Source organism: Agarivorans litoreus, assembly GCF_019649015.1.
Lineage (GTDB): Bacteria > Pseudomonadota > Gammaproteobacteria > Enterobacterales > Celerinatantimonadaceae > Agarivorans > Agarivorans litoreus.
The window spans coordinates 3,246,374-3,304,044 of the sequence record NZ_BLPI01000001.1 but is presented as its reverse complement, the minus strand read 5'-3'; the positions used below and the strand labels follow the sequence as shown (position 1 = coordinate 3,304,044).

The following is a 57,671-nucleotide window of genomic DNA, read 5'->3' as shown; positions in this document are numbered from 1 at the left end:
GCGGTTAATCCACATACCGATACCTTTCGCGAATTTCCAGACTATGTCGCAGAAGAGCTAGACCCAGCAAAACACAAAAAAGTAGCAATGTTTTGCACTGGCGGCATTCGCTGTGAAAAATCCACCGCTTACTTAAAAGAGCAAGGTTTTGAAGAGGTATATCACTTAGAAGGTGGCATTCTAAAATACTTAGAAGAAGTGCCTGAAGAGAACTCCTTGTGGCAAGGAGACTGCTTTGTATTTGATGAGCGGGTAACCGTAGATCACCAGTTACAGCCCGGTGACTACGAACTATGCAGTGGTTGTAGAATGCCCATTTCACCCAGTGATAAGCAAAGCGCCAAATTTGAACAAGGCGTTAGCTGCCCACACTGTCATGACAAGCTAAGCGATGAGCAAAAAATGCGTTTTAGAGAGCGTGAAAAACAAGTTCGCTTAGCTAAGCAGCGTGGTGAGCAACATGTGGGAATGGAAGCGGCAGAACATAGCCAACAGCGCCGAGAGCAAAAGCTGCAACTTCGCCAAGCGCAACGAGCCAATAAAAAATAGTGAGTAGCTGGGGCTTGTTAGCGCTCGACTAACAAGCCTGACGTAATCACTTAGCCTTTAAGCGGTTATTTACATCGCGACTACTGCGAATAAGTGCTTCGCCACCACTGGCTTTATCTGATTTAGCTAGGCGATCGTAGAGCACCACATTCACTGTGGCGGCCAAGTTCAAACACCCCTTGGTGGGAACATAAACCACTTCATCAGCCTTATCGACTAAAGCTTGGCTAATTGAGCCATCTTCGGGACCAAACACATATAAAGCCTGCTCTGGGTGAACAAACTCCGGCAAAGGTGTTGCGCCTTCGGCCAGCTCGATACACACCAGTTTTAGCTCATCGCCAACTTGTTCTGCGAGTTCATCAACCCCAGTTAGTGGAATATTCAAACTTTGGTTTTTAGTATCGGTATTAAAGCGAGCTGCACGTGCATAACGCTGGCCGGTGTAATAAACCGCAGTAGCGCCAAAACACCCAGCGGCACGCATTACCGAGCCCACATTGCTAGGGCTTTTAGGGTTAACTAATCCAATTTGAACAGACTTTTGAGACATATTTATCGATAAAACCTATTAAAGAGCGCAGTATTAATCACAGCAAAATCAACGAGCCGAAATTGTACCTGAATTTACTGCCTCGCCCCACTCACTAGAGCAAACTATTTAGCCTGAGATCAGCTTATTTAGGCGAATTAGCCCATGGGTCTGCACTATCAATCTGATTAGATTTCTCAGCTTTAGGTTTTGCGCTACGAGCTTTAGCAGGTCGGCTAGGTCTAGCTTTTGGCTTCGGCTTGTTTTGCACTTGAGGCTTGGCAGTAATATCTATCACTACTGGTGCGCGCGGCTTTTGATCCAAGGGCACTAAACGGTCGCGAGGCGGCAGTGCATATTGAACATCATCTGGACGCGGTAAATGCTTAAAACGATAGAGATAAAAACTCTCTACCTTTTCGCGAGCCCAGTCGGTTTTGCGCAAAAACTTAAGGCAAGACTTAGTATTTGGGTTATTGCGAAAGCAATTCATATTCAAGGCAAACGCTAAGGTTTCCCAGCCGTAATGCTCAACAATTTCATCAAGCAACACTTCCAGCTTTAAGCCGTGCAAGGGGTTATTTTGTTGCAAATCGTTCATCAAGTTTTCCAATATTTAGCGCTTGAATTAAACGGTCATTGTAGCAAAGCCATGCGCTAGCTTTTAGACCTTGCGCATGCCTTTAGTCATTCTTCGCTTTGCCCAACGCTCATTAATCGCCAGTGCAGCTAATATAATAGCGGCACCAATGCTTAAGCGCATAATGTCGGCATCGTGATTCCAAATCAATAGGTTCACCGCAATGCCCGCCGGGATAAGCAAATTATTAGCCACGGCCAACGCACCAATATTGACTAAGGTAGCGCCCTTATTCCAGGCAAAATACCCCAAACCAGAGGCTATTGTGCCCAAATATACCAATACTCCCCATTGGGTTGCAGTAGTTGGCAAACGCTCTGAATTACCCATCGTCAAATAGGCAATCACAGCCACTACCAAAGCACCAACAAAGAACCAAGCAAATACGGTTTGCTGGGCTAAGTGCTTAGGCTCATTAGCCATGATCCGTTTGTAAGCAACTTGCCCGGTAGCAAAACATAAGTTGGCACCTTGCACTAATAAAAAGCCAGTCACAAAACCTTGGTCTATCCCCTCATAACGGATCGCCACCGCACCTAAAGTAGCGATAAAAGCACTTAATAAAAACTGCCAATTAAAACGTCGCTCAAAAGCATCGTTAACCAAGGTGACGTAAATGGGAGTCATCACTGTAAACAGCAATACTTCGGGAACTGATAAGAACAAGAATGACTGATAATAAAAGCCATACATACAGCCTAATTGAATAGCTCCCACTAGCATTAGTTTTAAGGCTAAGCTCCGGCTAACTTGTTTAGGCTTCAAAAACGGTAGAAAGACCAGAGTTGCCAGTGCAACTCTCATTAACACCGAGAACCATGCGTCTACTTGGCCCGCCAAATACACGCCAATTAAACTAAAAGAAAAAGCCCACAATAAAGTGATAGATAGTAAGTACTGCATACAAATCTTTGACAATAAACAAAGGCTAAAGTGTAATGGCTATTGGCTGTAAACCAAGTAAAAAATCAATCAATTCAGCGTTGGTATAAACCTAGTTCTTTCTGTAGTTTTTTAGTTAGGCCTAAAGAAACAATGCGATGAGACTCACCAAGGTAGTATATAAGTTGCTCATCAAAAGCCGGTTCACTTTGATATAACTGGACCCACTTCATACCACGTGAAGCCATATAGGGAGCAGGCCGATAGCCCGGTTCTTCACGGAGAAACTCAAAATTGAGTTCTGATGTTTTAAATGTAAATGCCGGCTGATTAAGTTTTTCCCATCCGCCAATCGCAAACACCTTTCCACCCACTTTCCAAACATGGGCGTTGCCCCATTGCACAATGTAAGTACTGGCAGCTAAATCACCACAAAACTGGTTAAATTGTTGGTAATCCAAAGCTTTACTCCTTGCGTCGAATCGGCTTTACAAGCCATGCTAGTTGTTCAGCATACAGCAGCTAAGTTTAGTATTTAATTCTTTGCTCAAACCTGCCAAAGTAGCGCTCTGTTTTTTGCTGAGGTTTTACCATGTTTTACAGCCCATCTGAGGCATTTAACGCCTATTTAAGCATTCCAGAGCGGATGCCTAAAAATGTTCCGGTAGAGAAGTGTCAAACCATTAACAACATTACGGATATCGTAGACGATGTTGATGTTTTTTTATTTGATGCCTACGGCGTACTAAACGTTGGTGGAACAGCGATAGATGGGGCTAAACAGCAAATCGATAAGTTACGACAAGCTGGTAAAGTAGTAATGGTGGTCACCAATGCCGCCACCCAAAACAAGCAGCAACTGTTTAACAAGTTTGTTCGGCTTGGTTTTGATTTTAGTGACCAAGAGATCGTAAACAGCCGAGAAGTATTGCTGCAATACATGGATTTGCACAGCAACTCACGCTTAGGGGTAATCACCCTCCCTGAGTTTCGCTTAGATATTCAACGCCCTTGTTTATATCCAGAGGACCAAGATTTTTGGCAAGCCGAAGAGTTTTTGTTTTTAAGTGGGCAGGCTTGGAACGACAGCTTGCAACAGCGTTTTATTACCGAGCTTAATCACAACCCTCGCAGAGTGTGGGTGGGCAACTCTGACCTAATTGCGCCCCTAGAAGATGGTGTATCACAAGAGCCAGGTAGTTTTACCCTTACTCTGCCTAAAGAGCTGTACCCTAACGTTCGCTGTTTTGGTAAACCTTATGCGCCAATATTTGAAGAAGCACTCAGCCGAATAAAACAAAGCTATGGTGAAGTAAATCCGCAGCGCATAGCGATGATTGGCGATACGCTGCATACCGATATATTGGGTGGCAATGCGATGGGTTTTAAAACCGTACTGGTCACACAGCACGGCTTTTTGCGTGGTTTAGATGTTGCCGAGCATATCGCTAAAAGCCAAATCACCCCGCACTATCAGTTAGCCTCTATCTAAGTCTTACTGCCCGTGAGAGCGAATTGGCTAAGCGGGCCCTACTCTCAACTTAGTGAACTGTAGCCTCTGCTTGAGTAAGAAAAGCCTGTAAAGTTTGGCATTTTTGCTGACGCTGTTGGCTATCAAGCTGGCCCCACTCCTGCTCCGCAACGTGAACTAGGTTAGACACCACCGAATCCATTGGTTTATCCTGCTGTTTAGCCATAGCGGCAACTTCTTCACGCCCTAATTTAATTGCTTCTTGATTACCCAATCGCCAGGCTTGAAAATCACCAGTTAAGCTTTTATTTCCAGGTTTTGCTGCGCAAAGACCACTTAGTGAATGATAAATAATCGACTGAGCAAATAATTGCTGATTTGAAGACACCGAAGCTTGTGGAAATGCTGCCGCTGGCAAACTCACTAGCACACTAAGCATTGCAACAACACTGAGGCAAAATGGCTTAATCATTGGTTTATCCTTTTCCAAATGCGATTTACTAGGGGCTGTTTATCTTTCGAGCTGATTTTTGCAGCTGTTTGTGGACTATTTATACAAGGCAGAAGCTTTGATGTGTAGTGAGCCTACATGAGAAGCTGATAACGCAGTAGAAATAAGCCACAAACGCTGCCCGAAGGGTTCGGCTAAAATCGTTTTATGCTTTATTAAGGCCTGTTTACTTAGAATGCTAGGCTACACACTCCTTGCCGCGCCTAAAACGATTTTTTCACGAACAAAATTTAATCGCGAAAGATAAACAGCCCCTAGCCTAAGTGAATAATCGAGCGCTTGCAGCAGAAACGCAGGTTCTCATGATATGCATCAACTGAGAAGTGATTTTAAGCTCTGCAACTGCTCACTCGCAGCTTCAAAGTCATACTCAGCTGCGGCCTTGTTAATGCCCAACAATTGCTTTTTCACCTCGGGCGGAAAAGCAAGCTCTGCTAGTTCGTCAATTCGCTCTACTGCATCAACGTCGCACTCTTCCAACTGTGCTTCTAGGGTGCTCAGTTCAGCCTTAAGTTGCTGCAGGTTGTGTTGTTGTTGGCTGTCGTCTTCGGCTATTTCATGAGTAGTGCCTTTAGGCAATAACAAGTCTATTTCTTGAAAGACCAGCTCTAGCAAAGTGCTTACATCTGACAATAAAGATTGGATCCGCTCGTGACTGTTTTTATAACTATTGCTGCCCTCTGCCGACAAGATACTGGCAGCAACCGCTTCAAGTTCGGCAGCTGCGGCCTGCAATGAAAGCGCTCCAATATTCCCAGCGTTGCCTTTTACAGTATGTATTAAACGAGTAGCTAATACCCAGTCTGACTCGCCGCAAGCTTGCTCAAACTGTTCCGCAAAACTGCGCTGGTTAATACTAAATTTATTCAGCAGTTTGAAGTACAGGTTGGCGTTGCCATTACAGGTTGCTAAACCGGCAGCCTGATCAATAATCTCGGGATTTAAGCCTTCAGTAATCCCCGAAGGCATGGGCTCTTCTCGCGCACTAATAGGTGCTGTTTGCTGCAAACCAGAAGCGCTAATCCACTCGGCCATAGTGTTTATCATAGCCTCAACATCAATAGGTTTGCTGATGTAGTCATTCATGCCAGCACTTATCACCCGCTCTCTATCGCCACTCATGGCGTTAGCGGTCATAGCGATAATAGCCACATCTAGATCAAACTCTCTGATCTTCTGAGTTGCTGTGTAGCCATCCATCACTGGCATTTGAATATCCATAAGTACACCATCAAAACGGCTTTGGCGAAGCTTATCCACGGCCAACTTGCCGTTTTCTGCCAACTCGCAACTTACCCCTATGCTGTTCAGTAGCTCTATGGCTAAATCTTGATTTAACTCGTTATCTTCCACCAGCAACACATGTGCACCTTGTAACTTTTGTTTGGCTAAAGTGAGCTTGTCGCTAAGTTTGGCCAGCGGGGTATACAAGGCAACATCACGCCCACTTGCTTCCGCTATGGCGTTAAAGACTTCCGAAGCCGTAATCGGTTTAGCTAAATATGCACTAACGCCTGCATCTTCACTTTGCGCTTTAAAACGGGCATGGTCATAAGCCGACACCATAATAAATTTCACCGGATGACTGCCAGCTTCTTGGCGAATCGCTTCACAAGTGGCAACGCCGTCCATATCTGGCATATTCCAATCAACAATGGCTACGTCAAATTTGTTAGGGTGCTTAGCCACTAAAGCCTGCGCTTCAGAGCCAGCATGCACCACGCTAACTTCTGGGCCAAAAGACGACACAATAGAGGCCATAATTTCAGCAGCACTTTCATTATCATCCACCACCAAAATGCACATATTATCTAAGCTGGTTGGGCTAATCGCACTGCGCATGGCAGGCCGCTCATGATTTAGCTTAAACCACGCCGTAAACAAGAACTCGGTACCTTTACCCAAGGCGCTCTCTAGCCAAATATCCCCCTCCATTAGCTCAACTAATCGCTTACAAATAGTTAAACCTAAGCCAGTTCCGCCGTATTGACGGGTGGTAGAGGCATCCGCTTGAGTGAACGATTGAAACAGTTTTTGTTGTTGCTCGGGCGAAATACCAATACCCGTGTCGCGCACCGAAAACTGCAATTTGGCGCAGTTGGTTTGCTGTTCCAATAACTTAACCGAGAAAGCAATTTCGCCCTGCTCAGTAAACTTAATCGCATTGCTGGCCAAGTTGGTGAATATTTGCCCTAAGCGAAGCGGATCGCCCATTAGGTTATGCGGCACCGAAGGCTCGACCACTGTGAGCACCTCAACCCCTTTATCCTGAGCTTTTAACTCAATTAAATTGAGCTGGTTTTGTAAGATATCTTGTATGCTAATATCTAAGCATTCCATGTCTAGTTTGCCAGCTTCAATTTTCGAGAAATCGAGAATATCGTTAATGATCCCAAGCAAAGAAGCCGCTGCATGGGAGACTTTATTTAGGTAACCGCGAGTTTTTCGGTCCAGCTGCGCATTTAGCGCCAAGTGAGTCATGCCAATAATGGCATTCATTGGGGTACGAATTTCATGGCTCATATTAGCCAAGAAATCTGATTTAGCTTGGTTGGCATTGTCAGCTTCATCAATGGCCAAGCTCAGCTGATTATTCAGATCTTTAAGTTCACTAATGTCATAACACCAAAACAATACCGCTGGCTGGTCTTTAAACTGGGTATTTAAGTAGTTAGCCGAGCCGATAAACTGGCTACCATCGGTGCGTTTAAAATCCATTTCAACATTGGCCACAGCTTCTCCTTGCGCCAATCTTCGATAGCATTCATCGCGCTGGCTAATATCACAATAAATATTGGTAACTTGAAAATCATCCAGCTCGTTTGCAGCCACACCAAACATGTCACGGCAGGTCTTATTAGAAAAAACAGTTTTATTGTTTTGTACTATAGCCACCCCAATCGGTGCAGCGTTGAGCATATCGAACAGCAGCTGCTCACGTTGTTGAATTTTTTGCTCTGCTAACTCTCTGGCTTTGATATGTGAGGCCAGTTTTCGGTTCCAAAACAGCGTTAAAAGTATTAATACCAAGGCACCCATAGAGATCTGAGTAACCAAACCGTAGTCTACTTTTTCAACCAGTTTGTTAGGTACCCAGCTTAATGTAATGTCATTACTTTGCTGTTGGCTTATGGCATCAATCGCTTTGTTTATGATGCTATGTAGCAGAGGCTCTGACTTTATCACAAACAAGGTAGATACGACTTCTCGGTCAAAATCAGCTGTAATAGCCATTTGACTGTAACCACGAGTTTGAATCATGTAATTGAGCACCAACAAGCTATCGACCATGCCGTGATATTCGCCATCGGCTACAGCAACAATGCCTTGCTCGGTGTTTTCTGGGTATTGCCAGTCAATATCGGGATAACGATTAACAATACTGCGTGTTTGAGAGGCGCCTTTTATAATGCCTATTTTCTTACCCGCCAACTGTTCAGCTGAACCAAAATAGCCATCTCGCTCTAAACCCAAATAAGCTAGCTCGCTTTCCACTAAAGGCAGCGCAGGGTGATAATCTAGCTCCAGCCACTTATTGTTTAGTGCAGCAGATACTAGCTTTACCTCGCGATTTTGAATCAACTTAAGAGAATCTTGCCAACTAGCCACAGGCACTGGCTTAAGTATTAAACCAGTGTTTACACTTAATAACTGTAAATAGTCCGCCACTATTCCGATAAAATTGCCGTCTTCATCGAAAGCTTCATAGGGCAAAGCAGCAGGGTCAACCGCAACCGCAACTTCTGGGTTATCTGCCATCCAGGCTAATTCTTCTTTGGTGAAATTAATTTGCTGACCAGATAACTGGTGGCGCTCATAACTATCTCGCAAGTCGGCGGTTTGCTTTTCATTTAACAAATCAAATCGGCTGATATTAGGAATACTGGGGCTGCCAATTTGTGAGGTACTTGTGGCTTCGAAATATAGCGTTACCTCCCCTACTTTATCGGGGCTATTGTTATGCACAAAATAACTCTCTTTGGATAACTTACTTAGGTGGCTAATTTGTAATACGTCCACTTCTTTTAATTGCCCATCTATTTCCTGAGCTTTAAATATCACCTTAGGCGGAGAGTCCGAACTCACTACAATGGCTTTTATGTTTGAGTTTTTCTGAAAAATACCAGCAATGTGTTTAATGGTTTTGAGATCATCATTAAAAATGTATGGCGCAAGCACATCACTTAATAAACTGGCGCGCTTTATTTGGTTGCTAAAGTCTGAATTTGCGTATAAATCACTAAGTTCGGCGTAAGCTGCACTTTGCTTAAACGCCTGCAAAGCTTGATTAAAAATGTCGCGATAATAGTCATTTCTAAAAGCAACGGCATAACCCACATCGGCTTGTTCAAAAATATCGTGAACAATAAAATCACTCAACTGTAAGGCAGTTAGGCCCGAATGCTTTATCGTCCACTCCAGTAAGGTTTGATCTGCGATAATCACTTGAGCATTGCCGGAGAAAAACTGTTCTAATGACTGCTCTTGAACACTATATTCTCGGTAGCGGGACGAGACTTTAGCCACTCCAGCTAAAGTCTCCCCTAGCTGTTCAGCTGCGCCCTCAAAAGCCGTAACGCTAAACTCACTAAGCTGAGATGCCTTAGTAATATTGAGCTGTTCGGTTTTACGGGTTAATGCTACATTGTGAAACTGCACAATGTTGTCGGAATAAAATAACTCATCATCTTCTTTTGCCACTAAGCCGGCCGAAAAATCTAAGCTTTGATCTTCACTTAATATTTGATGAGCCCGTACTGTAGGAATTTGTTCTATGGCTCCCAATTGGTAACCAATTGAGGCGAGTACCCTGCGAACAATTTCCAGCTCAAGGCCCACTTCAGAGCTTTGGTCATACATGTAGGGAGGTCGGCCATAACCAAATGCCCCGGGGAGTAACTGCTGAGATGAGCTGTCGGTTAACCATCGCCCACGAATTGTGTTTCGCGTAGCAATGTCGATTTGTGCTATTGATTTATTGATGATGGATAGCAATATTGAAGAGTGTTTTGCCAAGCCCATGTGAATAGGAATATCTTTTCTACCCGATACCACCGAGTTATTTTTAATATTGCTTAAACGCAATTTGTTTTTGATATATAGTGCAGAACTCAACTCGGCAATGGCGGCATAAGCCTCGCCATCAGACACTGCTTGCAGTGTATGCGACAGCTCAGGATAGGTTTTAAACTCTAACTGTGGAAAATTTGTCTTTAACCAGTTGGCCTGCTCAAACCCTTCTACAATGGCAACCACTTTTCCGGCTAAATCATCGACGCCACTAATGATGGGAGCATCGTTTTGGGTAAACACATATTCAGTATGTAGTAAAAAGGGTTGCGAGTAATTTACATAGTCTTGTTTTGCTGAGTCTAAGTACATCATTGGAATCAACGAGAACTCGCCGCTTTTTAAGCCCTGCAACATGTCCTTCCATTGCATTCCCAGTTTGTAATCGAAACGCAGCCCAGAAATTTCTTCAATAACATCAAGGTACGAGCGAGTCACTCCATCAAAATCACCTTGAAGGTTAATAAATGCATAGGGGTAAAAGTTTGCATCGGGGGCTACTGATACCACCGTATTCTCAGCAATCCATTGTTTTTCTTGTTGAGTAAACTCTTCAACTTGAGATTGAGACCAAGCGTTAACCGCTAGCAGTAAACTTAATATCGCTCCAATTACAGCGGTGATTCGGCTCAGCATATTCCTTTATCCAAGTCTGATGTGTCATATCAACGGGCACTTAAGCTGATGATTTATTGAAAGAAGTAGAGAGTTACCTAGCTTAAACACTCACTAAAAGAGTAGTCTATTACTTGCAAGCTGCCGAATAGAAAGGGAGATTTGCGGCGATACAATTCACATTAATGATAAGTATAGGAATATGGCAGCTGGCGCTGCCATATCAGTCAATATCGTTTAGTTTGCCGGAGAGATTTTAATCCAATTTAGATTAAAGTTACCCTTGGGCTTAGGCACTGGGCAAATCAAACCAAAGCGCTTCTAGGGCGTAGCTTTCCGTTTTTACGCTTAAGGCTTCATCACCTGATATACCTACCCCATCGCCGGGTCGAACCGTATAAGCACTACCAGAAGCTTGCTGCAAGTTTGCTGCACCGCTTACCACATGCAAATAGCCACACGCTTTCATCACTTCTAATTCAAATTGGCTATTCGGCTTAAGTGCAAGGCGATAGAGAGCAGCGTCTTGATTCATAATTAGCGAACCATCGCGGCCATCAGGAGTGACAAGTGGGGTTAGAAACTCCCCTTGGCTAATCCGCGCTTGCTGGTAGGCAGGAGGCAAACCGGTTTGCTGCGGTTTAATCCAAATTTGCAAAAACTCTAAGTCATCTACATCAGAGCAATTAAACTCGGAATGACTAATCCCAGTGCCTGCACTCATGACTTGAATATCGCCGGCAGGAACTTGATAACGATTACCCATGCTATCTTTATGCTCAACGGCGCCATGGGTTACGTAGGAAATGATTTCCATATCTTTATGCTGATGGGTGTCAAAACCCTTGCTGGGGGCAACACTATCTTGATTAATAACTCGCAATACTGAATACCCCATGTGCTTAGGGTCGTAATAATTGGCAAAGGAAAAACTATGCTGACTTTTAAGCCAACCTAAATCAACAAATCCGCGTTCACCTGCGGGTCGAAAATAATGCATACCCTACTCCACTTCTCTTGCTCGTGTTAGTAATTAAGCTTGTATAAGCTATACGCAGTTATTCATAAGATCGTTTTAAACAGTGTGGCTGTTAAGCCTTAAAGATCCAAGACCTGATTTGTCTCAATAGTGATTCAAGTAATTGTGGGGTTAGCTCACATCATTTGCTATTATTTAGCCGATTTTTAGTCAATAGCGAGGATACAAAATGATTGTAATCACACCTTCTCGGGCTCAGGAACAAGCGTAACTCTGTTACTCCTGCTCAGCCCGGTTATTACCGGGGCGTAACAACGACCCCTATATTCTTTTTATAGCACAACTGTGCTTGGGGTAATCTCAAATGGGTATTTCTTTTTCTCTGTCTCAACTTGGATGGAAACCCTTTTTTCAACAACAACTTAATTTAGACGAACTAAGTTCGTACACTGCTGCGCGCGTATTTGAACAGCACCGCAGTGAATATTTGGTCGCCAGTGAACTTGGCTTACAACGCATCACCATTCACCCCAATATGCCTAAAATGGCCGTAGGTGACTGGTTATTGTTAGAGCAAGCCAATACACCCGAGGCTAAATTTGTAAAGCAACTCGAACCCGCTACCCTATTTAGCCGTAAGGCAGTAGGTACCCGTGCAGAACTACAGCTAATTGCCGCCAATGTAGACACGGTATTTATCGTATGTTCATTGAACAATAACTTTAATCTAAGCCGTATTGAACGTTATTTGGCCTTAGCTAATGAAGCAAAAGTAGACCCAGTGGTGGTGCTAACTAAAGCCGATACTTGTGACGACGTACCCAGCTTTATCCAGCAAGTACAAAAGCTTGATCCCATGTTAATGGTTGAAGCAGTCAACTCGCTGGATGCCAACGAGGTGGCTAAACTTAACCCTTGGTGTAAGCAGGGCCAAACGGTTGCTTTTATGGGCTCTTCAGGGGTGGGCAAATCTACCCTAATTAATACGCTATTAGGTGAACAAACTAGCCAAACAGGGGAAATTAGAGAAGCCGATAGTAAAGGTAGGCACACAACCACGGCGCGCTCAATGCATCTAATGGAGAACGGCGGCTTACTGCTAGACACTCCCGGTATGCGTGAGCTACAACTCAGCGATTGTGAAGAAGGGGTAAATGCCACCTTCAACGATATCACTGAGCTCGCCGAGCAATGTAAGTTCGCCGATTGCCAACACAACAGTGAGCCCGGCTGCCAAGTGCAACAAGCCATAAGCCGGGGCTTACTAGATGAAAGGCGCTTAGTGAACTACCACAAGCTAATGCGTGAGCAACAGTTTAACGCCGCCAGCGTAGCTGAGCGACGAGCCACCGATAGAGACTTAGGCAAGTTTTATCGACGTGTTCAAAACAGTGTTAAGCATTTGAAACAACGCGGGTAAACCTTATAGGCGATAGCACATTACTATCGCCTATCTTCCAACCATCTTATCTATCAATAAGTCACCTAAAACTGTGTACTAACACTGATTTTTTCTATTCATGCTCAGATAAACTCTTAAGCGATGGCGTTTTAGCTTGAGGAAATAGACTGTGAAACGAGTATTACTCAGTGTGTGTTTAATTGCTAACGGCAATGCCCAAGCAGGCGATTTGCAAATCCCTTCTGCCCAACGCTGGCTTGATAGCGTAGAAAACGAGCTGGCTCCTTTTTGGCTACACCAAGATGCCCATGGCTCGCCGATGGGTAACTTTCCCACTTTTCGTTGTAACGACGGCTCCGCTTTTACTCAAGCTAGCCCCTGTTCTGAGCTCAACGCGGCTCCCAGCTGGATGAAACCCCATTTAGGAGAAAGCTACACCCGCATGCAGGCTAGGCACACCTTTGTTTATGGTGTGATCTTTCACCTCACCGGTGATAAGCAGGCCTTGCAACTCGCCAAGGCTGGCGTTGACTACTTGCGCACGCATTTATTAGAAGAGCAAGGCTCGGTAGTGAGTGTGACCGAAAACGGACAATCAAAATTTTCAGCTAAACAACGTACCACTCAAGACCTTGCCTACGCTCAATTAGGCATGGCCTTTTACTACTACTTAACTGGCGATAAAGCAGTACTCAACGACTTACTAAAAGTTAAAGATTACATATTTGATAAATATTGGGACGAGCAACAACAGCGCTTGCGCTGGGTAAATGCGGCTTCCACCAACGGCACTGGAGAAGAAGTTGAGCTTGTAGCGCAACTCGACCAAATAAACGCCTATATGTTGCTAATATCGCCATTGCTACCAGAACCTCACAAAAGCCAGTGGGATAATGATCTTTCTAAACTGCTAAACACCATCACGCAGCAGTTTTTGCGCCCCGATGATTTTCGTTTTTGGGGCACCAAGCACGGCGATAATTACCAACCAGACTCTGCCCGCCATAATGATTTTGGTCACACGGCTAAATCTTGGTGGATGAGTTGGTTAGCCGCCGAGTATTTAGGCCAACAGCAACTTGTTAGCCAAAGTAAGCAAGGCCTTCAGGCCACCTTGCAAGCCGCCTTTATTGAACAAGGCGAAGGCGGGTGGCGTCGCCTGCCCAATGGCGCTCCAGCTATTTGGTGGGAGTATGCAGAACTAGACCAAGCGGCGGCGAGCTTAGCTTTGGTTGAACCTGAGGCTAAACGTTACCTAGCTAATACCTATCCACAATGGTTTGAGCGCTTTATCGCCGAAGATGGCGGCACCTATCCGGTTGCCAATCAGGGGCTCAAAATTCATCTTTGGAAAAGTGATTACCACGCGCTCGAGCATGCACTCGTCGCCTATCTCACTAGCGCTCAACTAAATGGCGAAAGTGCCCGTTTATACTTTGCCATGCCTGCAGAGCAATCCGCTTTGCGCCAACCTTATTTTTATCAAGCAAAAACAAGCCAAGCCAAATCCTTTGGTAACTGGCAGGGTTTAGCCATTAGCCAAGTTAACTACCAAGATATTGGCATTAAGCGAGCGAAATAAGCTGTTAAAGCACTTGGCCGGCTACAGCTGTTCGGCCAAGTGTTTAAAGCGCTCTTAATAATAACGCCCTCTCCTACAAACACCTCTTAACTCCACCTGTTCTTAACTCACAAAGATGCTGAAACCCGATGAAACAAAACATCCCCAAGCTACGAAGTGTTACCATCGATAAGGGTTTAATGAGATGAGATAATCCCATTCAGTGGGCATGTGTAGCAAAGGAACAAGAATGTCGAAGCAATATACTGTGGAATGTATTTGGCCAGCCGAAGCGCGTTTAGGCGAAGGCGTTGTATGGATAGAACAAGAGCAAGCGCTCTATTGGGTAGACATTCTTAAAGAAACTTTACACCGCTATCAGCCAAGCTCAGGAGAGCAACAAAGCTGGTCGCAAAAGCCAATGATTAGCGCAGTTTTACCGACCCAAATACCCGGAGAAAGCACCACCTTTGTCGCCACCTATGCCGACGGCGTTAAACTGTTACGCGACGGAGCGGTTTATCCTTTACTAGACCCAGAACCTCAGTTACCAGACAACCGTCTTAATGATGCCTGGGTTGCTCCTAATGGTGACCTTTGGTTAGGTTCAATGGATTGCCAAATTAAACAAGACTCAGGAAAATTTTACCGCTTAACGCCAGCGCTTAGCCTTAGCTCATTAAGTGAGCAATACTGGGTCACCAATGGCCCAACCTTCTGTGATAAACAAGGCTACGGATATTTTGTAGATACCGAAAACTTTACCATTCTTCGTAGCAAGTTAACCGATGATGGTGATGCATCAACATTAGAGCCTTGGCTGGAGATTGACCGTAGTTTTGGTAACCCCGACGGAATCACTATCGACGCAGAGCAACACGTTTGGGTAGCCCACTATAACGGTGCTCAAGTAAGCCGCTATACGCCAGAGGGAAAACTAGAACGGCAAATTGCCATTCCAGCACTTAATGTCACCAAGTGTGCCTTTGGCGGACCAAACTTAAGCACCTTATATGTAGTGAGTGCTCGTGAAGGCATGAGTGAACAACAGCTGCGCGATTATCCGCTAAGTGGCGGCGTTTTTGCCGTAGAGCTTGAAGATATTAAGGGCGTAGCAACACCGGCATTTGCTATAACAAGTTGGCCGAATATTTAACAAAGGCTCCAGATATGAACTCCGTTGCCAAGTTAATTGATTAAGCTCAATACAAATTAATCTAATAATCAATGCTCACTAATGTTTAATCACTTATTAATTGAAGTGCATTTTTATCAATGATTTAATAGCTCTTTGCGCCTGTAAAGTTGAAGCTAAAAGCATTTCATCTAAAGGTAGTTAATCAAATATACACGGAGTGTTAGATGAAGAATGTTCTTATCGCAGGCGGTTTGTTAGCCATTGGGGCCGGAGCGGGTGGCTATTGGTATTCTCAGCAGGCTACAAGCCTTAATAGCGAAGCGGGTGCACTCGCCTATATTCCTGCCGATACTGCGGTATTTTCTGCTCAACTAAAACCGTTCCCAATCAAAGCCTATGTTGATTCAATGGCAGGTTCGTACAACAATTTACCAAGTGATGCCTTTGCCGAAACAGAAGTGAGTGACCCTCGCAGTAAGTTTTTCATTGCCTTGCTTGAAAGCTACAGCGAAGCATTAAAAGACGGGCAAACCTTTGTAGATACCTTTGGTTTAGCCAACGATATTCACAGCTACTTTTATACCTTAGGCATCATCCTAGTACTTAAAGTAGAAGTAAGCAAAGCCGATGCTATTTGGGCTTGGTTAGATAAAGCCGAACAGCAAAGTGGTTTTAGCCATACTAAACAAACGCTTGGCGGCGTTGAGTATCGCGCTTATCGTTTGAGCGATGACAGCGACTCAGAAACCGCAGATTTAATCGTAGCCGTAAATAATGACCTACTTACCATTACTTTAAATAGCTCGCTTAATGAAAATAGTTTGTTAGAAACGGCGTTAGGCCTTAAACCAGTAGAGCAGCCGATCAGCGCTACCACATTAATCCAAGACAGCCTAAACAAACACGGCTTCATGGAAGAAGGCATTGGCTTTATTAACCACCAAGAGATTGCTAAAGCAATAACCACCAAAGATGGCAACCTACTGGCAAAACACCTTACTAAGTTAGCCCAAATGGATAATAGCAACGAGCTTACAAGCTTACGGACTCCAGTGTGTGAACAAGAGTTTGCCAGCATTACCGCTAACTGGCCAAAAACGGTAATGGGTTTTGATAGCTTAAGCATTAACGATAAAGAAAGCAGCTTTGGCGTGCGCATGGTGGTAGAGAGCAACAACAGCGTATTACTTAGCGCCTACCAAGCGATGAGCGGCTTTATTCCTTCTTATGCTTCTAACACCGAAAATGCGGTATTTAGCATGGCTTATGGCATTGATGTAAACCAACTGGTGCCTTCATTACTATCCGTTTGGGAAGAAATGCTTACCCCTGACTACCAGTGTGAGCCGCTACAAAACGTGCAAATGGCTATGCAGCAACAAAACCCAGGCATGGTTGGCATGATGACCGGCATGGCTAACGGCCTTAAGGGCATTGGCATGGCCGTGTTTGATTACAAACTGGCTGACATTAGCCGCCCAGAAGAGCTTGAAAGCCTAGATGCCATTATTAGTGTGTCTGCCGACAACCCAGGTGCCTTGTTCGACATTGCCAAACAGTTCTCACCAGAGCTAGCTAGCGTACGCTTGCCAGCCGATGGCACACCGATTGATGTTAGCCATTTACTGCCGCTACCACCTACCACCAACATACAGCCCAAGCTAGCACTTAAAGGTAACCACCTTGTATTGTTTAACGGCCAGCGTGCTGCAGAAGTGAGTCAGCAACTAGCTTCAGAGCCAGTGGCGAACAACGGGCTTTTAAGCATGTTCATCGACTACCAGCAAATGTTTGAACCAATTATTAGTGGTATTGAATTAAGTGGAGAAGAAGTGCCACAGGAATTGATGGACTTAAAAGACTATCGAATTAAAGCGCAAATGAATATGGCCGTGAACGACCAAGGTATTTCTTTTGGTTCAAGCATGACCAGCCAAGCAGACAACGCTGTAAACTAAGCAAGTCTTTACAACCAATAAGCAACGCTCTGTAACAAAAAGGCTCGCAATAGCGAGCCTTTTTGTTTCTAAATTCTGGTGAATAACTTTTAATTAACCCGATGATAGACCCGCTCTGGCCGACCTACTGCACCATAAGCCACCTCGGGCGTAAGCTCATTACAACTCACCAAATACTCCAAATAACGCCTCGCTGTAGTGCGGCTACTGCCAATTTGTTTGCCGGCTAACTCGGCAGTTAGTGAAGCATGTTCACTAAACAGTGCGCGTACTTTATCAAGCGTTACCGCGTCCACACCTTTGGGTAAGCGCTTTTTGCTTTCGGCTACCGCGCCCTCACTCATTGGCATTAACTTATCTACATCTTGCTGCTCAAAAGAGCTATTTTGATCAAGCCTGCGTAAGTAGTTCTTATAGTTATTCAAGGATTCTTGTAAACGCGGAAATACCACCGGTTTTAGAATGTAGTCAAATACGCCATTACGCAGCGCTTCTTGCAAGGTTGAGGCTTCTTTAGCGGCGGTGAGCAACATAACATCAATGGCAAGATCTTGGCTGCGAATGTGTTTTAGCAATTCTAGGCCGGTGCCGTCGGGTAGGTACACATCTAACAGCAAAAGTTGTGGAGGTTTAGCCTTTATGTGGATCATCGCATCGGCAATGCTCAAGGCAATGCCAGACACTTCAAAATCACTCACACGCTGCAAGTACTGGCGATGGATCTCGGCAATCCCCGCATCATCTTCAACAATTAATACCTGAATCAAATGGCTACTCCTGCTTTAACTGCTTGGGAATATACACCGTAAAACGGGTGCCCAAATTGTCACTACTAAACTCAACATTTCCACGCAAAATTTGCACGGTTTCTTTTACTAAGTACAGGCCTATACCGTGGTCGCCTTGGGTTTTGGTGGTCACTCCCTGCTCGTAGATATTGGCTTGTAAGTTATCTTGAATACCACCAGCAAAATCTTCCACTTCTATGATTATGTCGTTACCCAAATCGGTCATAGAGAGATTAATGGGCTCACGGCCATTGCTAGCACGTGTTGCCTCAAAAGCGTTATCTAACAGGTTAGCCACTATGGTAACGATTTGCTCCGAGCCACAGTGTGCTGGTAAGTCGCGTAAGCTGCTGTCGGGGTCAATATTTAAGGTTAAACCAAGCTCCCTCGCCCGGTGAAACTTACCCAAAATACAGCCCGCTATTACCGAGTCTTCTACTGCTTCAATCAAAAAGCGAATCAGTTCTTGGAATTGATCATTTGCTTGGCCAATAAAAGATAAGGCTTTATCACTTTCGCCTAACTGAATTAAACCAGCAATGGTATTTAGCTGATTAGAATGCTCATGGTTTTGTACCCGTAAGGCTTCTGAATGCGCCTTAATTTGCGATAACTGCTTAGTAAGCAAGGTGATCTCGTCTTTCCGCCTAAAGCTAGAAACCATGCCAATAAAGTTTTGTTGCTGGTCTTTCATCGGCACTCGGTTGGCAATCACTAAGTGCCCGTTAAGCAGTAATTCCACATCACTTTGCGCTTGCGGCTGATCGAGTAATTCAGCCATATCACTATCGGGTAGCCAGTCTCGCAGCGGTAAACCAACCGGATTAATCGATTTTCCTTGCAGGTCTTTTCCCAATAAGCGAATCGCATTAGCATTCACATTAGTAATAATGCCTTCTCGGTTAATCGCTATTACCCCTTCACGAATAGTATTAAGCGTGGCTTGCAGCTCTGCATATAAGCGGGTCATCTGCTCTGGTTCAAAACCCAACAATGTGTCTTTAATCCGTTGTGCCAGCCACCAACCAATCAGCATATTAAGTGACAACACCGCCATCACCAACAGCGCCATAAAGTGCAAATAGGGTTGCAGTTGTACGTCAATTTTCTCTAGCAAGTATCCAACCGAGACAATACCTATGATCTGCCCTTGTTGATCTTTAACTGGCACTTTACCGCGTACCGATACCCCCAAAGACCCCTTGGCTTGCGACACATACTCTTGCCCTAGTACCAGAGCTGCATGGTTATCGCCTCCCACCATCGGTTTACCAATGCGTTCACTTTTGGGGTGAGCCAAGCGGATCCCATCAACATCCCCCACCACAATAAAACTTGCACCCATGGTGCGGCGTAATTCTTCTGCTAAAGGCTGTAAGCTTGCGCTATCTCGGCGCTCTACCGCACTCACAACATCGGGCAGCTTAGCCACAACTCGCGCTACATCTAAGGCCCGCTCCCCCTTGTCTTGGTATTCAGAGTCACTTACGTACCAATAGCTGGTCACTACCACAATGCTTAACTGAATAAGGCTGTAAATCAGCATTATTAGCAATAAGCGAGCACGATAGCTGGGTAAGCGAGCTTGTTGATACATCTAAACTTTTCCCTGTTTGTTTCAATTTAGCTTAGCACGAGCTTAGCGAGCAGCTCTCGTGAACAATATGCACTTAATTACCAATATGCACTTTAAAGCCATTACTTGGCTTACATTTCAAAATCTCATGCTTCCATTAACATTAATTTAACTTTATTCGCCAGCTAGCGGTATTCAAGCATGGCAGTAACCACTTTCAGCCACGCTGAAAGCCCTATGCAACAAGGAGAGCAAACATGTTAGCCAAGATTAAATTGGTCAAAACATTAATAGGGGCCGCAGTATTGGCCGCAGGCCTAAGCGGCACAGTTCACGCAGAAGAAGTGCACTTTTTAATTCCCGGAGGCGCAGGCGGAGGCTGGGATGGAACCGCCCGAGGTACCGGCGAAGCCTTAATGAAATCGGGCATTATCGATAAGGTGTCTTACCAAAACATGAGTGGTGGAGGCGGCGGTAAAGCCATTGCCCACTTAATAGAAACCGCTAAAACCCAAGAACATACCTTAATGGTGAACTCAACGCCGATTGTGGTCCGCTCATTAACCGGCGTATTCCCGCAGTCTTTCCGCGATCTTACTCCCATCGCTGCCACAATTGCTGACTACGGCGCGTTAATTGTTAGAGCCGATTCCAAATATACTCATTGGGACCAAGTAATTGCCGACTTCAAAGACAATCCCAATAAAGTAAAAGTTGCTGGCGGTAGTGCGCGCGGCAGTTTAGATCACTTAGTAGCAGCCGCTGCCATTAAAAATGAAGGCTTAGACCCACTAAGATTACGCTACGTAGCTTACGATGCCGGCGGTAAAGCCATGGCAGGTTTGCTTTCTGGAGAAACCGCACTGCTTTCAACTGGCTTAGGCGAAGCGCTAGAAATGGCGAAAAACGACCAAATTCGTATCTTAGCCATTACCGCTGAAAAACGAGTTAAAGACGCTCCCGAAGTACCAACCTTAAAAGAAATGGGTAACGACACCGTGTTTGCGAACTGGCGTGGTTTTTTTGCCGCACCGGGCACCAGCAAAGCGCAAGCAGAGAAGTTCTCAGACATGCTTAAAGAAATGTACACCACCCCAGAATGGGAAACCGTACGTTCACGTAATGGCTGGGTAAATAACTTTGTGCCGTATGGTCAGTTCTTCGGCTTTTTAGAACAACAAGAGAAAACAGTAGGCAGCCTAATGAAAGAGCTAGGTTTTCTAGAGTAATCCTATTAGCCAGCAACTCCCTTGCTGCTTTATTTGCTTATCGGTAGTACTCAGTTAAGCACCGGTGCCTAGGCACCGGACTTTTTTACATTTGGAGCTAACAATGCAAATTAGCAATCAACGAATTGGCGGCCTAATTTTTTTGCTGCTCTCTTTGTTCTACGGCTATTTTAGCTACGACATTCCGCTATTTCCCGGCGCGGAATATGAACCGTTCACCCCACGCACTCTGCCGCAGTTTTTAGCGCTGTGCGGAATTGCTTGCTCAATCATTTTGATGCTCACCGGCGGTAGTGATTTTAGAACCAGCGTAAAACATTTGGTATGGCGCCCCGCCGCCAAATTGCTAGTAGCAATGTTCGCCTACGGCCTACTCGTCAATTGGATGGGGTTTGTATTAGCCACCATTATCTTCCTGGTAGTGAGCTTTCGCATCATGGGTGAGACCCAACATAAAAAAGCTCTAGTGGTAGCCATTTTGTTCACCGTGGCTTTTTGGGCGCTATTAACCCACGTATTAGATATTTATTTAGAACCTGGGCAACTGTGGCACTGGTTTAATGGCTAGCAAAATAAGGACACGATGATGTTAGATGGAATTTTAGCTGGGCTTAGCACCGCCGTTATGCCAATGAATTTAATGATGGTAATTGTAGGCTGCTTAGTGGGTACCTTCATTGGCATGTTACCCGGCCTTGGGCCAATTACCGCTATCGCTTTGATGATCCCACTTACTTATAGTTTAGAGCCTTCTTCTGGCCTAATTTTAATGGCTGGTGTGTACTACGGCGCTATATTTGGCGCATCATCCTCGTCGATATTAATTAATGCACCAGGTTGTAGTGCCACCGTAGTGACCGCTTTTGATGGCAACCCCTTAGCTAAAAAAGGTCAAGCGGGTAAAGCTTTAGCCGTTGCTGCTTATGCCTCTTTTACAGGCGGTACTTTGGGCGCAATTATGCTGTTAATTGCCGCGCCTGCTTTGGCCTCTGTCTCTTTGAGTTTCCAAAGCGCCGACTACTTCGCCTTAATGGTACTTGGCCTTTCTGCCGTGGCTGCATTCTCAGGCAAAGGCCAAGTATTAAAAGCGGTAATGATGACCATTGTGGGCTTGATGTTAGCCACCGTAGGAACCGACAGAAGTGAAGGTGTAGAGCGTTTTACCTTTGGCCAACTGGATTTAATCGACGGCTTTAGCTTCTTACTATTAGCCATGGCAACCTTTGCCCTAGCCGAAACCTTAATGTCGGTATTAAAACCCGAGAACCCCAATAACAGCGCTACCGAACAAAAAATGATGTCGGAGCTGGGCAGCCTTAAGCTCACCAAACAAGAAGTTAAAACCGTGGCAGCACCTACTCTTCGCTCGTCATTTCTAGGCTTTTTTGTTGGCGTGCTTCCCGGTGCTGGCGCTACCATCGCCTCTTTTCTGGCATACGGCGTAGAGCGAAATCTGGCCAAAGGCGACGCAAAGAAACAATTTGGTGAAGGCTCCTTAAAAGGTTTGGCTGCGCCGGAATCGGCCAACAATGCTGCGTCGACCGGCTCTTTTGTTCCCTTACTTACCTTAGGTATTCCCGGCTCGGGCACTACCGCTGTATTGCTCGGAGCCTTAATAGCTTACGGTATTCAACCAGGGCCAAGAATGTACATCGAGCACCCCGACCTATTTTGGTCGATCATCATCTCTATGTATTTTGGTAATGTGATTTTGCTAATTTTAAACTTGCCGCTAATCCCCTACCTCGCCAAGTTACTAAGCATTCCTCGCCCTTATTTAGTACCGATGATTTTGCTGTTCTCAATTACTGGGGTGTATTTGGTGTCGTTTAATAGCATGGACATCATGATCATGGTGGCAATATGTATGGCAGCCTTGGGCTTACGTTTGCTCAACTTCCCTATGGCGCCGATGTTGTTGGGCTTTATTCTTGGTGGAATGCTCGAAGACAACCTACGCCGAGCACTATTAATTGGCGATGGCGAACTGAGCTTTTTGTGGGAACGACCGCTCACACTAACCTTTATTAGTATTGCAGCAATGGTGTTGTTTAGCCCATTACTAAGGCCGCTGTGGGAGCGTAGTAAGGCAAGAGCAGAGTATGAGAAAGCCAAACAAAAGGCGGCAGCTAAGTAAGGAAATAAAAGACCCTTAGTTTGCTGTGGGTCTTTTATATTATCTATATCAAGCGGCGTTCTTTAGGTAAGTTTGATAGCGAGTGTAAAAGCGAGAATTAACAAAGCCATCCCCGCCCTCAACTTCAACCAAGTCCTGACGAGAGTACTCAACAAAGAAGCGGTCTCTAAGCACGTTTAGCAATAACTCACTTTCTTCAAAATCTTTTGTTTTCAACGCGAAATCCAATAACCAAAAGTAACTATACACATCGTAAGGGTGGTTTAAAATGCCATTGCGTAGCACTGTTTTCGCGATATCCGCTTGACCATCTAAAAAGTGAATAGAAGCAATTTCAGCCTGAATTCTTGGGTCTTCGAAAACCGCGGTAGGAAGCTGCTTGAGACAATCTATGGCTGCTTGATAATTACCAGTGTCAGTATAGTAACCATAAAATCGAGGGTGAATTGGTATTTCTGACTGCATGAATTCCGAAAACGCCAATGGTAACTCGGCGAATTCTTGCTCGGCTAAATAAGTCGTTAAAACACCTAATACCAAATTACTTTGTTGGAATTCCTTAGAAAGGCGTTGGTAAGCTAAAGGGACTCGCTCTGTATCCCCATTTATAGCCAACTTAACAAAACTATTTAAACGTTTCTCTACTTCTGTAGAGGTGTTGGCGGCGACTAATTGAGCTGCCATAGAAAACATCGAGCTAACCCCCATGGTAAGCAGAGTACTTTCGATATCAACGAGCTTATTGTGACGCCAGGTTAACGTGTAATAAGCAAAGTAATCTCCTTCTGTCGCTCGATAATAACTGATTTTTTTATCATGCTGGTTAAGTTCACCGCCAACGTAACTCCATTGCAAATTAGCTTGCTCGCTTAACACGTAGATAAAGCGTTCATTTAGTCTTTCAAGAGATTTTTTCATATCACTTTTAGATACCGAGTCTAAACCAAGCTCTGCGTCAAGATAATCGGCACTGACGTCAAGATTGATTTTTGAGCGAAGAGCCTGCTCAGTATTTTGATTGAGAGCATCTACAAATTGGATGTAAAACCGTTCGCTATCGTAATTATGCACATTGGCCGACTTATTATGAGCCGACAAAGCGTTCTGCTGACTATCTACCTCGGTGACTGCACAAGCATTTAGCAGCAAGCAAACAATCAAAGTAACAAAAATTTTCACTAATTCAGCTCCTTAGCATTAGCCTGCTTCAAAGATAATAAGTAGTTGACTAGCTTAGCCACAGAATCATAAGTGTCTTCTTCTGTTACGTTGGTTACGCTATACCTAATACTTAAGCGTTTGCGCGCTTCTCGTATAAATTCAATGTACTGCTCTGTATCTTGCGGCGGTACAGAACGAGCTTTATTACTGTAAGCATGGTCAAATGAAATAGTCCTATTCTTATAATCAAAGCTTGAGCTCAGCTTTATATATTCATTCTCCTCTGATCTATGGCTTTTTAAACTAGAAAAATCAACATCTTGAGGTAGAACCAGCTTAGAGACCTGATAAACGGAAATAGGCGAGCCCAAAGCAAGAGACTGCAGACGATTAACTTTTTCTGGGATATAAAGATAATCATCAACTAAATCAGAATAGAGCTCAAAGACGGCTTCTCCATTCTCGATCGTCCAAAACTCAGGCACTAAGTAAGATTCATAAATAGTAAGCTGATTAGTGTTAACGTCATCCTCTACTTGGATCGCTTGTAAACGGCTAAGCTTTGGATACAACCGTTGATAGTACTCCAAGTACTCTTTCGACATACGTTTAGCACTCTTGCTGGCAACTCGGTAGCGCATTCTATCGGCTTGAGTCCCGGTATAAGTAGCTTTAATCAATAGCTCTACCGGTGATTGGTAGTCGGCTGCTTTATAAGTATGTTCAAATATAATCCGATTATCTATAGCCAAGTAGTCAGGCACTTCTGACAAATTGGTGTTTCCTTTAGCCACGACTAAAGCGTCGCCTAAAGAAGACTGCACAATATAGTTTAAGCCCCTCGCTTGATAGTTTTTCGTCGGATCAACCCAGTACTCTTTCCCTTCAAAATCAAAACGAACGATAGCATGATTAAATAAATTGTAAGCAGGAATAAAATCTCGAATTGTCTGGCGGTTATAGGTGGAAACTAAAACAGGATCTGCGTTTATCCCCAAAGACTTAAGCGCAGTGACTAGTAATAGCGATTTGTCCTTGCAATCACCGTAACGGTTATCAAATACTTCTGCAGGGGTATGTGGTCGGTGAGAGTTTTCTCCAATCTCAACACCTAAATAGCGAATGTCTTGTTGTACAAAGCCAATGGCTTGCTCAATGGCAGCTTTAGTGGGTAAGCTTTTTAAATAGTCTAGCCAATGATTTAGTGCTGTTGAATTTTTTGCAGAGTATTCGAATAAACCCAAAGCCCAATTGTTTACCTCCGCCCAATCTTCAAAATTACTCACCAACCAATATGGCTGGGAAAACTCCCAAGACGGCTCATCGCCATCAGAATAATAAGCGGGAATATCAACTAATGTTAAAGAATATCGAGTGTCAGTTGCTCGCTTATCAACCTTTACCTGTGTATCCGTTTTTATCAACTGATGCTTTAACCGGCGCTTATTCGAAGCAATTACACTAACATTGACTTGTTTTACCTCAATGCCCCAACCCAGTTTAAAGAAAGCGCTATAGTAATCATCGAACACTGGATTTGTACCGACAACACTATAACTATAATCAACCACATCACCGGCTCTCACATCTTTTAACCAAAGTTGTAGCTGTTTATGCCCAGAATAAATCTTGTTACTTTTCTCCGGTTCAATATCAACTAGCCGCACATCTTCTTCAAATAATCGCGATCTAGGCTCTCCCTGCCGAATAACCTCAACATTATGTATTACCACTGTTTGATAATCAGGGCTAAAGGTAATATTTATGTCCGAATTATCTTCAACACCTGCGGCATCATTAACTTGATAACGATAATGGTTATAGCGCTGAGCTTCAGATAAATTTAAGTTTACTTGAGTATCAGACAACAAATACTCTATGGACTCCACGCCATTACCCACTTTTGGCGAATTAACCGCACTTTGAACCCAATCTGGAACCGCGCCAATTTGCCAATAGTTAGCTTGATTAGCCAAAGCCAATGAGTGCGGCAACCAAAAAACAAATAGTGTGAGAATTAAACGAGAGGATCTAAGCAAATCAATCACTGCGCTTCCTTATGCATATTGATAAGTAAGACATAATAATGACTCGATGCTAAAAAGAACAGTTCGCTAATGATTGATAGCGTATTTTATTAGGCAAATCCCCAAAAATGACGGCATCATCGCATCTGCAACCAAAACAAAAGAGAAAGACAGAAGTTCTTCAAAACCAAATCTAGCAGGTCAATTAGAGGACATATCAATTCAATGCAACAAACCTTAACTAGTGCCATCAATGCAGATTACGAGTAACAATAAAAAGGATGGCCTAAGCCATCCTTTTTCACGTCAGTTTAGAGAGCTTGTTAAGCTTTTTCTTCAGCAGCCTTACAACAAGCAGCCGTAAACAATACATCGGTAGAGCTGTTTAGCGCGGTTTCGGCAGAGTCTTGCAATACCCCGATAATAAAGCCTACAGCAACCACTTGCATGGCCACGTCGTTAGATACACCAAACAAGCTACACGCTAATGGAATAAGCAATAGCGACCCACCAGCAACACCAGACGCTCCACAAGCAGACACCGCTGCTACTACGCTCAGCAACAAGGCAGTAGCAAAATCTACTTGAATACCCAAGGTATGCACTGCCGCTAGCGATAACACGGTAATGGTAATTGCCGCACCGGCCATGTTAATGGTGGCACCTAGTGGGATAGACACCGAGTAAGTATCTTCATCTAGCTTTAAGCGCTGGGCTAAGTCCATGTTTACTGGAATGTTCGCAGCAGAGCTACGGGTGAAGAAGGCGGTTACGCCACTTTCACGTAAACACTTAAATACTAATGGGTAAGGGTTGCGACGAATTTTGTAGAACACTAACAGCGGGTTCATCACCAAGGCAATCAATAACATAGAGCCAATGAGTACCAACAATAGCTGGCTGTAGCCTAGCAATACCGAGAAGCCCGTTTGCGCAATGGTGTTTGCCACCAAGCCAAAAATACCAATTGGCGCTAAGCGAATAACAAAACGCACAATGCTTGATACACCTGCAGCCACGTCATTAAACAAGGTTTTGGTGGTGTCCGATGCGCTATGCATAGCAATACCTAAACCAATTGCCCACGCTAAAATGCCAATGTAGTTGCCATTCATAATGGCGCTAATTGGGTTATCGACAATCTTAAATAGTAAGGTGTGTAATACCTCGCCAATGCCTTGCGGAGGATTAGCCGAGGTTTCGGTGCTCACTAGCACTAACTCGGTAGGGAACATAAAGCTCATGGCTACCGCCGTTAACGACGCGGCAAAAGTACCAAATAAATATAAATAGATAATCGGGCGAAGCTGAGTATTTTGGCCACGTTTATGGCTAGCTACCGAGGCCGCCACCAACACAAAAACCAATATCGGCGCTACGGCTTTTAAAGCGCCAACAAAAAGGCTACCTAACATGCCAATAGAGGTAGCCGCGCTAGGTGCTAAAACGGCCAAAATGCTACCGGCGATAATACCGATAAGGATCTGCAGCACTAAACTGCCTTGGGTAATAAACTGTAATATGCTGTTGTTTGATTGTTGTTTCATGCTTCTTATGGTCCTTTGGTGAAGCTATATAATTGGCGAAGGCGTAACCTTATAGGATGAAACACCATAATCACAGACAATAACCACATTAAATTGACACATCGCAAAAACTTTTCACTCATCTAGATTGTATAAGCAATATACAAGTAAGGTTTATACCTAAAAGTCCAACATTTTTAGCTATTGCTCAACTAACTTAGTGTTACAACTTGCCCTTAAGCTCAGTATTTACTTACACTTTGATCAGCTGTTCAGGTTTTTGTGGCAATTTTGCAAGTCGTTATTGGCTAAACAAACAGGCGCTTAAACTAAATTAAGCACCAAAAGCAAAACATCAAACATAAATAAAACTTGAACAATTAATTATCAAGGCGTATAACTTGACGAATCGTCACATTGTGACGAAGTGTCAATAACGAGAAAAAATGAATACCAAAACCAGAAAAGCCCAAGAAATTGCCAACCGCGAAGAGCTGCTGCTAGATATAGCATTGGAGCTGATGGCTGAAACCGGCTTTGCTGGCCTTACGATGGATAAAATCACCCAACGTTCGCAGTATTCAAAAGGCACCGTGTATAACCACTTTGCCTGTAAAGAAGACGTATTGTGTGCCTTGTGCTGCCGCTCTATGCGCTTACAAATAGAGCTATACCAGCGGATTAATGATTTTGCTGGTAGCACTCGAGAAAAGATGATTGCAATGGCCTATGGCTACCGTTTGTTTAATCGTCTTTACCCCACTCTGTCGATGGTAGTGTTAAGTATGAAAACACCTAACATCATGGAGAAAACCTCGAGTATTCGCAGTGCAAGTGTTAGTGAACACGAAAACAAAATTGTCGGTATTGCGGTTAAGTTGATTGAAGAAGCTGTTGCTTTAGGTGAAATACCGGCCAACCAAAATGTAGATGCCAATGCCGCTACATTTGCCGCTTGGTCGATGGCCTTTGGCACCAATGCACTAAGCAGCGCAGTGGTAAATAAATCCAGCAAGTTTTGCTCTGCTGGTTTCGACAGCCAATACGCCCTGCTTTATAACATTAACTTATTGTGCGACGGGCTAAATTGGCAACCGCTGTCACAACAGCAAGACTACCTAGCAACTTGGCAGCGAATAGGCCAAGAGCTTTACGCTGACGAACTGGCAATACTAGAGAAAAACGAAACACTGTACTAAGCGCTTTACGCAAGCAGGCAATTAGCTCACAAAGTTTTTGTCAGCGAAACAAGAAAAAGTGCCAAGTTGTTCTACTGTTGTTAAGTGGAATAATAAACGCACGCATTTAGATTCAAAATAAGCCGCCGATTACTGCGGTTTTTTAAGCAAAGGAAGTGACGATTCGTCAATTTTAGACAAATCGTCATAATTCACTCTAACCAATTGAATGGTGCAATTGGTAAAGGACAGGGCCATGGAAAAGAAATTTTTTAATCAAGTGATTGCCAGACCTTGGCTAACACTCATGTTATTAATGTTAGCCGTTGTAGCAATGAGCTCTGGCGGACGCTTTCTTACCTTTGTAGGCGATTACCGCATTTTCTTTGGTGAGGACAACCCTCAGCTGCAAGAATTTGAAAGCATGCAAAAGGTGTTTAATAAAACCGATTCGGTCACCTTTGTAATCTCCCCTAATGAAGGCGATGTATTCAACCCGCAATCTCTCACACTCATTAAAGAGCTTACCGACGACTCTTGGCTTATTCCCAACTCTACTCGGGTCGACTCCATCACCAACTTTCAACATACCGAAGCCGTAGAAGATGACCTTTGGGTAGAAGACTTATTGCTAGAGCTAGATATGCTAGATGCTGAAAAAGTGTCTAAAATTGAGCAGGTTAGCTTAAGTGAACAACTGCTAGAAAACCGCTTAATCAGCTTAGATGGCCGTGTGGCTGTAATCGCCGCCACCATAACCATCTCTGAAGACGATATGCAGTCGGAAGTACCTAAAACCTCGCAATTTGTGCGTGAGCTTCAAGCCAAGTATCAACAAGCCTACCCAGACCACAAAATCTTGCTCTCTGGCATGATCATGATGAACAACAGCTTCATCGAACAAAGCCAGAAAGACATGTCCACTTTAGTGCCGCTAATGTTCTTGCTCATTTTGGTGATGCTAGCCATTTTACTGCGCTCGGTATTAGGCATGCTAGCGACCTTAGTGGTCATTGTTGTGACTATTGCCAGCACCATGGGCATGGCCGGCTGGATGGGTTTTGCACTCAATACCGTAACGGTAAATGTGCCCACCATGGTAATGACCTTAGCCGTGGCCGATTGTGTGCACGTTATCGCCTCAATGCTTTACGAGATGCGCCAAGGTAAATCTAAAAAAGAAGCCCTTGCCTTTAGTTTAAAAATCAATAACCGCGCAATTTTCCTTACTAGTGCCACCACTGCGATTGGTTTCTTAACCCTTAACTTCTCTGATTCGCCGCCGTTTCAAGCCTTAGGCACCATTGTCGCGGTTGGGGTAATGTTGGCTTATGTGTATGCTCTTACCATTTTGCCTGCCCTGCTTAACATTCTGCCAATTAAACAAACGCCGAGCATTAGCAGCCGTTCAAACTACGACCGCTTAGCAAACTTTGTGATTAATTCTCGTAAATGGTTAATGCCAATTACGGTAGTTATGATTATTGGCTTCTTGGCCATGATCCCACGCAACCAACTTAACGACGTAGCTACGGAGTACTTCAGCAAGCAGGTGGACTTTCGTCAATCCACAGACTTTATGGAGGAAAATATATCCGGGATTACCACCATTTCTTATGAAATAAGAAGCGGTGAAAGTAGCGGCATTAACCAACCTCACTACATGCAAAAAGTGGCGGACTTTAGCGCTTGGTTACGCCAGCAGCCAGAGATCGACAACGTAAATAGCATCTCCGACATTATGCGCCGTTTAAACAAAAACATGCATGGCGACGACCCAAGCTATTACCTAGTGCCCGAAGAGCGCGAACTCTCGGCTCAGTATTTATTAATGTACGAAATGAGCTTGCCCTACGGCCTAGATTTAAATAACCAAATCAATGTAGATAAATCGGCAACACGCTTAACCATTACCACCAAGAATATGGGCTCTATCGGCATGATAGCGCTAGAGCAACGCTCCTTAGATTGGTGGCAACAAAATGCGCCCGAGTATCGAGTAATCGCCGCCAGCCCTAACCTAATGTTTGCCCACATTGGTGAGCGCAATATGCCGCAAGCCCTAAAAGGTGCATTTTGGGCATTGGTGCTTATCTCGGTGTTAATTGGTATTTCGCTACGTTCACTGCGGCTAACCTTTATTAGCTTGCTACCTAACCTAGTACCAGCAGGCATTGGCTTTGGTATTTGGGCGCTAATTGATGGCAACATAAACCTTGGTTTGTCGATTGTTATTAGCGTTACCTTAGGCATTGTGGTCGACGACACCGTGCACTTCCTTACCAAGTACCAATATGCCCGCAAGCAAGGGAAATCTGCCGAAGACGCAGTGCGCTACGCCTTTGTCACCGTAGGCAAAGCACTGGCTATTACCACCGCGGTATTGGTGGTTGGCTTCTCAGTATTAATTGGTTCAACCTTTACTATTAACGCCAATATGGGGCTACTTACTTCTATTATTATTGCCGTAGCCTTAATCATCGATTTCTTACTACTACCATTACTCTTGATTAGTTTTGACCGTGCAAAGGGAGCAGAAAATGCAGCAGCACTTCAACAAAAAACCGCTTAGTATGTGGCTTAATCGTGCCGCAGTTATCTGTATTAGCCTGTTGTTTAGCCAACAAGCATTAGCAGAAACCGCAGAAGAAAAAGGCTTACGCATCGCTCAAGAGCGCAAAGCCTTTGATCTAGGTTGGGTTGATTCGAAAGCCGACACAGAAATGGTGCTGTACAACGCGCAAGGCGATAAAAGCACCCGCTCTATTCGCATTCAATCTTTAGAAGTAGAAGGCGATGGCGACAAAGCCTTAAGTGTGTTTGACCACCCAGCCGACGTAAAAGGCACTGCCTTTTTAAGCTTTTCTCACGCCCTAGAGCCAGACGAGCAATGGTTATACCTACCTGCCTTAAAACGGGTAAAACGCATTGGTTCTCGCAACAAATCGGGCCCTTACATGGGCAGTGAGTTTGCCTTTGAAGATCTAAGCTCATTTGAAGTAGAAAAATACACCTACACCTACCTGCGCGACGAAACCATTGCCGGCTTCGACAGCTATGTCATCGAAAACGTTCCGGTAGATAAATACTCAGGTTATACCAAGCAAATTACCTGGATGGACAAAGAAGCCTACCGCGTGCACAAAGTAGAGTTTTACGACCGCAAAGGGCAGCTACTTAAAACCCTCACCATGAGTGATTACCAAGTGTATGCCGACAAACATTGGCGCCCGTCAAAAATGTTGATGGTGAACCACCAAACCGATAAAAAAACCGAAATGTTCTGGAATAATTATCAGTTTAAAACTGGCGTAAAAGAATCAGACTTCAATAAAAGCAAGCTTAAGCGAGCCCGCTAATGAGAGCGACTAACTCTGTGCTGGCAACAGCGCTAAGCCTAGCCTTATTAAGCATAAACAGCGCAGCCATGGAGCTGCGCGGCAATGTGGCAGGGCAATATCGCGGCTTTTTCGAGCAAGGTGCTTTCCCTGGTCAAGATCAGCAGCATCAAGGCTCGATAAGTGCCGAGCCCGAGCTGTACTGGGAGTGGAACGATGGCATCGACAGCATCACCTTTACGCCCTTTGCACGGGCCGACTCCATGGATAGCGAGCGCACTCACGCCGACATTCGCGAGCTTAAATGGCTACACCTAGCCGACGAATACGAGCTAGAAATTGGCATAGCCAAAGTGTTTTGGGGCGTAACCGAAACCCAGCACTTGGTAGATGTGATCAACCAAACCGACTTTATCGAATCGCCCGATGGCGACGAAAAGCTTGGCCAACCCATGCTGCACTTTAATACCTATCAAGACTCAGGCATTTGGGATGTATTCATTTTACCTGGCTTTAGAGAGAGAACCTTTGCCGGCGTAGATGGCCGCTTCCGCCCGCCATTACCGGTAGACCAAGATAATGCCCAGTATGAATCGGGCGCTAAAGACAAACATGTAGATCTAGCCCTGCGCTGGGCACAAACCTTTGGCGACTGGGACGTAGGCACCGCCTACTTTCGTGGCACTAATCGCGACCCACTGCTAATTGCTAGCGCCGATGGCACCAAACTTACCCCTTACTATGAGCAAATGGACCAACTTGGCGTAGATTTACAAGCCACCATTGGCGATTGGTTATGGAAGTTTGAAGGCCTATATCGCAATACCAGCAGCAACAGTTACACCGCTGCCGTAGGTGGTTACGAATATACCTTAGTGGGATTATTCGACAGCATTGCCGATTTAGGTTTACTCACCGAATACAACTGGAATAGTGACGGCAAAGAGGCCACCTCTACCTTTCAAAACGATCTCTACCTAGGCGCTCGCTTAGTATTAAACGATGCGCAAAGTACCGAGTTTTTATTAGGTGGCGCGATAGACCTCGACTACAACACCAACGTAGTAACCCTAGAAGCCAGCCGCCGCTTTGGCGAAAACTGGAAAGGCGAACTCGATCTTTGGTACATCGACGCCGATGACCTTGCCGACCCAACCTACGCCTTTAGCAAAGACAGCTTTGTACAAGTAAACATGGCCTACTTTTTCTAAAAGCTACGCAGAAAAGGTATTGCAAAAAGCCCTAATTATTGAGGGCTTTTTGTTGGGGGTGAGTAAATGGTTTAATCGAAAAACAACGCCCAACTCAGCGGCGAGCGGAGCGAGTCCGGCGATCAACGGGAGCGTACTTGATTGGTTTGTTAGTTTACCTGAATTTAAACACCAAGCCGCCAAGCCTACCATTAACCAAGTATATATCTTGACCGTCCTCTAACTCATAACAAGGTGCTTTATGAAAGCTGCCCTCATAGAAAACACCACCGGCATAACCACACTCATCTTCTGCCAGCTCTAAGATGTCAAAGACCTCCGAAGAAAGATAGAAATTCAACAGCCAGTATATTATTAAAACGCTACTACAAAGCAATACGGATATGCCGATGCTTATCATAGATAGCCAAGCTTTAAGTATCACACCTTTAGTATTTCTTAACCCGGTAGTTTTCTTGTAGATATGGCAGTCAAGCTCAAAAAAAACTACAAACAAAATAATGGAAACAACAGTAAAAAAACCAACAATCCACCGGGATAAGTCATCGACTATATACCGCCCCCACAGATTGTAAGAGAACATAAGCGCAGCAATAAACATAACATTCGAATATAGAAGCTTTTTGGAGTGCTTTTCTAAATTAGAAAATTTTATTTCATGCAATATAGACCCCACAGATAACTAAAGACAGGCTTGGTAAACTAACGTTTTTCGCAACGGCGGGCGTTAGCATGGTTTTTAAGCGGGCCTTGATGTTGCCGGAACTTGTTAAATTTTTATACCAGTACTATCGCGGATACTAAACCCGTAGCAAAAAGCATTACTGGTACCAACATAAGTAATTTGTATCGGGCTAATGACGTTAGGCGCAAAGGCCGAGCGAGAAAGTGCCCAAACAATAACAGGGATAACCCAAACCAAAGAAGCGAAACAAAGACAGCATCGCTACCTTGATAGTAAATAGCTGAACTTCTACCCCAAAAGAAAGCTTTAGATTGAAGCAAAAGATACAAGGTGTAACTGGCAATCATTGCAGGAATTATAACACCAAGTATAACTACTTCGATTTTCACGTATTTTGGTAAGTACTTCATCTTCCTTTAAATTTAACGTTCCGCAAACAGGCGAGCGGTAGCGAGTCCGAGCCCACGCGTTTTGTGGGCGATTTTGTTGTGCGGCTTGTTATATTTCGCTTGCATCAGATGGACTTAGACGAGTTGCCAGTTCATCGCTGTTTGTGTAACAGATAAAACGCAACCGTTCGTTGTTGATGAAGTCGACTGTTACTACCGGAACAGCCAAGAACATTGACGCCCTGACATGTTTAACAGCAGAAAGGGGCCGCGTTATGTCATATCCCGTTTTGCTGTTGCAGTACTTCAGCCCATCAGAGCTAACCGACAACGTGAAACTCTGATGCTCCGCGAGAGCAGCACGCTCGAATATGCGAAACCATTCTGCCAGAAAGATCCCGCCGATAATAGGCACCGCTGCCACATAAAAATCACTACTAATCAGGTAATAAGAAATGCCTAAACCTAAAAGGGCAAAGGCTAACAAGAGTGCCCGCCTTTTGAGTCTCCGGTAGCGCGCTGTATCGAACTGACTAGTGAAATTCATCGTGAAATATAACGCCCGAAACAGGGGCGACCGGAGCTCGCGGAGGGAGTCCAGCCGCGTTGTTTTGCGGCGTCCTGGTTTTGTTTGTTAGGTATACTCACTGCCAGTGCGCCTTCACAGCTATGATTTTTTGGTCCTGCCTCGTTATATAGTTTGCTTCCCCGACCCGAAACTCAATGTTCTCTAACGAAAATGATTCGCCGCTTTGAGTAACTATACGAAGATTCAGCGCACCCTCCTGCTGGTGCATCAGCAACTCTAAGATTGGACGTTCTTTCCCGAGGTATAGATGAAACTGAGGCCTGTGAAGTTCTATGGTGCTACCACCAGTTTCCACTAATACACTCTCAATTGGCCTCTCCTCGAAGCCATTAAAGATGAGTTTGAATATGGGAGGTTCACCATCGGAAAACAACAAGCATGCGAAGAGCACAACCAGCATCGCCGAAACGAATCCCTTCCAAAATCCCATCATTGGTGGTTCCTACAGTCGATTTGCACTCGGTATACCTAACGCTCGGCTCAGCGTGCACTCAAGCTGGAGCAGATTTGTGTAGAATGCAGCGCAGCGGAATGGACAAAAATCCGCGGAAGCTTGCGTGTCCGCTGGAGGCGCTTGTTATGTGTTTTTGACATAGTTGATCACCCACCCTAAAACAAATACAGCGAGGAACACTGGCGTGAATGCTGACAAGCCCAATAGTAGCAAATAGCCCCAGTAAATTATATCCTCACAGTGAATTTCACACTGGGGGTTATGCAGCCAAGCCACATACATTATTAAGCAGCCAGCAATAAGCCCAAGTAGCACACTTATAATTAGAAGATATTTATACGCAGTTATGTGCCTCTTTATACTCATGGCTTACCTTAAAATCACACTCACATTTTTCGTAATTGAAGCTACCTCCTTGATCTAAACAGGAGTCTATTTTTGATTCAAAACATCCGGCCAGAAGGATGCAGGCTAAAACTGTGAATCTCATAGCTCGAGTACACATAACAGGTTATTAAAAGGAAAAATTCCTTGTTTAAACAAGGAATTTTTCCTCTTATCATACATTTGATAAAAACAAGGTTATCACTTTTCCTTAGCTACATCAGCCACCTAGCTCGAAAAACAACAAAAACATCAGCATGAAAGTATGCAATCACTTGTAGAAAGTAGGAATCGCAGATTGCCTGTATAAAATCACAGAAAATAGGTAATTTCTATGTCTTTAGCTAAGCACTCTTTCCACAGTAGTTTTCGCGAATAAATGCAGATGTAAGGCTTAAACTCAGCAGAACTAAGGGCAACTGAGTTTAAGCTGGAGTTAGATTAAAAATAGACACTGGCTTGCAGCCAACCTACAGTGTCTTTTTTCGAGATTTTACTCTCTGCAGTGTGGTCAACTTTAAGGCCTACCGACATATTGCTATTAATCATATATCCACCACCCACTTCAATTTGCGGCACAAAATCTTTAGCTCGGCTTACGTAAGTGGCTTTAGGGTTGGCGTAAAGCCAATGGCCGTCGTCGAAGGCATACATGGCGTACAAACCACCTTGTACTAAAGACGAGTCTTTAAAGGTTTCGCTACTGTCTTTAATTGGCATATCTAACTTACTTTTCATGTAGCCGCCATAGAACATGGGGAACAGTGAGATATTTTTGGTGATATCAAATTTGTACATACCACCTACCAAAGCGGTAGTGGTATTTCTATCCCCGACTACATCAACCGAGTAACCCAAGCCATCGTTTACTTTGAAGTAACGAACGCGATAATCAAAATCGATTTTGCCTTGTTGATCTTTTTTGTCGGCAGCGCCTAAATCAGCAAAAATCATATTGCCTGCTTCCCAGCCATAGCTGCCGTTTAGCTGGGTGCGTTCGTTGCTGCGAGAAATACCTAAAGAGCTAAAGGTGGCAGTTGGATCGCCATAGTTCACGTCGGCTTTTGCCTCGGCAGTTTGCTCTGCCATTACGCCAGATGAGATAGCCGCCAAGCTTATTGCTAATATTGTCTTGTTCATTTTTTTACCTGCTAATAATGAAATGCCCTTTAGAAAAGAGCGGCATTCCATAGCCGCAAATAATGGCCGCAAGTTTAATCTTGCCTAAGGAGGCTGCTAAATGAGTACCTGTTAGCTCGTCTTACAGGTAGATTTCGAAATCCAATAGGATCGAGGAAGTACAATCAGAATCAAAAAAGATCAATTTCGGGGGATAAATAGAAGCCATCATTCAAGTAAGTTAGTTGGCTCTCTGACAAATTGGCAGGGGTGTATTCATTGGAGGGCTTTTGCTTATCTAACAAGCCAATATGTTGGTAGGCTGCTGCCACTAATTCACTGCAAAATAATGAATCGAGGTTTTCTTGATTCTCACCAAATGGGCCTTCCCATCCAGCCCGAGCCAGCTCCCAAAAGTCTTGTTCATAATGGCGTAGTTTTAGCTGTTCAAGCAATTGCATTAATTTGCTTAAATGCTCATCCGACAGGGTTCCACCTAACAACTGGCGAATTGAAATACTGCCCAAGTGTTGTTTAACCCGTTGGTGTAGCGGCACTACCTGCACCCCATTGCTGGCTTGTTGGGAATACAAACAGGTATCTTTTGAATTAGGAACTGCTTCCCAAAGGGTCACAAAGTCATAGGCTTCTAGCTCCAGCACCATGCCAACATGTGACCATTTGCTAAACGTGCCGTAACGAATAATGTCGCTACTTAAACCTTTGCCAGAAAAGAACACCAAATCGCCAGTTTTTAGTTTTTTGGCTAGTGGGGCGGGCTTTAGCATCCTGCTAACTCTCTCTTTAGTCCTAAGGGTCTGTTGACCTTTGGTGTTGAAATTTTGTTCGGGATAAGCGAACTTCAATCGCGGCGAGCACGTTGAAACCCAGTGGGCTAAGTAAGAAGTGCTCAACAAAGAGTAAAGTTCGCTTATCCGAACCCTCCGGGCAGTATTGTTGAAAAAACCATCAACAAAGATCAACAGCCCCTAATTTGCTTTATATGATAAAAACAAAAAGCCCGCATTAGAGCGGGCTTAAATCAAAAAATAGACAATTAACGCTAGCGATTATGCCGACGTACGGCGTCTCATAAGCAATCCGCCCAAACCTAGCAACATAATGGCTACGGTTGTTGGCTCACTAACCTGCGCTGGCAGAGAAAGGTTATTAACCCGCACTAACAGAGTATCTTGGTTACCGCCATTAACAGAACTCACCATAGGATCATTAAAATCACAATGGCTGTAGGTGTTGTCAAAATACTGAGCAGCACATTTATTCCCATCTATAAATAAATCTCTAGCAGGGATATTGGCAAGCTCTGCCAAGCTAGCAAAACGCCAAGTACTTACACCTAATGCCGCATTTAAAGCATCATCGTATAAACCACCAGCATATTCCCAATTATCCACTAGCTGACTACAGCCACCTGAACAAGGCGAGGCCCAAACCCAATCAAAAATATCACTACTTACAATCACGTCTTCTAGAGGATCTAGAGTGATGACCGTAGCGGCCGATTGTTGTGAAAACACCATGCTTGAGATGAACATGGCAAACATCGTTATTTTTTTTATTTGTTTCATTTTTCCGCTTTCCTTGCTTTAGTTTGTTAGCGAACCCGTAAATGCAAAAAATATACCTTTATATCAATAGCTTTACTTACAAGCACTTAGCGAAAAAGCGAACACTCTTTAATTGATAATTGTAAAAATAACTGACAATAATTTAAACAAACAAAAAATTTAAATTATTTATTTCAACACCTTATAAGCTCACATAATTAGTTTAATAAGCTTTAGGTGAACGGACACACAAATGTGACATTAATCACAATTTAACCAGCCTTAATCAGGCTATTTCTGCACCAAACACTGCTGCATATTGTCGGTGACCAACTTAAAGCGCGAAGCCAAACGATGATAACGGCGCTGCACCAAATAAATGGTTTCACTCACTGGATTAGCTAAATGGCTAGCAGCAATAAGCTCAGGTTTGGCAAAAGCGGCCACTGCGTGCGCTGGCAACACCGTAAAGCCCAAGCCCATTGCAACCGGCTCTAAAATCAAACTAATTTGGTTAGAGAATCCGCGAAGTTTAAATTGGCTCGATTGCTCAAACTCTGGGTAGTTGGCTGACAATAACAATTGTGAATGATGGGCGCCGTCGGGGTGGTCCACATAACCTAAATCTAATAAGTCTTGCCAACTAGCATTGTTATATCGTGCCGGTGTTACCAATACCAAAGCCTCTTCTGCGAAGGCTTGGGTAGCCAACTCACTTAGGGTGCTGGGGCGAGTAATAAAACCTAAATCAAGCTGACGATCAGCCAGCATTTGTTCGATGCTAGCATTGGGGGCAAATTTATAATCAAACACCAAATCAGGGTATTTTGCTTGTAAATCCAACAGGTTTGGATAGAGCTTCAAACCCACGCTGCCGGGGCTGGCAATCCGACACAAACCGGCATGAGGATCATCTTGTTTAAGTGACAGTTCAAGCTGGTTAAGTTGAGCCAAGGTTTGCTGCGCTTGCAAATACACTTGATTGCCCGCCTCTGTGAGCGTGAAGCTTTTGCCTTCTCGTTGTAACAGAGTTTGCTGGTAGTAGTGTTCTAGCTTACGAATTTGCTGGCTTACGCCAGGCTGAGTCATCGCCAGCTTTTCAGCGGTGCGAGTAAAATGTCCGGTTTCAATTAAGGTGCAATAGGTTTGTAGCCAGTCGATATTAATCATAATGAAACCTTATTGAAGTAGCCAAGAAAGATAACATTATGCAGGAGTAGATTTTTCAAACAAGGCTGCACAGCAAACAAAGCCTATCGCCCCCAAAAAACCTTACAGACTAGAGAACAGCATGTTTGCAGCACCGGATACAAGCGCTAGATTAGATGGGATAAGCACACAGATGGTTGCCACGAACAGCAAATAGAATTGCAGCTTTGCAAACAGCAGGTTTACTATAAACCCAACATAAACAGTAACATCGCCAGCGCAGAAGCAAGGCTGCGCCAGTGATTCCAATAGGTCCACTCCGCTAAATATTGCTGCCACTGCAAGCTTTGTGCTTCGCTTAGCGCATCATTCACAGAAATTAGCGCCAGCGCTTTATTTCTTGGTACGTTGGCAAACGCAGTCACTGCAAAGCACCCCAGTAAATAACAAAGGCCTGCGGCCACCAACCATAAGTTAATTACCTCGACAAAAAACACCTGCCAAACAAACACCACTAAACACAGGATTGCCGTGCCCATAAACAAGCCTAAGAAACCAGGGTTAAGCACCGTAATGTTTATGCTTTGCATGGCCGCCAAACCTTGCTGAGTATTCAGCCTAGCCAAAGCAGGCATTACAAAATTAGAAAATGCCACAAAAATACCAGCCACTAAACCGCATCCAAAAGCCGCGGCGATTATTAAGCTTTGTTCAAACATGTATTCCCCTAAACCACTAGTTTTAGTCCTATAACACTAATGCAAACTAGGCTAATCATTGCCCACTGTTTGAGCGTAGGCTTTTCCGCTAATAGCCACCAGCCCAGTAGCATACTAAATACCATCATAGTGCTTAACACAGCTGCCGCAATCGCTAGGGGGCCTAAGGTCATTGCTAAGGCATAGCAGCCAGTGCCAATAACCGTAGGTGAGGCAAAAATCAGGATCTGTTTAAATTGTGCGGCTGTCACCTTTTGCATTCCGGCTTGGCCGCTAAGCTTGCCTCGTGCGAACGCCATTAACATAGCCATCACGCCAATCATCACTTCCCAGCTAAAACCCACTAGAAATGGGTGGCTGTCGCGCGACATTTTAGCCACCAATATCAAGGCGCAAGACATTAAAGCGCCATAACAAGCACTGGCTACAATGCCAATAAGCGGCTTGTATTGAGCGGCACTCTCCGTGGGCTTAGTATTAGTACGAGTTTGACTTGCTCCCAGCAGCAGCACAGCAAGTAAGGTTAGTCCGGCCATTAACCATTGCAATGGACTTAAACGCTCATCTAACAGTAATTCGCCCAACAAGCCGACAAACAGCGCCGTAAATGCCATCGATAAAGCGCTAGCAATGCCAACGGGTAACCTTACAAAGGCTATTGCATTTGCCCAGTTAGCCAAAGCGGCTAAACCCGCCGCTAGTAGTAACCAACCAGCATGATGAATAAAACCAGAATACGCATGCAGCGGCACCAATAGCAGTAAGGGAGACATGCTAATTAACAAGCTTAAACCGCGGTAAGCCACCGCACTAAGCAGATCTGATTGGCGATAAACCTTGGCCATTAGCACCCCTTGTAGGGCATAGGCAAAGGTAGCGATTAAGGCGATAAAAAAGAACAAGGCTGCGTACTCTCTAAAAATTTACCCCAGCCTACGCAACAAACTAAATAGCAACAAGGGCTTAACTAAGCATCGAAATGGCGTAAGCAAAAAACATTAGCCTTGCTTAAGTAGCCACCCTATTTAAACGCTTGATGTAACCTCAATCACTAACGCGCTCGCAGCGATTCTTGCTTGGCTAGGCTCTGTTTTAAGTAATCGATGAGCAAACGCAACTTCTTAGAACTCGCTGAGCCTTTAGGGAAAACACAATACACATCAATATCTTGTAATTGATAATCAGCCATAAGCACTTCTAGCTTTCCGGCCTGTATTTTTGGCAAGGCGTCGTACAAGGGAACACGCCCTAAGCCATGGCCCCCTTCAACAAAGGCAGTGCGCACTGCTGCATTATTGGTGCTCATGCCACCTTTGGTTTTTATGCTAAAAGAACGAGAACCTTTGCTTAGCTGTAAGGTACTTGAGCCCGCGGTATAAATAACCCATTGGTGGGCATCTAAATCGGCTGGTTTAGTCGGCCGACCATGTTTGTTTAAGTATTCTGGGGCAGCGCATAAGCAGGTACTTAAGGTGGTTAGCTTGGCGGCTTGCAAACCAGAGTCATTAAGCTCGGCGCCGCGGATGGCTAAGTCGAAACCATCTTGAATAATATTTACCACCTCATCGCTTAATACCAGTTCGACATTCACCTTGGGATACAAACGGCGAAACTCGTTAATCACTGGCACAATGGTTTGTAGGCCTGCGTTCACTGGACAAGAAATTTTCAGTGAACCTTCCGGCTCTTGCTTGAGGTTTTCTATCTGTAAATTTGCGGCTTTAGCCTGCTCGGCAATGTTATGACAGCGCTGATAGTATTGCTCGCCAGCCTCGGTTAAATGCAAACTTCGGGTTGAGCGATTTAATAGACTAAGCCCTAGTTGTTGTTCCAGCTTTTTGATGTGGTAACTAACCACCGCGCGGGTAATGCCAATATGCTTCGCGGCAGCGCTAAAACTGCCCTGCTCAACTACCTGAGCAAATACCACCATACTTTTTAGCTGTTCAAAGCTAACGCTCATTGTTCTATCTCTTTTTTAAAACACCCCCATTGTATCAATTATTCTACCAATCATGTCTATTTAATCTGCATTGTTGGAATGAGCTTACCCACCTACACTAGGTGCATTGCTATTGCGAGATCGCAAAGTTACTCATCAATTTTAAGGAATGCACCAATGAGCACAGCTAAGAAAATCCTAATGGTTCTAACTTCTCACGACCAACTGGGCAATACCGAACATAAAACGGGTTTTTGGGTAGAAGAATTTGCCGCCCCTTACTATGTGTTTTTAGATGCTGGAGCAACCATCACCTTAGCGTCACCTAATGGCGGCCAACCACCCATTGACCCAAATAGCGAGCTCCCTGATTTTCAAACCGATGCCACTCGCCGCTTTGACCAAGACGACGCTGCAAAACAACAGTTAGCCACTACACTTAAGCTCGCCGACCTTGATGCTAGTGATTACGATGCGGTGTTTTACCCAGGTGGTCATGGTCCATTGTGGGATCTTACCGACAACCCACAATCTATCTCGCTACTAGAGAACTTTGTTGCGCAAAACAAACCAGTTGCAGCAGTTTGCCATGCCAGCGCGGCCTTACTAAATGTAAAACAAGCCGATGGCCAATTACTGGTAAAAGGTAAAGCAGCAACCGGCTTTACCAACAGTGAAGAAGCCGCAGTACAACTTACCGAGGTGGTGCCATTTTTGTTAGAAGATGAGTTAAAAGCACGCGGTGCAGATTACCAAGCAGTAGCCGACTGGAACCCTTTTGCGATTCAAGATGGTTTAATGATAACCGGTCAAAACCCAGCGTCTTCAGAGATGGCAGCAGAGAAAGTACTACAGCACTTAGCCTAATCGCCAAGCTAGGGCCTGTTGATCTTTTCTGATGGTTTTTACAGCAATTTATTAGCCATTTAGGCAAGGCAGTGAGTGTGAAGTTAAGTGGGCTTAATAATCACTCGCTAACGCTGAATAAATGGCTAAGAAATGCTGCCCGAAGGGTTCAGATAAGCGAACTTTACTCTTCGTTGAACACTTTTCACTTAGCCCACTAGGTTTCAAAGTGCTCGCCGCGATTAAAGCCCGCTTATCTTGAATAAAATTTCACCACCAAAGATCAACAGGCTCTAGTTAATTGAAGGAAATATCATGTTAAATTTTTCGTTCCAAAATAGTACCCAAATCCATTTTGGCGAGGGGCAAATAGCTACCATCGCTAACGAAATCCCGGCGGATGCCAAAGTATTGGTCACCTATGGTGGAGGCTCAATAAAAAGCAATGGCGTTTATGAGCAAGTTGCAAAGGCCTTAGAGAATCACCAGTGGTCTGAGTTTTCGGGCATCGAGCCTAACCCTAGCTATCACACGCTTATGCGTGCTGTTGAGCAAATTAAAGCGGAAGGGCTTGACTACATTCTTGCTGTAGGCGGTGGCTCGGTAATTGATGGCAGCAAGTTTATCGCTGCTGCAGCTTGTTACCAAGGCGATGATCCTTGGGACATTATTGCCAAGCAACATCCAGTTGATGCTGCCTTGCCATTAGGTGCAGTGCTTACCTTGCCAGCCACCGGCTCAGAAACCAACCCAGCAGCAGTGGTCACCCGTGACGGCACTAAATTGCCTTTTTATGCTCTAGCAGTGCGCCCTAAGTTTGCGGTTTTAGACCCAAGCGTAACTTTAAGTTTATCCCCCCGCCAAGTAAGCAACGGTGTGGTAGACGCATTTGTTCACGTAATGGAGCAATACCTCACTTATCCGGTAAATGCCAAAATCCAAGATCGCTTTGCCGAAGGCATTTTGCTCACCTTAATTGAAGAAGGCCCTAAAGCACTTGCCGAAGAGAGCAGCAAAGACTTAGAGGTTCGCGCTAACATTATGTGGGCAGCCACCATGGCCTTGAACGGTTTAATTGGTGCTGGCGTGCCGCAAGATTGGGCAAGCCACATGTTGGGCCACGAGTTAACCGCCGCTTATGGCGTTGACCACGCACGTAGCTTGTCTATCACTTTGCCAGCGGTAATGAAAATTCGCCGTGAAGCAAAAGCCGACAAATTGCTGCAATATGCAGAACGTATTTGGGGCATAAGCGAAGGCGACAAACAGCAATGTATCGACCAAGCAATTGCCGCTACCGAAGCCTTCTTCCGTAGCATGCAAGTTCCAGTGCGCTTGAGTGACATAGACTTAGGCGCTAGCGATGTAGAGGTATTGTTGACCAAGTTAGAGCAACACCAAATGGTGGCTTTAGGTGAAGATAAGAAAATTACTTTAGATGTTAGCCGCGAAATCCTAAACGCCGCGCTATAAAGCCAATACAGTTAGCAAAAAGGGCCTGAGGGCCCTTTTTTATTGAGAACAACACAAACTAGCCGCAGCAAAGCTGCCAACCAACCCTACATGGTTTTAGTTAGATAAAAGGCCAAAATGTCTCGCTACTATTGCTTGTTTAGCGGCTCAAAGAGAGCAGCGAATCTAATTTGCAAAGGTTTATAAACGTAGCAATAAGCGACAGATATATCGCACTTTACTCATAGATGTGTTCCTTTGTTATATCAAGGATAACAAGCCGATGGCGTTGAGATCACTTTATGCTTAATGCAAGATTCAACAAAGCGGCGCAATTGCCGCTGCAAGCAAATCTGCTTGCCACACAAAAAGCGCGTTGCAAGTACAACAATTATCAAAGCACTAAATTTTTAGTTTTCGCGTGTAGGTGTGACCACGGTGTTGTTGCTTGACCGAGTAACTTGGTATTTAGCTTGCTCCGCCGCTCGCCAAAAAGGTTTACGGCCTTCGGCTAAGGCTTGCGCTCGGCTTAAACCAATATCCTTGAGCAACTCATCATTCAAGGCTAGTAAGGCTCTGCGACTGCGGCGACGTGCTCGATAGAGGGCAAGGCGCTTAATCAGTGCATGAAAACCCGTATGGAAAGAAGTTTGTATCTGCATATTCCGCTCCTTGTTTTAATCAGCTACCCCTCTAGCTTAAATTTTGAACAAGCCAGCTTACAGATTCAGAATATAAGAATTTTGCCATTACAGATGCTGCAAATAGCTATCTGTAATGCTTGTTAATGTTCAATCTGTACTGCTTTGCTACGCAACTTTGCTTCACTGTATTCCTCTGTGTTATTAATGAGCGATGTTTTGGCTAAGGAGTTGCCAATGACCCTCTACGAGCAATTTGCGCAAGAACTTAAGGAACAAATCTCTCAAGCCTATTACCCGGTTGGCCAAAAGCTGCCTTCTATCCGCGAGATGAGCAAGGCGAGAGGAGTAAGTATTTCTACGGTGCAAGAGAGTTATCGATTGTTAGAAGATGCCGGCTTTGTTCGCTGTAAGCTCAAGTCGGGTTATTATGTTCAACAACCTCCAAGCACCGCACAGCTGCCAGAAACCAGCCAACCAGAGCAACGCCCTGTGCCGATCGACAATTGGCAAGCGGTGTTGGAGCTCTCGATGACAGAAAGCAATAGCCGCTTTCTTGCCTTAGGCAGAGGCTCACCAGATACCGAGTTAAGCAGTTTAAAACCTTTACAGCGCTTACTTAGCGACAATATTAAGTATCAAAGCAAACAAGTTTTTAGCTGCTCAAAAGGCAATGGTTTGTTTAAGTTACGGGTGCAAATTGCTCGCCTAATGCAGCACTCTGGTTGTCATATTCATCCCGATAACATCCAGATTACAGCTGGTTGCCAGGAAGCACTATCGTTAAGTTTAAAAGCACTCACCCAGCCAGGTGATATTGTGGCGATTGATTCACCCAACTTTTATGGCTCGATGCAGGCGATTCAATCTAACCAATTGAAAGTTATTGAGATCCCAACCCACCCAGAGACCGGCATTAGTTTGCCCGCCCTAGAACTTGCTCTAGAACAGTGGCCGATCAAAGTACTGCAACTAATCCCAACATCTAATAACCCTTTGGGTTATGTGATGCCCGAAAAGAACAAACTAAAGCTGCTTAAAATGGCTGAGAAATACGATTTCGCCATTATTGAAGACGACATTCTAGGCGACGGCTATTACCAAACACCTCGCCCGCGCAGTTTAAAGTCCTACGATAGCCAAGATAGAGTGTTGTTTTGCTCGTCGTTTTCTAAAACCATTGCTCCAGGCCTGCGAGTGGGCTGGGTAGCACCTGGCCGTTATGGGCAAATGCTCACTCACTTAAAATTTGTTACCTCACTGGGCGCTAACAGCTTACCCCTGCTGGCAGTGGCCGATTTTATCGAGCAAGGGCACTACGAAAAACACCTAAGACTGGCAAAACAGCAGTATCAAGCAAGGCGCGATTTGATGCTCCATTGGGTACAGCGTTACTTTCCTAGCGGCAGTAAAATGAGCTTTCCTAAAGGAGGATTCTTTTTGTGGGTAGAGTTACCAGAGCCAATCGACAGCTTGGTGCTAAACGAAAACTTAAAACCGTTTAACATTGGTATTGCGGCGGGCAGCTTGTTTTCTGCTGCAGGCAAGTATCAAAACTGTTTACGCATAAGTTACGCCAACAAACCCAGTGAGCGCATAGAGCAAGCCATAAAAATTGTTGGCGAACAGGCAACGATTCTCTTACAGCAAGCCTTAGCGCGAGCTTAATAGCCTTAAGCTCGCCCGCCTATTTATTACAGTTTCTTCCACTGTAACTTAGTGCATTTGCCGTTGTCGTCGTGCACACGGCAACCAAAGCGGTAGCCATCTTTTACTAGGCTTTTATTGTAATACTCTGCATTTTTATCGAATTCGCTAAGCGCTGGCTTGCTGCTTGGTTGTTCAGCAGCAACCGTAGTTACGCTAAGACCTAAACCGAACACTAGTGCAACTGAGCTGATTAAAACATTACGCATTTTTCTTCTCACAATTATTGATAAAAGTAATTTCTGCGTTTTATACCAGCTATTTTCCGCAGTGCAATCTGCGACAGTTTTGTGAAAAAACTCACAATATAAAGCAGACGTAAAAATGACAGCATTTTCACTTCTTGAGTATCAGGAAATTAATTATGCAATCAGTAAATAATAAAAATGACATCGATTTCAACAGAGGGTTATTTTTATTTAATTGTTAGTTTAAGTGGCTATTATTTACGCAAATTCCGTAAAAAGCAGCCAAACATCATACTTTAAACATAAATCTTTAAATTTCAGGTAATTAAAACCAACGTCAAGTAAACGATTTCATAATTTAGCATTAATGTTAATAAGCATACTTTAAGCAATCATGTTTATTAACAAACCACAAATTCTAAAATTCACATGACGAATTAAATAACAATTTCAAGCCTAAAGTCTCAATTTGTTAGTTTGACAAGTATCATTGCTTGGGATAATTTTTGGGCCACAGTAAATGGATTTAAATCATATTTAACGGCAATTGCTATTAGATATATAAGGTAACAATGAAATTAAAACACCTAGTTAGTGCCGCTGTTATTTTACTTAGTTCTCAAGCCAGTGTGGCCAATGAAAGCATTGATAGCTCTGAGCTTCCTGCGCTTAAAAACTATGCTTTTGCCGCTTGCATGTACCACATTCAAGCCAAAATCGATCCCACTCCGGCTGCCACGCTAAATGGCTTACGCGAAGAAATGGAAGTGTTTTACCAGTACAGCGTATTACCTACCGAACACTTTGAAGCGGTATACGCCGAAGCTGAAGCTGGCGCTAAAAATGTCCCACCTTCCGGCTCTATTCGCTACTGTATTAGCTGGCTACAAGAAGACAAAGTAGAACAAATACTGGCTAACTAAATTTGCCCTACTCTAGCGCTTAACGCCGTCTAACCGCATAATAGCCACTTCTTAGAAAGTGATGAGATTATGCAATGCAAAACGTACTAGTAACCGGTCTAAATGGTCGACTTGCACCTTACCTTAAACAAGCGCTAGAAAAACAAGGCATTGCAGTACATGGCTTTAATCGCCAAGAGCTAGACATTACCAACCGCGCGCAACAGCTAGGCTATGTTCGCGGCAACCACATCGATGCAATATTTCACTTAGCCACAGGGCCCGAAGAGTGGCTGGCTTGTCTAGCTGGCATTGCTGGTGAGCAAAATATTCCCATGCTATTTACCAGCACCGAAAGTGTATTTAACCCAGAGAGCATCGGCCCTTTCACCCCAGAGCATCCTGCAGATGCGGTAAATGATTATGGGCTATACAAAATAAGCTGTGAACAAGCAGCCCTTGCCGCTAACCCCAATACCATAATTGCTCGCCTAGGCTGGCAAATGTTCGATAACTTTGAGCAAGACAACCTACTCACCCATGTTAGAGATATGCATGCTGAAAAAGGTTACTTGGTTGCTAGCACCAAGTGGCTGCCAGCCGTGGCCTTTGTTGAACATAGCATGCAGTGCTTAGTCACTTTGGCTAAACAAGCCAAACCCGGGATATATCATGTAGGCGGTAATGAGCAAGGCTTGTCTTTCTACCAATTGGTGCAAATGATCAATCAAAAGTACCAGTTAAATTGGGACATTCGCCCCGGTAGCGATCCTCAGCGAGATGGCCGAATTATCGACTCACGAGTAGCATGTGGCAGCATCGCCGAGCAATTGGCTATATAGCCTAGCCACGCGCTAAATAAGGGCCTCGCCTTTTCCAACTAAATTGAAGAACAGTAAATATGTCAGAGCAAAGTATTAAAGTAGTGGTAGGGTCGCGCAATCCAGTAAAAGTGCGAGCAGTTGCTAAAGCCCTCGCGATGTATTACCCAGATGCTGAGATTGACTGCCAAGGCATTGATGCCCCCTCTCAAGTGCCTGAACAACCCATTACCACTCAGCAGACTCGCGATGGTGCCGTAAATCGCCTGCGCTACTGCCAGCAACACCAAACTGCCGATTTTTATGCTGCAATTGAGGGTGGTGTAGATATGTTTGAAGATGGCCCCGCTACGTTTGCTTATGTGGCAATCGCACGTGGTGAGCATCTTTCGGTAGGGCGTGGGGCTAACATGCCGCTTCCACCAAGTGTTTATCAAGCGCTAGAGCAAGGTGAGGAACTTGGCCCACTCATGGACAAGCTGTTTAATACTAAGAATATTAAGCAAAAAGGCGGCGCCATTGGCCTGCTCACCAATGGCTTAGCCACCCGCGAAGATAACTATGTGCATGCTATGTTGCTGGCGCTGGTGCAGTTTGCTCATCCGACCCTGTTTCAGCGATAAGCGAAAGCCCTTAAAGCGACAAACGTTGACTTTTCGCCACAAGTCTATAAAGTGACGGCCATTAGAAATTCAGTCTATTTTTTGAACTCCGCTTTAAGGTTGCCTTCTTTTAACCTTCGTTTCGTCGTTTTAAATTCAAACTTGTTTTTCCAATCTTGCCTTTCGGCAACTATATGATTGTCTGTCATCTATGTGTCACATAAGCGGCTTATAAGTCAGACCAACTACATCACTTGCAAGGCCAGCTAATGGCGCGAGCAGGTAACAAATTTTAGCGACTTGCTTTAAAGCAAGCGCACAGGCCTAACAACCTTGAGAGTTATATCTGAACTGCATACATAAAACTTTTCATGATTTCCCTAGAGCAAGGTTATTGGCCCTATTAACAGAGAACAATAACTATGAGTAAACACTCAAGCTCTAAAGAGCAACAATATGCTAATCCCATTCCCGACCGCGACGCGATTATTGCGCTGCTCGATCAGCAAGGAAAACCGCTTAACCGCGAACAAATTGCGGTAGCTCTAAACCTAGACAGTGAAAACGATCTAGAAGCCCTGCGCCGCCGTTTAATTGCCATGAGCCGCGATGGTCAACTACATAGCGACCGTAAACGCAATTACTGGCCTGTAGACGACAGTGAATATTTGGTAGGTAAAGTGATCGGCCACCGTGAAGGGTTTGGCTTCTTAAAATGTGAAGGCTACGACACCGACTTTGTATTGCATAGCTCGCAAATGAGCCAAGTATTTGATGGCGACCTTATTCAAGCGCTGCCAAATGGCTTTAATAATCGCGGTCGTGAAGAAGCGCGAGTGATTAAAATACTGGAAAAAAACACCCAGCAAATCATTGGTAAGTTGGTTGAAAGCAATGGCCACTTTAGCCTGCAGCCAGACAACCAAAAGATTAGCCAGATCATTGAAATACCTGCAGAGAAAACCTTAGGTGCTAAGCATGGCCAATACGTGACCGCAGAGCTAATTAGCTACCCACATAAACGTAACAATGCCATCGCCCACATTAGCGAAGTGATAGGTGACCCAATGGCGCCGGGCATGGAAATCAACCTTGCGATCCGCAGCCACGATATTCCCTTTGAATGGCCTGAAGAAGCGCTGGCTCAAGCAGCTAAGTTAGCCCCAGAAGTGGCCGAGAAAGATAAACTACACCGGGTAGATTTCACCGCAACGCCGTTTATCACTATTGATGGTGAAGATGCCAAAGACTTCGACGACGCTGTATATGCAGAGCCGCTAAGCAACGGCAACTGGCGCTTACTGGTGGCGATTGCCGATGTATCACACTACATTCAGCCAAACAGTGCCTTAGATATAGAAGCACAAAAACGCGGCACCTCAGTGTACTTTCCTGGGCACGTCGTTCCGATGTTGCCAGAGGCGATATCCAACGGCTTGTGTTCGTTAAACCCTCACGTTGACCGCTTAGTAATGGTGTGTGACATGACCATAAACAGCGCCGGAGAGTTAGCCAGTTTTCAGTTTTGTGAAGGGCTTATCCACTCTCATGCTCGCCTTACTTATAGCCAAGTAGGCGCTATGTTAGAAGACGCTAACAGCAACGAGGGACAGCAGCTCACTCAGCAGTTTGCCGAAGTATTACCGCAACTGCAGCAGCTACATAGCTTATATCAAGTGTTGAAAGTGGCACGGGCAAAACGTGGCGCTATTGACTTTGAAACTAACGAAAGCCAGTTTGAATTTAATGCGCAACGTAAAATTGAACGCATAGTGCCACTGGTACGCAACGACGCCCACAAGCTAATTGAAGAATGTATGCTATGTGCAAACGTAGCTACAGCTCGTTTTCTAGAGCAGTTAAACATTCCCGCCTTATACCGAGTACACCGTGGCCCTAAAGAGAAAAAACTTAAGGGCTTGCGTAGCTTTTTAGCCGAGCTAGGCTTGAACTTAGGCGGAGGCGACAAACCTACGCCAGCAGACTACAACAAACTACTTAGCAGTATTGGTGAGCGAGAAGACGCCAGCATTATTCAAACGGTGATGCTGCGCTCTATGAGCCAAGCCATTTACACCCCAGAAAACGACGGCCACTTTGGTTTGTCTTTTGATGCTTACGCTCACTTTACCTCGCCAATTCGCCGCTACCCCGATTTACTGGTACACCGCGCAATTCGCTCAATAATTCGTAGTAAAGAAAGCGGCAGTATCTTTAAACGCACCTTTAAATCATTAAGCGGCAAAGGCCTAGACCCGGTTCGCCGAATCAGCGGAGCAGAGCCTCTTAAGCTAGCAAACAGCTACCCTTACGGCCCAGAGCAAATGTTAATGCTGGCCGACCACTGCTCTTTAGTGGCTCGCCGCGCCGACACCGCCAGTTGGGACGTAGACGCTTGGCTTAAATGTGAATACATGCAAGACCAAGTAGGTGAAAGCTTCCAAGGCATTGTAAGCGGCGTAAACAACTTTGGTTTGTATGTAGAGCTAAAAGATATGGCAGTAGAAGGCGTGGTGCATATCTCGTCACTGGCTGGCGACTTTTATAACTTCGACGCAAACAAACAACGTTTAATTGGCGAAAACAGCCGCAAGAGCTTTGGCATTGGCCATGTGATTGAGGTGAAAGTCGCCCGCGTAGATATGGAACAACGCAAAATTGAGTTAGTGCCAAGTGATATCGCCAGCGCGAGCAACTTCAGCAAACCCAAGAAAAAAGCCAAAGCGAAAAGCAAAGCAAAAAAAGTGGCTTAAAGGCTTTATCTCACTAAGGCTAGTATTGGCCTTAGTGAGAGCTTTTTCTATATCAAATTACAGGTAGTATTAGCGCCCTGTAAATTGGCAGGTGCACTGGCTCCACCGCGTCTTGGCACTTGTCCCCTCGAGGAGCAAAACGACGAGCACTAGTATGATTTGTTTGTTAGACGTACTTTGCCATATTCAGCCACAAGATCCTTAGCCTTTCCCTCTTGAAGCATCCAATAAACCTGCACTGTGTACATTGGTAATAAACAAATTAGGAACAAAACTAAACTGGCTTTTTGTATCTGAAAAAGAGGGCCTGCTGCATACCAGACAAGGTATAGAGCGCATGTAATCACAACCAACTGGAAATAAGCGTGGGATTTGGCAGACTGGTGGTTTACAGCGGCTATATTGTGCCGATTTTCTTTCAAGAATCGTTTGTATTTGTATCTACGACCTCTGAAAAATTTGCGTAGGCCTTTACCAACTCTCATTCTTAAATACAAAAAAGCCATTGGAGCAAATTTAAGTAACAAGCCAAAAAAAACTCCAGTGAACCACCAAGCAGGATCATTTAGATTTGTTAGTATTTTTTCCATGTTATCCATCTAGTCCATGTACGTATAACGCTCCGCTCAGTAACGCCTGCTGAGCGATCTGTTGCAGCGACTTGTTAGGCATGCTTTCTAATAAACTCTGAGCACTGTTTTTCATAGTTTTGTTTTACAGACTCCTCATCTATGTGCTTCCAAGTCATGTGAAAAATAATGTGATTACAAATTGCATGAAGATAAATCGCTTCTAATTCATAATCTTCTGGCTTGTTCGGATTCCAAGCCTTTTTATTCTTTTCACTGTGATGATGCAGTTCGCCTCTAAGATCTACTATGTAGTCAACAAAGTTGTCATAGTCTTTGTAAGCTTTGTTTGTAGCCCGTTTGGTTAATAGTTCTCTATTGAGAAGTCCGTTCAGTGTCTTGGTTACAGCGTGATAAAATGCTTCTTTTAGTTCATTTGAGCACTTTAGTTTCTGCTTAATCTGGTTTCCACGCCATTTACCATCACCAAATCTAGATTCTAAAATTAAATAGAAGTCGTATATAGCATCTATGTATTCTTGATTCTCCATGTCTGCAGTTCCTTTCCTGTAAAAACTGGATACAACAGACTCTTTTGCTCCATCCCAAGACTTAATTATTGCCCGCGCAGCAAGGTCAAAGGAAAGTGGTGATACATCTTCTATATTCATGCTTTCAGATTTAGAAGAGAAGTTTTTAATATGTAGTTTTTTTTCTTCTTCTTGTGTTTCAGGTAACCAACAAATCTCGAAGTTTCGCTTATCAATATATCTCAATCCCCATACAGACATTAAGGCCTCTATTCCTCTCAAATTTCTTTGTACGAAGTGAAGTGCTGGATTATCAATAACTAATTCGTGATGCTTAGGACCAGTCTTTATCAACTTGGGGTACCATTGCTCTTCGACAGGGACAGTTACTTCAATATGGGTAACAATACAACGCTCATCAACTAAGAATTCATAAACATATCCATGCTCCTTAATTGGGAGCATTTGGCTTGACTCTAACTTTATTTGACCAGATATCGGAAACTTGTACTTTGCTTTCATACTAAATCCATGAGATGAGAATGCTTAACAGGTTATTAAAAGGAAATATTCCTTTTATCACGCATTTAATGAAAATCAGATTATCACCTTTTCTAAGTCTCATCAGCCACCTAGCTCTAAAAGTAACAAAAACATCAGTACAAAAGAATGCAAGCACTTGGAGAAAGAAGGCACCGTCAAAAGCGGTATTGATATACTGTTTTTTTGTCGCTAAACACCAAGCGCCACTGCGCTCAGGTTTATCGTGAAGTGTAATAGTGAGTTTACTTTGGAAAGTGCAACAAATTACGTAACTTAAAGTGTTTTTTCACCATTGATCCAGCTCTAACTCTACCTGTAATTGACTACCTCTCCACTTGGCTAGCAGGCAAACTGGCTAAGGGATTATTAGCAACGCACAGAGCATTCAATGCCAAATAGCAAATATAAACTCAGCTTAATCGGCTTTCTCAGCACTGCACTTTTCGCTTGTGGTGGAGGAGGTTCAAATCAACAAGTACTAACCCCCAACCCACCACCCGAGGACATACAGTGGCAATTAACTTGGAGTGATGAATTTAACGACAGCCAGCTAGATCTGAACAAGTGGACTTTTGATATTGGCAATGGATTTTTACTTAATCAACAATACATTGCGGGCTGGGGCAACAATGAACTTCAAGCCTATACAAATAAAGCAGCCAATGTGCGACTCAACGGCAAAGGTCAACTGATTATTCAAGCCTTAGTCGAAGGCAGTAGCGACCAATACGGCAATTACAATTACAGCTCTGCCCGTTTAAAAACCCAAGGTTTATTTGCCCAAGCCTATGGCCGATTTGAAGCGCGTATAAAACTGCCGGTTGGCCAAGGGCTATGGCCTGCCTTTTGGTTAATGCCGCAAGACAATGTATATGGCACTTGGGCAGCCTCGGGCGAAATAGACATTATGGAAGCGCGTGGTAGCAATCCTTCGCAAGTAAATGGCACGATTCACTATGGCGCACAATGGCCAAATAATACTTACTCGGAACGCCACTACCTGTTTACCGACAGCGATATAAGCGAGTTTCATGTTTACCGAATCGACTGGACGCCACAAGCCATATACTGGTACGTAGACGACCAGTTATATGCTAGCCAAAGTGCTTGGTATACCCAAGACCACGCCTACCCAGCTCCTTTCAACCAAGATTTCTACATGATTATGAATCTAGCCGTAGGAGGTAATTATGATGGCAAGCCAAAATCTAACGAAATATTCCCCGCCCAAATGGAAGTGGATTATATACGGGTATACCAAGCGCGGCCGTGATCATTTGAGTTGCTGAATATATTGCTGCAAATAAGCCATAAATTGCTGTAGCCGCGAAGAGTGTTCGATTTTAGGTGGGTACAGCATCCACACCTGTCGGGGCTCAACCTGAAAGTCAGCCAATACTCTTTTCAAGCGCCCGGCTTCTACATGTGCCCATAATAAGTGTTCCGGCACCCGTATCACTCCTTGGCTATTCAGCGCTGCTTTAATCAAAATATTATTGTCGTTTACCGCAAACCGCCCTTGTGCTTCAAACTCTTCCACTTGGCTGGCTTGCTGAAAACGCCAAGTGCGCCAACTGGGAAATGCCAAACACTGCAATTGCGCTAAATCGCTAGGTTGTTTGGGTTCAAAGTGCTCTGCTAAGTATGCGGGGGAAGCACATACCCAATGGCAATAAGGCATGAGAGTGCGCGCCACCATATTTTGTGGCGGTTGCTCGGTAACCCGAATCGCCAAGTCGAAATTCCGCTCATGTAAATCTTCTAAATGGTGACCAACATCAATTTCAAAACTCACTTCTGGGTAGCGTTGATTAAAGCCTTCGCAGGCCTCTAGCAAGAAGGACTCGGCAAAAGCGGCTGGAGCGGTAATGCGCAAGATACCCGCGACATCTTCACCACTGTGTTCTAACTCGCGTTCCAAATCGAGTAAATTATGGTGCATGGCTTGCGCCTGTAAAAATACCTTGTGGCCTTCGGTGGTGAGCCGCACACTACGGGTAGTTCGAATCAACAATTGAGTGTGCAAGTCTTGCTCTAAACTGCGAATCTGCTGAGACAAATAACTACGCGAAATAGCTAACTGCTCAGCCGCTTTAGAGAAACTTAAATACTGAGCCACTTCATAAAATAACAACAGGCGCTCTAACTTTTTATGATTTTTCGACACCTTTCACCCCGCTCTACAACCTCAAACTTGTCTATCATAATACGCAAAAACCAATATTTTGTTTGATATAACAAATAGTATTTTTGCTTTAACCCTCTTTTTTCAGGGGCTTTATTAACTCTATACTTGAGCCAACTTCCTCCATTAAATTGGGTAACTATATGCAATACCGTCGATTAGGCCGCAGCGGCCTGCAAGTGAGTGAATTTGGCTTAGGCTCGTGGGTAACCTTTGGTAAACAAGTGGATTTATCAGCGGCCAAGCAGATCATGGCAAGGGCTTATGATGCTGGTATCAATTTTTACGATAATGCCGAAGGCTACGAAAGCGGCGAGAGTGAACGGCTAATGGGTCAAGCCATTGAGCAACTGGGCTGGTCTCGCGATAGTTTTGTGGTATCTAGCAAAGTATTTTGGGGCGGTGATAAACCCACCCAACGTGGGCTAAGCCGCAAACATGTATTTGATGCCTGCCATGCAGCACTTAAACGCCTGCGAGTAGATTACCTAGACTTGTTTTACTGCCACCGCCCAGACATTGATACGCCAATTTACGAAACTGTACGCGCCATGCACGACTTGGTTTGCCAAGGCAAAGTAATGTATTGGGGCACATCTGAGTGGAGCGCCCAACAAATTACCGAAGCATGGGCAGTGGCTAAAGCCGAAAACTTACATGCCCCAGTAATGGAGCAACCACAATACAACATGATGGTTCGTGACAAAGTAGAAGCCGAGTACCTGCCGCTTTATTCTTTAACTGGACTAGGCACCACTATTTTCTCTCCATTAGCGAGCGGCTTGCTCACTGGCAAATACCTAAATGGGGTACCAGAGAATAGTCGTTTAAGTTTGCCTGGCTATGAATGGTTGCGCGATATGCTAATGGGTGAAAACAACAAACTTGAGCAAATTGCCCAGCTAAACCAGCTCGCTCAGCAATTAGACATGCCATTGCACCACTTGGCCTTAAACTGGTGTTTACGCACTCCCAATGTAAGCAGCGTGATTTTGGGCGTATCTAAACTGGAACAGCTTGAAGATAACTTGCAAGCGCTAACCAACAGCAGCAGCTTAAATCAGCAAGTTTGGCAGCAAGTGGATGATATTCTGGGTAATAAACCAGCAGGGCCAGAACGCTTCTAGTGTTTTAAAAATAAGCCCTTACAACAATAGAGCAAAAGCTCTACCACGGCATACTCCCTCTTGGGTAGTATGCTGATCACAGTCTTTGGAAAAACCACCTGAAACAAACATATTACGAGTTACTTTTGACACAACTTGTCTATACTGACAAAAAGGTGTTTACACCTACAAAACAACAATAGTACTAAACGCATAAATCGATTAGGGGCCTTAAGGCCCCTTTTATTTTTGGTCGCCGCTAGGCTTGGCAAGCGGTCTATAACCATTACCCCAAAAAATAGGCAGGGTTTAATTTATGCCCTGCCGATACACCTATTTTGGTAACAAT

General features: G+C 44.4%; 50 protein-coding genes (2 of these 50 running past the window's edge). 22 read left to right on the top strand and 28 right to left on the bottom strand.

Annotated features, from left to right (window positions below; translation table 11 throughout):
- A protein-coding gene (gene trhO / locus K5L93_RS15170; RefSeq protein WP_220720589.1) for an oxygen-dependent tRNA uridine(34) hydroxylase TrhO crosses the window boundary here: on the top strand, nt 1–549 show its 3' portion. 435 nt of this gene lie to the left of the window's left edge; 549 of the gene's 984 nt are visible here — the last part of the coding sequence; its start codon lies off the left edge, out of view; it ends in the stop codon at nt 547–549.
- A 46-nt stretch (nt 550–595) separates the two neighbouring features.
- Here the strand turns inward: trhO and K5L93_RS15165 are convergent, their stop codons facing one another.
- From K5L93_RS15165 to K5L93_RS15150, 4 genes are all read right to left on the bottom strand, one after another.
- Complete coding sequence (locus tag K5L93_RS15165; protein WP_220720588.1) at nt 596–1,102, bottom strand: RNA methyltransferase; 507 nt, start codon at nt 1,100–1,102, stop codon at nt 596–598.
- A 124-nt stretch (nt 1,103–1,226) separates the two neighbouring features.
- The gene (locus tag K5L93_RS15160) at nt 1,227–1,682 is read right to left on the bottom strand and encodes a VF530 family protein (protein WP_220720587.1); all 456 of its coding nucleotides are present in this window, start codon (nt 1,680–1,682) and stop codon (nt 1,227–1,229) included.
- Nucleotides 1,683–1,745: 63 nt separating this feature from the next.
- Entirely contained in the window at nt 1,746–2,624 is an 879-nt protein-coding gene (locus K5L93_RS15155) for a carboxylate/amino acid/amine transporter (protein WP_220720586.1), read from the bottom strand.
- 74 nt (nt 2,625–2,698) lie between these two features.
- Complete coding sequence (locus tag K5L93_RS15150; protein ID WP_220720585.1) at nt 2,699–3,064, bottom strand: MmcQ/YjbR family DNA-binding protein; 366 nt, start codon at nt 3,062–3,064, stop codon at nt 2,699–2,701.
- A 131-nt stretch (nt 3,065–3,195) separates the two neighbouring features.
- Here K5L93_RS15150 and K5L93_RS15145 point away from each other — a divergent pair, with 131 nt between their 5' ends.
- A complete protein-coding gene (locus tag K5L93_RS15145) occupies nt 3,196–4,095 on the top strand; it encodes an HAD-IIA family hydrolase (RefSeq protein ID WP_220720584.1) in 900 nt (299 codons plus the stop codon).
- Nucleotides 4,096–4,144: 49 nt separating this feature from the next.
- On the opposite strand, the gene K5L93_RS15140 is transcribed toward K5L93_RS15145, so the two are convergent.
- The 3 genes from K5L93_RS15140 to K5L93_RS15130 form a co-directional block, all read right to left on the bottom strand.
- Entirely contained in the window at nt 4,145–4,546 is a 402-nt protein-coding gene (locus K5L93_RS15140; protein WP_220720583.1) for a hypothetical protein, read from the bottom strand.
- Between the two features lie 351 nt (nt 4,547–4,897).
- Nucleotides 4,898–10,291, bottom strand: coding sequence for a response regulator (locus K5L93_RS15135; protein WP_220720582.1), 5,394 nt, complete (start codon nt 10,289–10,291; stop codon nt 4,898–4,900).
- A gap of 268 nt (nt 10,292–10,559) precedes the next feature.
- Nucleotides 10,560–11,270 carry a pirin family protein gene (locus K5L93_RS15130; protein WP_220720581.1) on the bottom strand — a complete coding sequence of 237 codons (711 nt, stop codon included), beginning with the start codon at nt 11,268–11,270 and terminating at the stop codon, nt 10,560–10,562.
- Nucleotides 11,271–11,613: 343 nt separating this feature from the next.
- On the opposite strand from K5L93_RS15130, the gene rsgA reads away from it, so the two are divergent.
- From rsgA to K5L93_RS15110, 4 genes are all read left to right on the top strand, one after another.
- A complete protein-coding gene (gene rsgA, locus K5L93_RS15125; protein WP_220720580.1) occupies nt 11,614–12,669 on the top strand; it encodes a ribosome small subunit-dependent GTPase A in 1,056 nt (351 codons plus the stop codon).
- A 151-nt stretch (nt 12,670–12,820) separates the two neighbouring features.
- A complete protein-coding gene (locus tag K5L93_RS15120) occupies nt 12,821–14,233 on the top strand; it encodes an AGE family epimerase/isomerase (protein ID WP_220720579.1) in 1,413 nt (470 codons plus the stop codon).
- 229 nt (nt 14,234–14,462) lie between these two features.
- Nucleotides 14,463–15,368 carry an SMP-30/gluconolactonase/LRE family protein gene (locus K5L93_RS15115; protein ID WP_220720578.1) on the top strand — a complete coding sequence of 302 codons (906 nt, stop codon included), beginning with the start codon at nt 14,463–14,465 and terminating at the stop codon, nt 15,366–15,368.
- Between the two features lie 206 nt (nt 15,369–15,574).
- Nucleotides 15,575–17,308: a hypothetical protein gene (locus K5L93_RS15110; RefSeq protein WP_220720577.1), complete on the top strand. Its 1,734-nt coding sequence runs from the start codon at nt 15,575–15,577 to the stop codon at nt 17,306–17,308.
- A gap of 89 nt (nt 17,309–17,397) precedes the next feature.
- On the opposite strand, the gene K5L93_RS15105 is transcribed toward K5L93_RS15110, so the two are convergent.
- Both K5L93_RS15105 and K5L93_RS15100 read right to left on the bottom strand, forming a co-directional pair.
- Entirely contained in the window at nt 17,398–18,075 is a 678-nt protein-coding gene (locus tag K5L93_RS15105) for a response regulator (protein WP_152779954.1), read from the bottom strand.
- A 4-nt stretch (nt 18,076–18,079) separates the two neighbouring features.
- Nucleotides 18,080–19,693, bottom strand: coding sequence for an ATP-binding protein (locus tag K5L93_RS15100; protein WP_220720576.1), 1,614 nt, complete (start codon nt 19,691–19,693; stop codon nt 18,080–18,082).
- A gap of 236 nt (nt 19,694–19,929) precedes the next feature.
- Between K5L93_RS15100 and K5L93_RS15095 the strand changes: the two genes are divergently transcribed.
- From K5L93_RS15095 to K5L93_RS15085, 3 genes are all read left to right on the top strand, one after another.
- A complete protein-coding gene (locus K5L93_RS15095; protein WP_220720575.1) occupies nt 19,930–20,901 on the top strand; it encodes a tripartite tricarboxylate transporter substrate binding protein in 972 nt (323 codons plus the stop codon).
- 103 nt (nt 20,902–21,004) lie between these two features.
- Nucleotides 21,005–21,469 carry a tripartite tricarboxylate transporter TctB family protein gene (locus tag K5L93_RS15090; RefSeq protein ID WP_220720574.1) on the top strand — a complete coding sequence of 155 codons (465 nt, stop codon included), beginning with the start codon at nt 21,005–21,007 and terminating at the stop codon, nt 21,467–21,469.
- An 18-nt stretch (nt 21,470–21,487) separates the two neighbouring features.
- Nucleotides 21,488–23,038, top strand: a complete 1,551-nt coding sequence (locus tag K5L93_RS15085; protein ID WP_220720573.1) for a tripartite tricarboxylate transporter permease — start codon at nt 21,488–21,490, stop codon at nt 23,036–23,038.
- 48 nt (nt 23,039–23,086) lie between these two features.
- On the opposite strand, the gene K5L93_RS15080 is transcribed toward K5L93_RS15085, so the two are convergent.
- The 3 genes from K5L93_RS15080 to sstT form a co-directional block, all read right to left on the bottom strand.
- Complete coding sequence (locus K5L93_RS15080) at nt 23,087–24,217, bottom strand: tetratricopeptide repeat protein (RefSeq protein WP_220720572.1); 1,131 nt, start codon at nt 24,215–24,217, stop codon at nt 23,087–23,089.
- Nucleotides 24,217–26,247 carry a DUF3857 domain-containing transglutaminase family protein gene (locus K5L93_RS15075; RefSeq protein ID WP_220720571.1) on the bottom strand — a complete coding sequence of 677 codons (2,031 nt, stop codon included), beginning with the start codon at nt 26,245–26,247 and terminating at the stop codon, nt 24,217–24,219. The genes K5L93_RS15080 and K5L93_RS15075 overlap by 1 nt, the downstream gene beginning before the upstream one ends.
- 302 nt (nt 26,248–26,549) lie before the next feature.
- Nucleotides 26,550–27,773 (bottom strand): serine/threonine transporter SstT, encoded by a 1,224-nt coding sequence (gene sstT, locus K5L93_RS15070; protein ID WP_220720570.1) that lies wholly within the window; start codon nt 27,771–27,773, stop codon nt 26,550–26,552.
- 425 nt (nt 27,774–28,198) lie between these two features.
- Here sstT and K5L93_RS15065 point away from each other — a divergent pair, with 425 nt between their 5' ends.
- The 4 genes from K5L93_RS15065 (at nt 28,199) to K5L93_RS15050 (ending at nt 33,479) form a co-directional block, all read left to right on the top strand.
- Nucleotides 28,199–28,951: a TetR/AcrR family transcriptional regulator gene (locus tag K5L93_RS15065; protein ID WP_220720569.1), complete on the top strand. Its 753-nt coding sequence runs from the start codon at nt 28,199–28,201 to the stop codon at nt 28,949–28,951.
- Between the two features lie 235 nt (nt 28,952–29,186).
- Nucleotides 29,187–31,502, top strand: a complete 2,316-nt coding sequence (locus K5L93_RS15060) for an efflux RND transporter permease subunit (RefSeq protein WP_220720568.1) — start codon at nt 29,187–29,189, stop codon at nt 31,500–31,502.
- A complete protein-coding gene (locus K5L93_RS15055) occupies nt 31,471–32,289 on the top strand; it encodes an outer membrane lipoprotein-sorting protein (protein ID WP_220720567.1) in 819 nt (272 codons plus the stop codon). The genes K5L93_RS15060 and K5L93_RS15055 overlap by 32 nt, the downstream gene beginning before the upstream one ends.
- On the top strand, nt 32,289–33,479 hold the full coding sequence (locus tag K5L93_RS15050) for a hypothetical protein (RefSeq protein WP_246615063.1): 1,191 nt from the start codon (nt 32,289–32,291) through the stop codon (nt 33,477–33,479). The genes K5L93_RS15055 and K5L93_RS15050 overlap by 1 nt, the downstream gene beginning before the upstream one ends.
- Before the next feature lie 154 nt (nt 33,480–33,633).
- On the opposite strand, the gene K5L93_RS15045 is transcribed toward K5L93_RS15050, so the two are convergent.
- From K5L93_RS15045 to K5L93_RS15000, 10 genes are all read right to left on the bottom strand, one after another.
- Nucleotides 33,634–34,080, bottom strand: a complete 447-nt coding sequence (locus tag K5L93_RS15045; protein ID WP_220720566.1) for a hypothetical protein — start codon at nt 34,078–34,080, stop codon at nt 33,634–33,636.
- 582 nt (nt 34,081–34,662) lie between these two features.
- On the bottom strand, nt 34,663–35,040 hold the full coding sequence (locus tag K5L93_RS15040) for a hypothetical protein (protein ID WP_220720565.1): 378 nt from the start codon (nt 35,038–35,040) through the stop codon (nt 34,663–34,665).
- Between the two features lie 157 nt (nt 35,041–35,197).
- Nucleotides 35,198–35,575, bottom strand: coding sequence for a hypothetical protein (locus K5L93_RS15035; RefSeq protein ID WP_220720564.1), 378 nt, complete (start codon nt 35,573–35,575; stop codon nt 35,198–35,200).
- 846 nt (nt 35,576–36,421) lie between these two features.
- Entirely contained in the window at nt 36,422–37,120 is a 699-nt protein-coding gene (locus K5L93_RS15030; protein WP_246615062.1) for a hypothetical protein, read from the bottom strand.
- Nucleotides 37,121–37,290: 170 nt separating this feature from the next.
- Nucleotides 37,291–37,887 carry a YiiX/YebB-like N1pC/P60 family cysteine hydrolase gene (locus tag K5L93_RS15025; RefSeq protein WP_220720563.1) on the bottom strand — a complete coding sequence of 199 codons (597 nt, stop codon included), beginning with the start codon at nt 37,885–37,887 and terminating at the stop codon, nt 37,291–37,293.
- 282 nt (nt 37,888–38,169) lie between these two features.
- The gene (locus tag K5L93_RS15020; RefSeq protein WP_220720562.1) at nt 38,170–38,688 is read right to left on the bottom strand and encodes a PEP-CTERM sorting domain-containing protein; all 519 of its coding nucleotides are present in this window, start codon (nt 38,686–38,688) and stop codon (nt 38,170–38,172) included.
- Between the two features lie 270 nt (nt 38,689–38,958).
- The gene (locus K5L93_RS15015) at nt 38,959–39,837 is read right to left on the bottom strand and encodes a LysR family transcriptional regulator (protein ID WP_220720561.1); all 879 of its coding nucleotides are present in this window, start codon (nt 39,835–39,837) and stop codon (nt 38,959–38,961) included.
- 224 nt (nt 39,838–40,061) lie between these two features.
- Nucleotides 40,062–40,535 carry an anthrone oxygenase family protein gene (locus K5L93_RS15010; protein ID WP_220720560.1) on the bottom strand — a complete coding sequence of 158 codons (474 nt, stop codon included), beginning with the start codon at nt 40,533–40,535 and terminating at the stop codon, nt 40,062–40,064.
- Nucleotides 40,536–40,543: 8 nt separating this feature from the next.
- Nucleotides 40,544–41,437: an EamA family transporter gene (locus tag K5L93_RS15005; RefSeq protein WP_220720559.1), complete on the bottom strand. Its 894-nt coding sequence runs from the start codon at nt 41,435–41,437 to the stop codon at nt 40,544–40,546.
- A 149-nt stretch (nt 41,438–41,586) separates the two neighbouring features.
- The gene (locus K5L93_RS15000; protein WP_220720558.1) at nt 41,587–42,498 is read right to left on the bottom strand and encodes a LysR family transcriptional regulator; all 912 of its coding nucleotides are present in this window, start codon (nt 42,496–42,498) and stop codon (nt 41,587–41,589) included.
- Nucleotides 42,499–42,654: 156 nt separating this feature from the next.
- On the opposite strand from K5L93_RS15000, the gene K5L93_RS14995 reads away from it, so the two are divergent.
- The gene (locus K5L93_RS14995; RefSeq protein WP_220720557.1) at nt 42,655–43,344 is read left to right on the top strand and encodes a type 1 glutamine amidotransferase domain-containing protein; all 690 of its coding nucleotides are present in this window, start codon (nt 42,655–42,657) and stop codon (nt 43,342–43,344) included.
- Between the two features lie 294 nt (nt 43,345–43,638).
- On the top strand, nt 43,639–44,796 hold the full coding sequence (locus tag K5L93_RS14990; protein ID WP_220720556.1) for an iron-containing alcohol dehydrogenase: 1,158 nt from the start codon (nt 43,639–43,641) through the stop codon (nt 44,794–44,796).
- A 389-nt stretch (nt 44,797–45,185) separates the two neighbouring features.
- Here K5L93_RS14990 and K5L93_RS14985 read toward each other — a convergent pair whose 3' ends face one another.
- Complete coding sequence (locus K5L93_RS14985; protein ID WP_220720555.1) at nt 45,186–45,437, bottom strand: DUF1127 domain-containing protein; 252 nt, start codon at nt 45,435–45,437, stop codon at nt 45,186–45,188.
- A gap of 216 nt (nt 45,438–45,653) precedes the next feature.
- Here K5L93_RS14985 and K5L93_RS14980 point away from each other — a divergent pair, with 216 nt between their 5' ends.
- Nucleotides 45,654–47,084, top strand: coding sequence for an aminotransferase-like domain-containing protein (locus tag K5L93_RS14980; RefSeq protein ID WP_220720554.1), 1,431 nt, complete (start codon nt 45,654–45,656; stop codon nt 47,082–47,084).
- A 26-nt stretch (nt 47,085–47,110) separates the two neighbouring features.
- Here the strand turns inward: K5L93_RS14980 and K5L93_RS14975 are convergent, their stop codons facing one another.
- Complete coding sequence (locus tag K5L93_RS14975; protein WP_016400879.1) at nt 47,111–47,332, bottom strand: hypothetical protein; 222 nt, start codon at nt 47,330–47,332, stop codon at nt 47,111–47,113.
- Between the two features lie 551 nt (nt 47,333–47,883).
- Between K5L93_RS14975 and K5L93_RS14970 the strand changes: the two genes are divergently transcribed.
- From K5L93_RS14970 to rnr, 4 genes are all read left to right on the top strand, one after another.
- Nucleotides 47,884–48,234 (top strand): hypothetical protein, encoded by a 351-nt coding sequence (locus tag K5L93_RS14970; protein ID WP_220720553.1) that lies wholly within the window; start codon nt 47,884–47,886, stop codon nt 48,232–48,234.
- A 74-nt stretch (nt 48,235–48,308) separates the two neighbouring features.
- Complete coding sequence (locus K5L93_RS14965; RefSeq protein ID WP_220720552.1) at nt 48,309–49,055, top strand: sugar nucleotide-binding protein; 747 nt, start codon at nt 48,309–48,311, stop codon at nt 49,053–49,055.
- 59 nt (nt 49,056–49,114) lie between these two features.
- Nucleotides 49,115–49,657 carry an inosine/xanthosine triphosphatase gene (gene yjjX / locus K5L93_RS14960; RefSeq protein ID WP_220720551.1) on the top strand — a complete coding sequence of 181 codons (543 nt, stop codon included), beginning with the start codon at nt 49,115–49,117 and terminating at the stop codon, nt 49,655–49,657.
- A gap of 401 nt (nt 49,658–50,058) precedes the next feature.
- The gene (gene rnr / locus K5L93_RS14955) at nt 50,059–52,389 is read left to right on the top strand and encodes a ribonuclease R (RefSeq protein ID WP_246615061.1); all 2,331 of its coding nucleotides are present in this window, start codon (nt 50,059–50,061) and stop codon (nt 52,387–52,389) included.
- Nucleotides 52,390–52,538: 149 nt separating this feature from the next.
- Here the strand turns inward: rnr and K5L93_RS14950 are convergent, their stop codons facing one another.
- Both K5L93_RS14950 and K5L93_RS14945 read right to left on the bottom strand, forming a co-directional pair.
- Nucleotides 52,539–52,979 (bottom strand): hypothetical protein, encoded by a 441-nt coding sequence (locus K5L93_RS14950; RefSeq protein WP_220720550.1) that lies wholly within the window; start codon nt 52,977–52,979, stop codon nt 52,539–52,541.
- Between the two features lie 74 nt (nt 52,980–53,053).
- Nucleotides 53,054–54,010, bottom strand: coding sequence for a hypothetical protein (locus K5L93_RS14945; protein ID WP_220720549.1), 957 nt, complete (start codon nt 54,008–54,010; stop codon nt 53,054–53,056).
- A 409-nt stretch (nt 54,011–54,419) separates the two neighbouring features.
- Between K5L93_RS14945 and K5L93_RS14940 the strand changes: the two genes are divergently transcribed.
- Nucleotides 54,420–55,304, top strand: a complete 885-nt coding sequence (locus K5L93_RS14940; RefSeq protein ID WP_220720548.1) for a glycoside hydrolase family 16 protein — start codon at nt 54,420–54,422, stop codon at nt 55,302–55,304.
- Here K5L93_RS14940 and K5L93_RS14935 read toward each other — a convergent pair whose 3' ends face one another.
- On the bottom strand, nt 55,305–56,198 hold the full coding sequence (locus K5L93_RS14935; RefSeq protein WP_220720547.1) for a LysR family transcriptional regulator: 894 nt from the start codon (nt 56,196–56,198) through the stop codon (nt 55,305–55,307).
- 161 nt (nt 56,199–56,359) lie between these two features.
- Between K5L93_RS14935 and K5L93_RS14930 the strand changes: the two genes are divergently transcribed.
- Nucleotides 56,360–57,343 carry an aldo/keto reductase gene (locus K5L93_RS14930; protein ID WP_220720546.1) on the top strand — a complete coding sequence of 328 codons (984 nt, stop codon included), beginning with the start codon at nt 56,360–56,362 and terminating at the stop codon, nt 57,341–57,343.
- Between the two features lie 312 nt (nt 57,344–57,655).
- Here K5L93_RS14930 and K5L93_RS14925 read toward each other — a convergent pair whose 3' ends face one another.
- Nucleotides 57,656–57,671: the 3' portion of a fasciclin domain-containing protein gene (locus tag K5L93_RS14925; protein WP_220720545.1), read on the bottom strand. 482 nt of this gene lie beyond the right edge of the window; 16 of the gene's 498 nt are visible here — the last part of the coding sequence; its start codon lies off the right edge, out of view; its stop codon occupies nt 57,656–57,658.

What these genes read in the sequence shown, in the direction of transcription:
- K5L93_RS15165 (WP_220720588.1), bottom strand. Translation starts at nt 1,102, where the DNA reads ATGTCTCAAAAGTCTGTTCAAATTGGATTAGTTAACCCTAAAAGCCCT.
- K5L93_RS15160 (WP_220720587.1), bottom strand. Translation starts at nt 1,682, where the DNA reads ATGAACGATTTGCAACAAAATAACCCCTTGCACGGCTTAAAGCTGGAA.
- K5L93_RS15155 (WP_220720586.1), bottom strand. Translation starts at nt 2,624, where the DNA reads ATGCAGTACTTACTATCTATCACTTTATTGTGGGCTTTTTCTTTTAGT.
- K5L93_RS15145 (WP_220720584.1), top strand. Translation starts at nt 3,196, where the DNA reads ATGTTTTACAGCCCATCTGAGGCATTTAACGCCTATTTAAGCATTCCA.
- K5L93_RS15140 (WP_220720583.1), bottom strand. Translation starts at nt 4,546, where the DNA reads ATGATTAAGCCATTTTGCCTCAGTGTTGTTGCAATGCTTAGTGTGCTA.
- K5L93_RS15135 (WP_220720582.1), bottom strand. Translation starts at nt 10,291, where the DNA reads ATGCTGAGCCGAATCACCGCTGTAATTGGAGCGATATTAAGTTTACTG.
- K5L93_RS15130 (WP_220720581.1), bottom strand. Translation starts at nt 11,270, where the DNA reads ATGCATTATTTTCGACCCGCAGGTGAACGCGGATTTGTTGATTTAGGT.
- rsgA (WP_220720580.1), top strand. Translation starts at nt 11,614, where the DNA reads ATGGGTATTTCTTTTTCTCTGTCTCAACTTGGATGGAAACCCTTTTTT.
- K5L93_RS15115 (WP_220720578.1), top strand. Translation starts at nt 14,463, where the DNA reads ATGTCGAAGCAATATACTGTGGAATGTATTTGGCCAGCCGAAGCGCGT.
- K5L93_RS15110 (WP_220720577.1), top strand. Translation starts at nt 15,575, where the DNA reads ATGAAGAATGTTCTTATCGCAGGCGGTTTGTTAGCCATTGGGGCCGGA.
- K5L93_RS15100 (WP_220720576.1), bottom strand. Translation starts at nt 19,693, where the DNA reads ATGTATCAACAAGCTCGCTTACCCAGCTATCGTGCTCGCTTATTGCTA.
- K5L93_RS15095 (WP_220720575.1), top strand. Translation starts at nt 19,930, where the DNA reads ATGTTAGCCAAGATTAAATTGGTCAAAACATTAATAGGGGCCGCAGTA.
- K5L93_RS15090 (WP_220720574.1), top strand. Translation starts at nt 21,005, where the DNA reads ATGCAAATTAGCAATCAACGAATTGGCGGCCTAATTTTTTTGCTGCTC.
- K5L93_RS15085 (WP_220720573.1), top strand. Translation starts at nt 21,488, where the DNA reads ATGTTAGATGGAATTTTAGCTGGGCTTAGCACCGCCGTTATGCCAATG.
- sstT (WP_220720570.1), bottom strand. Translation starts at nt 27,773, where the DNA reads ATGAAACAACAATCAAACAACAGCATATTACAGTTTATTACCCAAGGC.
- K5L93_RS15065 (WP_220720569.1), top strand. Translation starts at nt 28,199, where the DNA reads ATGAATACCAAAACCAGAAAAGCCCAAGAAATTGCCAACCGCGAAGAG.
- K5L93_RS15060 (WP_220720568.1), top strand. Translation starts at nt 29,187, where the DNA reads ATGGAAAAGAAATTTTTTAATCAAGTGATTGCCAGACCTTGGCTAACA.
- K5L93_RS15055 (WP_220720567.1), top strand. Translation starts at nt 31,471, where the DNA reads ATGCAGCAGCACTTCAACAAAAAACCGCTTAGTATGTGGCTTAATCGT.
- K5L93_RS15050 (WP_246615063.1), top strand. Translation starts at nt 32,289, where the DNA reads ATGAGAGCGACTAACTCTGTGCTGGCAACAGCGCTAAGCCTAGCCTTA.
- K5L93_RS15045 (WP_220720566.1), bottom strand. Translation starts at nt 34,080, where the DNA reads ATGTTTATTGCTGCGCTTATGTTCTCTTACAATCTGTGGGGGCGGTAT.
- K5L93_RS15035 (WP_220720564.1), bottom strand. Translation starts at nt 35,575, where the DNA reads ATGATGGGATTTTGGAAGGGATTCGTTTCGGCGATGCTGGTTGTGCTC.
- K5L93_RS15030 (WP_246615062.1), bottom strand. Translation starts at nt 37,120, where the DNA reads ATGAACAAGACAATATTAGCAATAAGCTTGGCGGCTATCTCATCTGGC.
- K5L93_RS15025 (WP_220720563.1), bottom strand. Translation starts at nt 37,887, where the DNA reads ATGCTAAAGCCCGCCCCACTAGCCAAAAAACTAAAAACTGGCGATTTG.
- K5L93_RS15020 (WP_220720562.1), bottom strand. Translation starts at nt 38,688, where the DNA reads ATGAAACAAATAAAAAAAATAACGATGTTTGCCATGTTCATCTCAAGC.
- K5L93_RS15015 (WP_220720561.1), bottom strand. Translation starts at nt 39,837, where the DNA reads ATGATTAATATCGACTGGCTACAAACCTATTGCACCTTAATTGAAACC.
- K5L93_RS15010 (WP_220720560.1), bottom strand. Translation starts at nt 40,535, where the DNA reads ATGTTTGAACAAAGCTTAATAATCGCCGCGGCTTTTGGATGCGGTTTA.
- K5L93_RS15000 (WP_220720558.1), bottom strand. Translation starts at nt 42,498, where the DNA reads ATGAGCGTTAGCTTTGAACAGCTAAAAAGTATGGTGGTATTTGCTCAG.
- K5L93_RS14995 (WP_220720557.1), top strand. Translation starts at nt 42,655, where the DNA reads ATGAGCACAGCTAAGAAAATCCTAATGGTTCTAACTTCTCACGACCAA.
- K5L93_RS14990 (WP_220720556.1), top strand. Translation starts at nt 43,639, where the DNA reads ATGTTAAATTTTTCGTTCCAAAATAGTACCCAAATCCATTTTGGCGAG.
- K5L93_RS14985 (WP_220720555.1), bottom strand. Translation starts at nt 45,437, where the DNA reads ATGCAGATACAAACTTCTTTCCATACGGGTTTTCATGCACTGATTAAG.
- K5L93_RS14980 (WP_220720554.1), top strand. Translation starts at nt 45,654, where the DNA reads ATGACCCTCTACGAGCAATTTGCGCAAGAACTTAAGGAACAAATCTCT.
- K5L93_RS14975 (WP_016400879.1), bottom strand. Translation starts at nt 47,332, where the DNA reads ATGCGTAATGTTTTAATCAGCTCAGTTGCACTAGTGTTCGGTTTAGGT.
- K5L93_RS14970 (WP_220720553.1), top strand. Translation starts at nt 47,884, where the DNA reads ATGAAATTAAAACACCTAGTTAGTGCCGCTGTTATTTTACTTAGTTCT.
- K5L93_RS14965 (WP_220720552.1), top strand. Translation starts at nt 48,309, where the DNA reads ATGCAAAACGTACTAGTAACCGGTCTAAATGGTCGACTTGCACCTTAC.
- yjjX (WP_220720551.1), top strand. Translation starts at nt 49,115, where the DNA reads ATGTCAGAGCAAAGTATTAAAGTAGTGGTAGGGTCGCGCAATCCAGTA.
- rnr (WP_246615061.1), top strand. Translation starts at nt 50,059, where the DNA reads ATGAGTAAACACTCAAGCTCTAAAGAGCAACAATATGCTAATCCCATT.
- K5L93_RS14950 (WP_220720550.1), bottom strand. Translation starts at nt 52,979, where the DNA reads ATGGAAAAAATACTAACAAATCTAAATGATCCTGCTTGGTGGTTCACT.
- K5L93_RS14945 (WP_220720549.1), bottom strand. Translation starts at nt 54,010, where the DNA reads ATGAAAGCAAAGTACAAGTTTCCGATATCTGGTCAAATAAAGTTAGAG.
- K5L93_RS14940 (WP_220720548.1), top strand. Translation starts at nt 54,420, where the DNA reads ATGCCAAATAGCAAATATAAACTCAGCTTAATCGGCTTTCTCAGCACT.
- K5L93_RS14930 (WP_220720546.1), top strand. Translation starts at nt 56,360, where the DNA reads ATGCAATACCGTCGATTAGGCCGCAGCGGCCTGCAAGTGAGTGAATTT.